The organism is Gordonia gummivorans (assembly GCF_022513585.1).
GTDB lineage: Bacteria > Actinomycetota > Actinomycetes > Mycobacteriales > Mycobacteriaceae > Gordonia.
Genome location: NZ_JAKWBF010000018.1, coordinates 56,527 through 111,441 on the forward strand (window position 1 = coordinate 56,527; position 54,915 = coordinate 111,441).

The following is a 54,915-nucleotide window of genomic DNA, read 5'->3' on the forward strand; positions in this document are numbered from 1 at the left end:
GGATGGACGAGACCAGGACTAGCCGATATGTCCGGAATCGACCGAACGCCCGAGTGCTGTATCGGGGGTCCATTCGCTAGGGTGAATGGCGCAATCGCTCCCGGCCGGTCGGCCGAACTGTCAGCGATGGTCGACGACGAGTGTCTAATCAGAGACGCGTGAAAGCGGGGTGATGAGGTCATGTCCAGACCCGGCGAGCCAAAGACAGCTGTCACCAAGGCCTTTGCCGCGATCCGGCGTTACGGTGAAGATCGACGCGCGCGCCGCAGGAGCGGACCCCCCGACCCAGCCGGGCGGCGTACTCAGGCTAGCGCCACCCCCGGCACACCTGCTGCCGACACACCGGACGCCGGCGTGTCGACGTCGCCGTCGAACGGCCCGTCGGCGGCGGAGACCGTGCAATTTGTCACACCGGGCTCACTTGATCAGAGCACCGACCGCAGAGAGGGCAACGACCCAGCCGTGGAAGATCCCACCCAAACCGACTTCGCCCCGGACAACACCGCTGACACCGACACCGCGCACGAGGAAAGCGCGGCGCCGACCGAGCGCCAGGACTCCGGGAACAAGCAGGACTCGGGGAACAAGCAAGATCCGGCTCCGGCACCGCCGAAGCCGAAGGGTGGACGCGGCATCGATGGCGCGACCCAGGTCATCCGCCGTGAAGACATGCCCGACACCAGCGACCTCGAGGACCTCGACGACATCGACCCGGTCGCCGCGAGCACCGACGACACCGGCGACACCACCGACGACGACGAGTCGGCGGCGCCGGCCCGTCTTGGACCGAGCGACTCGAAGACCACGGTGATCCGGCGTGAGGACATGCCCGACACCAGCGACCTCGAGGACCTCGACGACATCGACCCGATTGCCGAGAGCGCCGACGACGCCACCGACTCGGAGTCGGACTCGGACTCCGGCTCGGGCTCGAAGGTCGCGGGCGCTGCCGGCGTTGCTGCTGTTGCCGGAGCCGCCGGTGTTGCTGCCGCGGTCGCGTCGAAGGACGACGAAAGCGATTCGGCAGCAGCAGAATCCGACGTTCCCGAATCGGAATCGGAGGAGCCCGCCGCAACAGAGTCCGACGCAGTAGAGGCCGACGCAGCAGAGGCCGATGCAGCAGAGGCTGATGCCGAGCCGGTTGCCGACGAGCCCGTTGCCGAAGAATCGGTCGCCGATGAAACAGTGTCGGAGGAGCCTGCCGCCGAGGATTCCGTCGCGCACGACCCGGTCGCAGAAGATTCCGCCACCGAGGAATCCGCCACCGAGGAATCCGCCGCCGAGGAATCCGCCGCCGAGGAATCTGCCGCCGAAGAACCCGCTGCCGAGGACGACGGTGCCGCCCAAGAATCGGCGGAGGACACCTCGGGAGCAGAGGCCGAGGCGGCCGAGCCCGAGGCAGAAACTGCGGCAGACCTCGACACTGCCGAACCCAAGGCAGACGACGCCGCAGCTGTCGACACAGAATCTGACGCCACCGAGACCGTCGACTCGGAAGACACAGACGCCACCGATGCCGATGCCGGCGCGGATGCGAAGACCGCGGTCATCGCACTCCCGGACACCGCAAAGGCGGATACCACCCCCGCGGACAGCGCAGCGACCGACACCACCGAGGCCGACGGTCCCGCCACGGAAGCGATCGCCGACCCGTCCGGTTCGGACGCCAAGACCGCGGTCATCGAGCGCCCGCAGCCTGCGCGCGTGGACACCAAATCCGACACCCCGGCGGTTGCCGAATGGTCGACCGTCGCACACGAACCGCAGGTCATCCAGGGCGCCAAGCCGGAAGAGAAGAAGGGTCGGGGCCGGCTGATCGCCGCGGCGGTGGCCGCCGTCGTGATCGTCGTGGCCGTGGTTGGCGGCATCTTTGCGTTCATCAGCCTCCGCGAGCCCGCCCCGGCGGACGAAGCGGCCGAGGTGGCGACCCAGTACACGACTGCGCTGTCGAACGGTGATCTCACCACTCTGGTCGAGATCACCTGCGGCACCGACCACGACTTCTTCGCAAGTCAGGATCCGGCGGCCTACCAGCAGACCTTCAACTCACAGAAGGCGCGCAACGAACTCGTTCAGTTCGGCGAGATCAGGGCGGTCCGCGTCGACGGCGACCAGGCCGTCGTCGAACTGCCCGCGGCTCCGGGCAACCGGCCGCAGGAGCAGGAGTTGGTCACCATCAACCTGCAGAAGTCGGGTGACGACTGGAAGGTCTGCGCGCCGCAGTGAACCGTGCCGCACCGAGTGGAGGCGACCATCGCTTCCCGGCGCAGCCCGGGCGGCCGGTGAACCCACACCCGAGCCCGGCACCAACATTCACGCCGCGGACGTTCACTCCGCCGGCGTTCACGGCGCCACCCCCGCAGTCGACGTGGCAAACACCCGCGCCGGCCGCCCCACCGCGACCGCCCTCCCGCAACGCACGATCCGCCCGCGTCCGAGCATCGCGCCCCAAGAAGCGCAGGATCGAACCCGAGGTGATCATCGCTGGCTTGGTGATGATCGCCCTCGCGCTCGCCGTGATCGTCGGGCTCATCGCGCTCTGACTTCGTCGGCAACGCGGAGTCGAGAAGAGCGGCCAAGAAAGTGGGGGAAGAAACTTCTTCCCCCACCCTTGGTGTCCTCCCCCAGAAATTTCTAGCGGAAGACTATGAACCCCGGGGAAGAAGTTCTTCCCCTAGATTTTGCGGTCGCCCCGCTGACGCATTTTCCCAGCTCAGCAAAGCGGCAACCGGACATCAGGTCCGTATGAAGTTGTGCCCGGATACCGGGCACAACTTCATACAGATGAGATCGAGCGCGTCAGGCGCTGATCGACTTGCCGACCGACTTGAGGTCGGTGCAGGCCTCGACGACGCGCTCGCTCATGGCGGCCTCGGCCTTCTTGGACCAGACGCGCGGGTCGTAGGTCTTCTTGTTGCCGACGTCGCCGTCGACCTTCAGGACGCCGTCGTAGTTCTCGAACATGTGCCCGGCGATCGGTCGCGTGTAGGCGTACTGGGTGTCGGTGTCGACGTTCATCTTCACCACGCCGTAGCTCAGCGCCTCTTCGATCTCACTCTTGAGCGACCCGGAACCGCCATGGAAGACGAAGTCGAACGGCTTGGAGCCCTCGGCCAGGCCGAGCTTCTTCACCGCGACCTCCTGGCCGGCCTTGAGCACGTCGGGGCGCAGCTTCACGTTGCCGGGCTTGTACACGCCGTGCACGTTGCCGAAGGTCGCGGCGAGCAGGTACTTGCCCTTCTCGCCGGTACCCAGGGCGTCGAGGGTCTTCTCGAAGTCCTCGGGGGTGGTGAACAGTTTGTCGTTGATCTCGGCCTCGACACCGTCCTCTTCACCGCCGACGACGCCGATCTCGCATTCGAGGATGATCTTCGCGGCGGCCGCCTTGGCGAGCAGATCCTGCGCGATCTCCAGGTTCTCCTCCAGCGGCACCGCGCTGCCGTCCCACATGTGCGACTGGAACAGCGGGTCCTTGCCCGCGTCGACGCGCTCCTGGGAGATGGCCAACAGCGGACGGACGTAGGTGTCGAGCTTGTCCTTGGGACAGTGGTCGGTGTGCAGGGCGATCGTCACGTCGTACTTCGCGGCGATCACATGTGCGAACTCGGCGAGGGCAACCGCGCCGGTCACCATCTCCTTGATACCGAGGCCCGAACCGAATTCGGCGCCACCGGTCGAGAACTGGATGATGCCGTCACTACCGGCATCGGCGAATCCTTTGATCGCGGAATTGATGGTCGACGAGGAGGTGCAGTTGATCGCAGGAAATGCGTACCCACCCTCCTTGGCCTTCTTGAACATCTCGGCGTACTGATCGGGGGTGGCAATCGGCATTTCTCACGTCCTCCAACCGGGTGGGTTTTCACGCTTTGCGAGTCGGTTACTCCTGTTCAGTATGGCAAGGCCGCACCGGTCTCGTGCACCGGACGTCGTACCCGCCCGTAGTCACGTCCGGAAACTGTCATGTCAGGAAACACTCAGACGGTCTCGGTATCCTCGGGTTCCGTGACGAACTTCGCGATTGACGCAAACACGACAAACCTGGCATTGCTGCCCGGTTTCCTCGACCCCGTCAACCTGCTGAACTCGTTCGGCACCTGGATTCTGGCCGGCCTCCTGATCGTCGTCTTCGTCGAATCAGGACTGCTCTTTCCCCTGCTCCCCGGCGACTCACTGCTGTTCACCGCTGGTCTGATCGTGGCCGCGAAGTCCGCCGAGATCGAACCGTTCGCACCGCTGTGGGTGCTGCTCGTCACCATCCCGATCGCCGCCTTCCTCGGTGATCAGGTGGGGTATCTGATCGGCAACCGGGCCGGATACTCCCTGTTCAAGCCCGACGCGAAGGTGCTCAAAGAGAAATACATCATCGAGGCGCACGAGTTCTTCGAGAAGCACGGCCCCATCACCATCGTGTTGGCGCGGTTCGTCCCGATCGTGCGCACCTACGCCCCGCTCGTCGCGGGTGCGGCCAAGATGCGGTACCCCGTCTTCCTCACCTACAACGTGGTGGGCGCGATCGCCTGGGGTGCCGGGGTGACGCTGCTCGGCTACTTCCTAGGACAGATCGCGTTCATCCGCGACAACGTCGACTACATCTTCCTGCTCATCGTGTTCGTGTCGGTGCTGCCGATCATCTCCGAGGTCGGCAAGCGGGTGATCCGCAGGCGGCGGGCGGTCGTCAAGGAGCCACTCGACACCGACGACGCCGTGACCGTCGACTCACGATAGCCACCGTTGCGGCTCGCTCTCAGGCTGACCGCGTAGCCTGATGAGCCGTGACGTCCACAGCTCTAGCCGAGACCACGACAAACGTGGCTCTCATGCCCGGCTTTCTCGACCCGGTGACCCTCCTCGGATACTTCGGCGGTTTCGCACTCTGGGGTCTGCTCCTGGTGATCCTGATCGAGTCGGGCGTGTTGTTCCCGGTCCTACCAGGTGATTCGCTGCTCTTCGTGGCAGGCATGGTGGTCGCCGCCGGCGGCAAGGACGGGATCGAGAGTTTCGCCACACTGTGGCAGCTGCTGATCCTCATCCCGATCGCCGCGATCATCGGCGGCCAGATCGGCTACTGGATCGGCCGCTTCGTCGGCACCGAGATGTTCAAGCCCGACGCCCGATTCCTCAAGGAGCGCTACCTCACCGAGGCGCACGAATTCTTCGAGAAGCACGGCCCGATCACCATCTTCCTGGCCCGGTTCGTGCCGATCGTGCGCACGCTCGCCCCGATCGTCGCCGGCGCGGCCCGCATGAAGTACTCGATCTTCTTCATCTACAACGTGGTCGGCGCCATCGTCTGGGGCGCCGGCATCGTGCTGCTCGGCTACTGGCTCGGTCGCTTCGAGATCGTCCAGAAGCTCATCGAACCAATCTTCATCCTGATCGTCGTGCTGTCGGTCGCCCCGATGTTCTACGAGTGGTACCGACGACGTCGGGTGGCGAAGCGGGAAGCCGCAACGACAGTCGAGACGCCGGCACCGACCGAGGAACAGACCGACACTGTCTGATCCGAAGAGATCGGTGACCACCGCGCTGAACTGGGCAAATGGGGTAGTGCCGTGCCCCCAAAATCTAGGGGAAGAACTTCTTCCCCGGGGTTCGAAGTCGTCCGCGAGAATTTTCTGGGGGAGGACTCCAGGGGTAGGGGAAGAAACTTCCTCCCCTACTTTTGTGGGCGCATGTTCTTGGCGTCGCGTTCGGCGGAACGCGACGACGGTGACTCAGATCGGTGACTGAGATCGGGCCCGTCAGCGTCCGCTTCCGGGAAATACCCGGAGGACCACCCTCAGGGGCCCGATCCTGGCCACCGGTTCGTGTGAGCCGGCGGTCTCTCGTCATCGTGCCGTCGTCAACGCCTCAGGTTGGCTCCGTTTCCACGGTTCAGGCTCAGGCAGCGGCCGCGCTCACCACGCCTGCCCGAGATCGGCGTGTTGTCGAATCCAGGAGTGCATGGCGATCCCGGCGGCGACGCCGGCGTTGATGCTGCGCGTCGAGCCGAACTGGGCGATCGACACGGTGAGGTCGGCGGCGGCCTGGGCGTCGTCGCTGACACCCGGTCCTTCCTGCCCGAACAGCAGCACGCAATCACGCGGCAGTTCAACGGTTTCCAACGGCAGTGCACCCGGCGTGTTGTCCACCGCCACCACCGTCAACCCCGAATCACGAGCCCACGCAATCAGATCCGCCACCGTCTCGTGATGCATCAGATGCTGATAGCGGTCGGTGACCATGGCGCCGCGACGATTCCACCGGCGTCGTCCGACGATGTGGACGGCGGCTGCGGCGAACGCGTTCGCGGTGCGGACCACGGTCCCGATGTTGGCGTCGTGGGCGAAGTTCTCGATCGCGACGTGGAACGGGTGACGACGGGTGTCGAGGTCGGCGACGATCGCCTCACGGGTCCAATACCGGTACGCGTCAACCACATTGCGGGTGTCGCCCTCGTCGAGAAGCGTCGGGTCGTACCGGTCGTCGGTGGGTGGCGGCGAATCATGTTCGGCCGCCCAGGGACCCACGCCTACCGCGGGGCCGGCCTGCCACTCGGTCGGGCCTGGCTCCCCGGAAATGTCAGGCAAGACCCCAGAATCAGACAAGGCCGAGGTCGCCCAGGCCCAACAGCGACCGATACGGCACGCCGAGTCCGGTGATCACGGCGTCGGCTCCGGTGGCGCGGTCCACGACGGTGGCCACGCCGACGACGGTCGCCCCCGCCTCACGCGCCGCCTCGACCGCCGCCGACGGCGACGCGCCCGTGGTGGACGTGTCCTCGACCACCAGCACCCGACGACCGGCGATGTCCGGTCCCTCGATGCGGCGTTGCATGCCATGGGTTTTCGCGGCCTTGCGCACCACGAACGTGTCGATGGCCCGACCGTCGGCATGCATGATCGAGGTGGCCACCGGATCTGCCCCGAGCGTCAGACCGCCGACCGAGTCGTACTCCCAGTCCGCGGTCAGTTCCCGCATCAACCGGCCGATGAGCGGCGCCGCCTCGTGATGCAGGGTCGCGCGTCGGAGGTCGACGTAGTAGTCGGCTTCCTTGCCCGAGGACAACGTCACCTTGCCGTGCACCACGGACAGTTCCTGGACGAGGGCGGCCAGCCGCTCACGCGCCGACTGATCCACAGCGGGAGAAGACGAACCGGGGACAGAAGACATGACAGGAACTCTCACTCTCGGCCGGATGGCGGGTCAGTCGCGACTGTGACGATTTGGCCGCTCGATCCCGGGGTCGCTGTCAGAGCCACGCTCCCGGCGGACCGGCATGGGACTCAGCCCGCGAGCGCCACGGGTCGGCGTCGTGCCCGTCGCAGGGCTGGGTGCCGGTGCGGGCGCGGGCTGCCGGGGCTGGGCGGGCCGCCGATCGGGGTTCGGCGCAGCAGCCGGGTTGGGTGCCGCTTCCCCCCGTCGTCGGCGTTCCTTGTCCCGCATCGACTCGGTCTTCTCGTCGGCGAGTTCGGCGCGCGTCGGGCCGTGCGGGTCCCGGGGATCGGGGGTGTCCTGGGGATCGCGGACCGGCGGCAGGACGCGCAGCAGGTCGGCGAAGCGGCGCACAACTTCCAGCCCCGCGTTGAGGTGAGCAGCGTCGTTGGTCAAGGGCATCGAGCCGAGCGCCCAATTGCCCTCGTTCCAGAGCACCTCGACATACGCCGGCGCCTTGTTCGCCAGGGCGACCATGCGCCGGTCACACACCCTTCGGGCGACGTCAAGGTTGTTGGAGAACATCACGCGCGGACCCATCGCACCGAGCAGTTCGACGTCCTCTTCCATCGGGGCGAGTACGTCCTCGTGGCGCAGGTCGATCACCACTGGCGACGGCCCGGACCTGCGGACGGCGACCACGGTGGACGTGTCGACCAGGTCGAACACCACCGCTTCCGCGCCCCCGTAATGCCCGTATGCAACATCGCGAACCGCGACATGGTCCGGAACGTTCATCGTTGCGCGGTGAAAGACCTTGCGCAGCTTGGTGTCCGACTCACGGAACTTGAACTCGTGCTCGTCGCCCCACACCGCGCGCTGGTGACGCGCGACGTTGGATCGCTGCCGGTCCAGCCACAGCAGGACGACCGCGCCGGCGAGCGCCACGGCGGCTATGACGAAGTAGACGATGGTGGTCATCGCGCTACAGCCTACTATCGGCAGGCCAGCCACCGTGCTGCATGACCCGCCACCGGCGTCGAGCGGGTCAGCGGGTCACGTATCCGCGCGCCTTGTCGACCACGTTGACCAGCGTCGACGCGAGGTCCGATGCGTCGGAATCCCGATATTTGCGCAGGTTGACGAGGATCTGGTCGGCCAGTGAGTCACGCCACCCCGCCACGTCGCCGCTCATGTGCGCCGAGATCGAGACTCCGGGCATATCCCACAGCGGACTGTCCTCGGCCAGCGGTTCGTCGTCGAACACGTCCAGCGAGGCCGCTCCGAGCGCACCCGAGCGCACCGCATCCACCAGTGCGGATTCGTCGACGAGCTGCCCGCGCCCGACGTTGACGAGGTGGGCGCCGGATTTCATGGCCCCGAGTACCCGCGCGTCGACCATCCGTTCGGTCTGCGGTGTGAGCGGCGCGACGAGGATGACGTTGTCGAAGGCGCCGATGTGATCGGCGAGGTCGGATGTGGCGATCACCTCGCCGAAGTCGGGGTCGCCGGTCCGTGCGACGCGGCCGGCCCCGGTCACCGACACCCCCACCGCCCGCAACAACCGGGCGATGGCACGTCCGATACCGCCCGTTCCCACCACGAGCGCCGACGTCCGATGCGTCGCGACCGTCTCCCGATGCCGCCACACGTGGTCACGCTGAAATCCCATCGATTCGTGTAATCGCTTGTCCCGAGCCAGGATCGAGCCCAGGACGAACTCCGCAATCGGGCGGTCGAACACGCCGCTGGCGTTCGTGACCACCACCTCAGAGGTCACCAGATCGTCGAAGAGCAGCGAGTCGACACCGGCCGCACAGACGTGCACCCAGCGCAGCGAGTCTTTCGCCACGTCCCAGTTGTCGACGAGGCCGCGGGAGAAGAAGTCCCACAGGACAAGGATGTCGGCGCCGGACAGGGCGTCGGCCAGTCCATCGGCGGTGCAGTGCCGGATGTCGGCGAGTTGGTCCAGCTCGGCCAGGTTGTAGGGCGGCGGCACGTCGTCGGCGCCGAGGAAGACGAGAACGGGATATGCGTCGGAAGCCATCGGCATCCACCCTATGCGTCCAACATTGACAGCATTCTGTCAATTATGACAGAATGCTGTCATATTCAACCGAAACCTCAGGAGGCTCCCGATGCATACCGTCCATCTCGCGCTCTACGAAGGCCTGGCCGACTGGGAGTACGGATATGTCGCCGCGGGCATCAACAATCCGGAGTTCCAGCGCGCGCCGGGGACCTTCGAGATACGTACCGTCGGCGTCACTCGCGATTCCGTCACGACCATCGGCGGCGTGCAGATGACTCCCGGGCTGACGCTCGACGAGGTCGATCCCACCCAGAGCACCATGCTCGTTCTCCCCGGCGCGCAGAGCTGGGATGGCAACGACCCCTTCGTCGACGCCGCGTTGCGTTGGAATGCCGCAGGAGTGCCCGTCGCCGGGATCTGTGGTGCGACGCTGGGTCTCGCCCGCGCCGGACTGCTCGACCATCGACGCCACACCAGCAACGCACGGGAGCAACTCGCACCGACCGGATATCAGGGCGCCGAGCATTACGTCGACGCTCCCGCCGTCACCGACGACGGCATCATCACCGCCGCGGCTGTGGCACCGGTCGAGTTCGCACGCGAGGTGTTCGCCCTGCTCGGCATCTACGAGCCCACGGTGCTCGACGCCTGGTGGCAGCTGTATGGCAAGAAGGATCCGGCCGGCTTCTACGCCCTGGCCGAGAACTGACGCGCGTGTCCGAACATCAACGACTGCTGTCCGACGCGGCGCTGACCGCGTTCCACCTGAACGGGCAGTTCCTCGCTCTCGCCGACGAGCTCGCACGTCCCGCCGGCCTGACGGCAACACGGTGGCAGGTTCTCGGCGCGGTCTTGGACACGCCTCGCACGGTGTCTGACATCGCCCGCGTCATGGGTATCACACGCCAGAGCGTGCAGCGCACGGCCGACATCCTGGTCGACGACGGACTGGTTGCCTACTCCGACAACCCCGCCCACCGCCGCGCGAAACTCGTCGTCGCCACCGACGTCGGACGCGCGTCGGTCGAGGCCATCACACCTGGTCATCGGGCTGCTGCCGACCGCCTTACCGCCATGCTCGGCGCGGAACAATGGGAGTCGATCATCGACGGAATGCATGCGCTGAGCCGGGCCCTCGACAGCCTCTGACCTGGCCCTGCGAGACGAACCTGTCTAATTGTTGACAATCCGACAAACTACCGTCACGGTGGAGCCATGACCGCCAGTGTTGACACCACTCCCCTGACCGTTCCGGCCGCGTCATCTCGCCAGAAGGCGTCGCTGAGTCCGTTGCTCAAACAGGCGACACCCGTGGTCGTCGACCACGCGTTCGGCTCCTGGATTCACGGCACCGACGGCAACGACTACCTCGACTTCACCACGGGGATCGGGGTCACCAGCACCGGCCACTGCCATCCACGCGTTGTCGCCGCCGCACAAGCACAGTGCGCCAAGGTGATTCACGCCCAGTACACCACCGTCATGCATCCACCGCTGCTCGAGTTGACCGAACGGCTCGGGGGCGTACTACCGCTCGGACTGGACTCCGTCTTCTACGCCAACTCCGGGTCGGAGGCCGTCGAGGCCGCGGTCCGCCTGGCGAGAATGGCCACCGCCAAGCCGAACATCATTGTCTTCCAAGGCGGATTCCATGGCCGGACGGTCGCAGCAGCAAGTCTGACCACGGCAGGCACCCGCTTCTCGGCGGGCTTCTCACCTCTGATGAGCGGCGTGCACATGGCGCCGTTCCCGTACGCCTTCCGGTACGGCTGGGACACCGACACCGCGGTCGACTTCGCCCTGAGCGAGCTCGACTACCTGCTGCAATCCCGCGTCGCACCCAATGACACCGCGGCCTTCCTGATCGAGCCGGTCCTCGGTGACGGAGGCTATCTGCCCACCCCGCCGCGCTTCCTGGCCGGCCTCCGTGAACGCGCCGACGCGCACGGCATCCTGCTGATCCTCGACGAGGTGCAGGCCGGGTTCGGACGCACCGGTCGCTTCTGGGGCCACCAGCACGCCGACGGGCTCGTGCCCGATATCCTCATCACCGCAAAGGGACTCGCCTCCGGATTCCCCATCTCCGCCATCGCAGCGCCGACCGCACTGATGAGCAAGGCCTGGCCCGGCTCGCAAGGCGGAACCTACGGCGGCAACGCGGTCGCCGCGGCCGCCGCCATTGCCACCCTCGACGTGATCGAAAGCGAGGGCCTGGTCGAGAACGCTCGCCTCCGGGGTGAGCAACTCCTCGACGGACTACGTTCTGTGGCAGCGCCTTACAACGGCATCGGGGATGTCCGCGGGATCGGCCTGATGGCCGGCGTGGAGTTCGTCACCGCCGATGCATCCGGCGCACGAGTGCCCGACGCGGCAGCGGCAACCGCGGTGCAGCAGGCCACCACCGCGCAGGGATTGCTGACACTGACCTGCGGACCGGCCGGCAACGTCGTCCGCATGATCCCCGCACTCGTGGTGACCGAGGACGAGATCAGGCTGGGCGTCGAGCGTTTCGGTGCCGCACTGGCAGCCACACTCGGCCAGTGAGCATCGTCACCGACCTCACCACACTCGGCATCGACGCCGACGAGTCGACCCGGCGCCTGGCCGAATACTCCTACGACGCCTCGAACTATCGCGTGCCGCCGATCGCCGTCTCGTTCCCGCGATCGGCCACCGAGGTCGCCACCGTTGTCCGCCATTGTCACGAGCACGGAGTACCGGTGACCGCACGAGGCGGCGGAACATCCATGGGCGGCAACGCCATCGGCACGGGCATGGTCATCGACCTGTCACGCCATCTCGCCGATGTCCTCTCGATCGACGCCGACGGCGAAACCGCTGTGGCGGGCGCGGGCATCGTGTTGACCACCCTTGCCGCGCAGGCACGCAAGGCCACCGACGGACGGCTCACCTTCGCCCCCGACCCCTCGTCGGCCTCCCGTGCCACCCTCGGCGGCGCCATCGGCAACGACGCCTGCGGCAATCATTCGGTGCGCTACGGACGCACCAGCGATCACATCATCGAGCTCCATCTGGTGACCGCCGACGGGTATGCGCTCACCGCAACGCGTTCCGGCCTCAGCGCCTCCGAGCCCGACGATGGAGCTGCCGCTGCACGTGCAGCTCAGATCACCCGGGATCTACACGATCTGACATCGGCCAACCTCGGCATCTTCCGCACCGGGCTGGAGACCATTCCACGTCAGGTGTCGGGCTATCACCTGGCAAAGCTGCTCCCGGAGAACGGTTTCGACGTCGCCCGTGCACTGGTCGGCAGCGAGGGCACCTGTGCTGTCGTGGTGTCGGCCAAGGTCCGTCTCGTCCCGGCGCCCACGTCGGCATTGTTGTTGTGCGTCGGCTACCACTCCCCGTCCGACGCGGCTCGCGACGTGCCCGCGATCCTGCCGTTTGCGCCGTCGGCCATCGAGGGTATCGACCGCAAGATCGTGGCCACCATGGCCGCCCGACGCGGACCCGACACCGTCGCCGGTCTTCCGGACGGCTCGGCCTGGTTGTTCATCGACATCGACGAGAACAGCGCCGCAACACAATCCGAAGAGGATGTGCCGGCCACGGCCAAACTGCTGCTCGACCACCTGCGCGGTCAGGGCCGAATGATCGAGGCCACCGTCGTCGACGATCCGGTCCGACGAAAGGCGTTGTGGCGCGTCCGAGAAGACGGCGCCGGTTTGTCGTCGCGCCTCGCCGACCCCGACGACGAGAACGTCGGCAGCGGCTACGAATCCTGGCCCGGTTGGGAAGACGCCGCGGTCGCCCCCGAACGCCTCGCCGACTACCTCGACGACTTCTCCGCACTCCTCGACGAGCATGGACTCACCGGCGTGATGTACGGCCACTTCGGCGCGGGCTGTATGCACGTGCGGATCACCTTTGACCTGCGGACCGAATCCGGTCGCGCGACGATGGACCGATTCTGCACCGCGGCAGCCGAACTCGTGGTCCGCCACGGTGGTTCCCTGTCCGGCGAACACGGCGACGGACGTGCACGGTCGGCGCTGCTACCCATCATGTACGCCCCGGATATGTTGCGCGCCTTTGCCGAGTTCAAGAGGATCTGGGACCCGGCCGGCACTCTCAACCCCGGCAGCATCGTCGACCCACTCCCGATCACCACCGACCTCGCACTCGCCGACGTCCCGGATCGGCACTGGCCGACCAGTTTCAACCTCTGCCACTCCGGCGACACGCCCCTACCGCTCCCTGAGGTGCGAGCGAAGCGAGCCTCGAAGGGCCCGGCGACCACCCCGCCCGACCCCTTCACCCACGCCGTCCAAGGCTGCATCGGCGTCGGCCGTTGTCGTGCGTCGTCGGGCGGTGTGATGTGTCCGAGCTTCCGCGCCACGCGCGACGAGAAGGACTCGACGCGGGGCCGGGCGCGCGTCTTGCAAGACATGGTCCGCACCGCACCCTCGGTCGAAGAGGGTTGGCGATCAACCGATGTCGCCGACGCCCTCGACCTGTGCCTGTCCTGCAAGGCGTGCTCCACCGACTGCCCGACCGGCGTCGACATGGCCACCTACAAGTCGGAGTTCCTCGACCACCATTACCGTCGCCGCCTTCGTCCGCTCTCCCACTACTCGCTCGGCTGGATGCCCGCATGGCTCCCGACCGCCACCCTTGCCGCGCCTGTCGTCAACAGGGTTCTCGCGTCGAAACTGAACCGGCTCATGGCACGGGCGGGCGGTATCGATCCGCGACGTTCCATGCCGCGGTTCGCCACACGAGCCCAACGCCGCGAGCACCTCAAAGCGCTGCCCGCGGTGAACGCCACCTCCGACGTGATACTCGTCGCCGATTCCTTCACCAAGGCCTTCCGACCGCACGTGGCGACAGCCACCGCCGAGGTGCTGGGCGCCGTCGGCGACGCGGTCGGCTGCACCAGCGACGTCTGCTGTGGGCTCACGTGGATCTCCACCGGCCAGCTGAAACGGGCCCGTAAGACGTTGCAGCGCACGGCGTCGATCCTCGACGATGGAACAGACCGGCCCATCGTCGTCGCCGAACCCAGTTGCGCCGCAGCCCTGCGCAAGGACCTACCTGAGCTCGTCGACACCCCGGCGGCCCATCGCGTCGCGTCGAGGGTGCGCAGTTTCGCGTCGCATCTGGCCACCCTGACCGACGACGGTTGGCAGCCAACAGGACTGCCCCAGGCGGTCACTTTGCAGACGCATTGCCACGAGTACGCGGTGTTCGGTGCTGCGACGGGCGCATCGGCATTGCGGTCACTGGGTGTCGAGGTGCACAACGCCGAGGGCTGCTGCGGCGTCGCCGGAAACTTCGGGTTCGAACGTGGCCACTACGAGGTCAGCATGGCGGTGGCCGAGAACTCGCTCGCTCCGGCGCTGCGTGAGCAACCCGACCGTCCCGTCGTCACCGACGGCTTCAGCTGCGCCATGGCCGTCGATCACCTCTCGTCGGTCGACGCCGCACTCGCCTCGACGCGCAGCGTCCACCTCGCCGAACTGTTGGCCGATCCAGGAGGAAATCCCACATGACCACCATCGAATCCCGCACCGCTCCCGCGATCGACGAGGTCCATCCGGATCTCTTCATCGACGGCCAGTGGGTCCCCGCTGCCTCCGACAAGCGTTTCGATGTCGTCAACCCCGCCACCGAGGAGACCCTTGCCCGCGTCGCCGACGCCGACGCCACCGATGCCCGCCGCGCGATCGAGTCCGCGGCCGCGCACCAGAAGTCCTGGGCCGCGACATCACCGCGATCGCGCAGCGAGATCCTCTACCGCGCATATCAACTCATCATCGACCGCGCCGACGAGATCGCCGCGGTGATGACCGCGGAAATGGGCAAACCACTCGCAGAGGCGAAGGGTGAAGTCGCCTACGGTGCCGAGTTCTTCCGTTGGTTCGCCGAGGAGGCAGTACGCATCGGCGGCGATCACACCACCACCGGCGACGGCGGCAACCGGATCATCGTCACCAAACAGCCTGTCGGACCGTGCATTCTGATCACACCCTGGAACTTTCCGCTCGCCATGGGCACTCGCAAGATCGGCCCCGCGATCGCGGCAGGTTGCACGATGGTGTTCAAACCGGCCGAGCTCACTCCGCTGACCACGCTGATGCTGGCCGACATCCTCACCGAGGCAGGACTTCCCGACGGTGTGCTGAACGTGGTCACCACCACCGACCCATCCGCCGTCGTCACCGAGTGGATGGAGAGCGGCCTCGCGCGCAAGGTCAGCTTCACCGGCTCCACCGAGGTCGGCAAAACCCTGCTACGACAAGCAGCGGGCACGGTGATGCGCACCTCCATGGAGCTCGGCGGCAACGCCCCGTTCATCGTGTGTGCCGACGCCGACATCCCACGTGCCGTCGACGGCCTGGTGGTGGCGAAGATGCGCAACATGGGCCAGGCGTGCACGGCCGCCAATCGGGTGTTCGTGCACCGCAGCATCATCGACGACTTCTCCACGCAACTCACCGGACGCATGTCCGCGCTGCGAGTCGGTGACGGCGCAGCAGAGGGAACACAGGTCGGGCCCCTCGTCGAACCGAAAGCGGTCGGCAAGGTAGCCCACCTCGTCGATGACGCGACTCAGCGCGGTGCCACCGTGCGCTGCGGCGGAACAACTTCCGACGAGCCCGGGTACTTCTATCCGCCGACCGTCCTCGCCGACGTCGATCCCGAATCGGAGCTGATGTCCACCGAGATCTTCGGGCCGGTCGCGGCGCTCGTCGGCTTCGGCGATGCGTCCGCACCCGACGACCCGGCCGCCGACGACGAGGTGCTCGCCCTCGCCAACGACACGCCGTGGGGTCTGGTCGGATACCTGTTCAGCCAGGACGCCGACCGGCTCGAGCGGATGTCGTCGGCGATGGAAGTCGGTATGGTCGGCATCAACACGGGTCTGGTGTCCAATCCCGCGGCGCCCTTCGGCGGGATCAAGGAGTCGGGCCTGGGTCGCGAGGGCGGCCGGCTCGGCATCGAGGAGTTCCTCGACGTCAAGTACCTCGCCATTCCCGTCCGGCGCTGAATCACCGGCGCCGATCCGACCCCACGATAAGGAGGCTGCATGTATCTCGGCGCTCAGCTGTTCACCGACAGCGAGTACGAGCAGCGCCTGGTCCGGGTGCGCGAACTCATGGATCGGCAGGGTTTGTCGGCGATCATCGTCACCGACCCTGCCAACATCTTCTACCTGATCGGCTACAACGCCTGGTCGTTCTACACCCCGCAGATGCTGTTCGTCCCGATCGAGGGCGAGATGGTGTTCTTCTCCCGCGAGATGGATGCCCATGGCGCGCATCGCACCACGTGGTTGTCCGAGGAACAGATCGTCGGTTACCCGGAGAGCTACGTGCATCGCCCCCACGTCCATCCCTTCGATTGGGTGGCGTGGGCGCTTCGTCAACGACACCTCATCGCACCGGCATCCAAGGCGGGTTCGGTTGGGCTGGAGATGGACTCGCACTTCTTCTCCCCCAAGGCCTATCGCGCGTTGTACAACGCCATCCCGGAATGGAAGCTGGTCGATTCCTTCGAACTCGTGAACTGGGTGCGCTCGGTCAAGTCCGACGCCGAGATCCAGCTGATGCGTCAGGCCGGCATGGTGTGCTCGGAGGCGATGCGCGCGGCCATCGACACCATCGATGTCGGTGTGCGCCAATGTGATGCGGCGGCCGCCATCTCCCAGGCCCAGATCACCGGGACCGACCAGTTCGGCGGCGACTACCCCGCGATCGTGCCCCTTCTGCCCACCGGCGCGGCTGCCGACACCCCGCATCTCACCTGGCATCAAGGCACGTTCACCGAGAACGAGGCGGTGGTGGTCGAACTGACCGGTGCACACAACCGATACCATTGCCCCCTCGCGCGCACCGTCGCACTCGGCAAGCCGTCCAAGGACCTCGACTACGTCGCACAGGCCACCGCCGAAGGCCTGAACAACGTCCTCGACACCATCCGGCCCGGTGTCGCCACCCGCGAACTCGCGTCGACCTGGAACTGGACTCTCGCCAAGTACGGCCTTGAAAAGCCCTCTCGCCTCGGCTATTCCATCGGCATCGGCTATCCACCCGATTGGGGTGAGCGCACCATCAGCATCCGCACCGAAGACGAGACCATCCTGGAGACCAACATGACCTTCCACATCGTCTGCGGAATGTGGATGGACAACTACGGTTTCGAGCTGTCCGAGTCGGTCCGCGTCAGCCCCACCGGCGTCGAGACCTTCACCGCCTTCCCGCGTGAATTGATCCAGAAATGACAGCCCGCATGCACAATCCGCACAATCCGCTCCCTGAGGTGCGAGGAGCGCAAGCGACGAGCCTCGAAGGGTTGGCGAGAAGATGTCGCCAGCCCTTCGAGGCTCGCTTCGCTCGCACCTCAGGGAGCGGTGAGTGCCACAACCGAGACGAGGTGAAAGCATGACCGCCACCCACACCCCCACCATCCCCCTCGCGGGCCGCGCAAAGGATCTCGTCGGCTCGATGATCGATTCGTCGACGTCGCTATTGGCCGCGCAGTCGCACGACATCGTGCGGTTCGCGATGGGATCGCCTGCCGACGAAGCGGTTCCGGCCGACGAGTTCCGGCAGATCGCCGGGGAGATCCTCGACAACAGCTCGTTCACCTACGGCGCCACCGAAGGTGAACCCCGACTGCTGCAGTTGCTGGTGGATTACCTTGCCACCACTCCGGATCCGTCGAGTCACGAACGGCTAGTCATCACCACCGGCGGCATGCAGGGTCTGGATCTGGCCTGCAAACTCTTCGTCGACCCGGGCGACCTGGTGGTGGTCGAATCCCCCACCTACACCAACGGCAGTGCGACCGCCCTCTCCTACGGTGCGCAGCTTCTCGAGGTGCCGGTCGACGACGACGGCATGCAGGTGGACCGCCTCGAAGAGCTCGTCGCGCGCACGGGACTGATCCCCAAGGCGATCTACACCATCCCGACCTTCCAGAACCCGTCCGGCGTCACCCTCTCCGCGGAACGACGCCGAGAGTTGTTGCGGCTGGCCCACATCTGGGGATCGGTCATCATCGACGACGACCCGTACGGACTGCTGAGGTTCGCCGGCACCGACCTCCCCACCTTCCAAACCATCAGTCCCGCAGACCCACTCGTGTTCTCGGTGCGGACGTTCTCCAAGATCCTCGCACCGGGGTGGCGGGTCGGGTGGGTCGATGCCGACCCGTCACTGCGGCAACTACTCATCAACGGCAAGCAGGCCATGGACACCTGCACCAACGTGCCCAACCAGCACATCGTCGCCGAGTACATCGCCCGCGGCGGCCTCGACGACCATCTCGCCGGCATCCGGTCCCTCTACCGCGAACGCAAGGACGCGATGCGTGCGTCCATCGCGCGCCATCTCGGCGATCGGGTGAGAACCACCGACCCCGAGGGCGGCTTCTTCCTCTGGGTGACGCTGCGCGACGAGTTCGCCGAGATCGACACCCGGGAACTCTTCGAGGTGGCGCTCGCCGACGGCGTCGCGTTCATCCCCGGCCCGGCGCTGTCGCCGGGCGGTCGCTTCCGCAACTCGATGCGCCTGTGCTTCGCGTCGAGCACCCCGGAGCGAATCGACGAGGGAATCCGACGCTTGACGGTGAGTCTTGAGAAGATGGCACGGTGAGTGGTGCGGACAATGGCTATACCGGGCTGACCGAGGCAGAGGAAGGCGTCTGCGGCCACATCAATGCCGACACCATCGCCATGCTGACGGCATCGCTGGTGGAGGCGCCCAGCGAGAATCCGGGCGGGACCGAAGCCGCTGCCGTCGAGGTGCTCGAGAAGGCGTGCCGCGCCGTCGGACTGCAGGTCACCACCACGGAGGCCGCGCCGCAGCGCCCCAACCTCGTCGCCACTCTCCCCGCAGGTCACCGGGGCGAGCGCAGCGACGGGGCAATTCAACAGGGCGAGCGCAGCGACGGGGCAATTCAACAGGGCCCGGGCCTGATGTTTCTCGGGCATTCCGACGTCGTGCCGGCCGGCCCCAACTGGTCGGCCGATCCGTACCGGGCCCGCTTCGCCGACGGCCGCATCTACGGTCGCGGCACCACCGACATGAAGGGCGGGCTGGCGGCCGTCGTCGCCGCGATGCAGGCGTTACGGCACGCCGACGCCTACGGGATCGAACTGTCCGGGCCGGTCCGGCTGGTGTGTACGGTCGACGAGGAGGAACACGGCATCGGGGTCCGTGACTTCGTCTCCCACCCCGCCGACCACGACTTCCTCGGCTGCATCGTCGCCGAGCCCACCGATCTGCAGGTGGTCCGGGGCTGTCGCGGTGCGTCGTACCTGGAGATCGATGTCTTCGGCCGGGCCGCCCATTCCGGCCGACCCTCCGATGGGCGCAGCGCCATCAACGCCGCCGCGCAGATCGTCGACCTCATCCGCTTCGACCACGAGCATCTCGCCCTGACGCAGGACGAACTACTCGGTGCCGGCACCTGGAACGTCGGCACCATCACCGGTGGCCAGGGCATCTCGGTGGTCGCCCCGACCTGCTCGCTCGGCATCGACCGCCGCCTGATGCCCGACGAGGATCCGCACGCCATCGCCGACCAACTGCGTTCGACGATCAGCCGCGCCGGCATCGACACCGACGGCATCACCGTCGATGTCCGCGTCACCATGGAGATGCCCGGCTTCGCGACGCCCGCCGATCACGCACTGGTGACCTCCGCGGTCGATGCGGTCACCGATGCCGGGGCCACGACGTCGATCGGCGGATGGAGCGCCGCCTGCGACGGCGGTTTCGTGAGTCGCGACCTCGGTGTCCCGTCGATCGTGTTGGGGCCCGGCAACATCAACACCGACGCCCACCAGCCCGACGAGTCGGTCGCGGTCGGCGACCTCGTCACCGCCGCTCGCGCCTACACCCTCGCCGCGCTCCGGTTGCTGGGTGCGAGCTGAGCCTTCCGCTGATCGAGCCGATACCGAGCCCCTGGGCGAGGCATCGTGTCGAGATCACTCAACCCTTCAGCTTCTTCTCCAACCCGTGCGCCAACGGCCACACCGACGCCCACAGGACGCGCCCCGCGACGCCCCCGACCCGCGGCCCGACACCCGCCTTAGGTGCCGTCGCGACCGTCCATTCCAGCCGCGAACCGTTGCCCTTCGGGGTGATCACGTAGTCCTCGGCGAACGAACGGATGCCCGGTCCGGTGGTCCCGACGGCGGAGAACGTCATCCGCTCTCCCTCATCCCACCGGTAGAATTCCTCACGGACAGTGAGGAATCCACCCAGCGTGACTTCGCGGATGGCGCCGACGCCCCGCGGACCCGGTTCCCAGTGCGCCCCGGTGACCAGCTTGCTCCATGAGCCCACCGCGTCGTCGGCTGCGAGAACTTCCCACACACGCGCGGGTGCCGCAGGTGTGTCGAAGCCCAGCGTCGCCCGGACCGGCGCCTCGTCGAAGAATTCGTCGCCGACCGTCACCAGCGAATGTCGAGCCATGGTGTCACCTCCCCGGAGCGCCACCGGAGCGCTCCTCCAATCGCACTATGAGATCACGAATACCTTTGTCCCGTTCCAACTTCAGATCGAGAACCGGGTTGATCAGTCCGCGCAGAACCGAATACGCCGTCCACTGCCGCGGCGCGATGACCCTCGCCCGCCGATTCGCAACCGCGCCGACGATCGCCCCGGCGGCCTGCTCCGCGGTGATCCGACGGTTGAGCGGCCAGGGCAGTTCCGCCCCGATCTCCCGGCCCAGTTCGTCGTCGTCGAGCGTTGCACGGGTCAAAGCGGTTTCGACGATCCCGAAGTAGGCCACACCGGCCGACGCGTCGTGCGCCGCCAGTTCGATCCGCAACGCTCGGCCCAGCTGTTCCACACCGGCTTTGCTGATCATGTACGCCGATCCGCCCATGCCGGGCGCGAACGCGGCGCACGACCCGATGACCTGAATATGCCCGCGCGCGGCGATGACCGCTTCGATTCCCGCACGCACCGTGTTGAACGCGCCGAGCAGGTTGACGTCGATGACGCGTCCGAAGGCCTCCGGGTCGACGGTGCGCAAGGTCGCGGGCGGCGGCGTGATGCCCGCGTTCGCGACGACGTAGTCGAGGCGACCGAACTCTCCGACGGCCTTTCCGACCGCTTCCTCCATCGAACTCAGCGCTCGCACATCCGCTTCCACCGCCAGCGCTCGAACGTCACCCAATCCTGAGACGGCCTTGTCGAGGCGGGCAGCGTACAGGTCCACGAGAACGACCGCCGCACCGCGCTCTGCGAACAGTCGCGCGGTCTCGAAGCCGATACCTTGTGCGGCACCGGTGATCAGCGCGACCTTGCCGTCGAACCGCTGCGTGCTCATCGGCTCACCAGTGCCCGGCCCTGCTCATCGACTGTTCGGGGACGTCCCGGAAGCCGAAGAGCGAAGTCCCCCAGTCGGAGGTGGCGCATCCGATGCCGAAGTGTAAAGGCGTATCCGGGCCAGAAGGTGAAGTTTCGGCCCGACGCGCTCAGGTAGTAACTGCTGCACCCGCCCTGATTCCACACCGAGTTCTTCAGTCCCTCGTCCACCTCGTCGACGTAGTCCCGCTGTGCCTGCGGGGTCACGTCGAGACTTCGAATACTTCTGTCGCGCATTGCCTTCAGTGTCTCGAGGATGAAGTCGACCTGCGCTTCGATGGTGACCACCTGCGAGGTGTACACCACGGAGTTGGGTCCGAGGATCATGAACATGTTGGGGAACCCGCTGACCATGGTGCCGAGGTAGGCCCGCATCTCCCCTTCCCACACGTCGGCGAGACTCCGACCATCGATCCCACGAATTCGTGTGAACCCCTCATTGGCAACGAGTTTGAACCCGGTACCGAAGATGATGGCGTCGACGCGGTGCTCGGTGCCGTCCGCGGTCACGACACCGTCGGCACTCACCTTCTCGATGCCCGACGTCACGACCTCCGAGTTCGACGCGGCCAGCGCCGGATAGTAGGTGTTGGAGAAGGTCGGCCGTTTACAACCGAACGCATAGGTCGGGGTGAGCTTGCCGCGCAACGTCGTGTCGCGCACCTGGCGTCGCAGATGCGCCCGCCCCAGCGCAGCCGCCGGCTTCAGCAGCGACGGCCGCTGCACCAGTCCCGGGACCAGCATCTCCTGCACCAGATTGAACGCGCTTCGGACGCCGCGCTGCGTGATCGGCGCGCGCCGGAACAGCTTCCGTACGCGCGGACTCAGCGGCCGATCGGGATGCGGAAGAATCCACGTCGGGGTGCGCTGGAACAGCGTGAGCGAGGCCACCTTCGGCTGGATCTGCGGGACGAACTGCACGGCCGACGCCCCGGTTCCGATGACCGCCACCGATTTACCGTCGAGGTCGTAGTCGTGATCCCACTGCGCCGAATGGAAGGTCCGGCCGGAGAAGTCCTCCAACCCCGGCAACGACGGCACCGACGGCTCGCTGAACGGTCCGGTGGCCAGCAGCAGGATTGTTGCCGTGCACACGGATTCGTTGCCCAGCCGGTCACGAACCACGAGCCGCCACACTTGCGCCAGATCGTCCCAGTCCGCGGCGATCACGTCGTGACCCAACCGCACATGCGGCGTGATGCCCCGCTCGTCGGCGCAACGTCGAATGTAGGTCTGGATCTCCTCCTGCAGCGGGTAGAGCCGCGTCCACTCGGGGTTGGGGGCAAAGGAGAACGAGTACAGCGCCGACGGGATGTCGCATTGCGCACCTGGATACGTGTTGGCCTGCCAAGTGCCGCCCAGCGCGTCGGCGCGTTCGAAGATCACCAGGTCGCCGAAGCCGGCTTCCTTCAGTCGGATCGCCGCACCGATGCCGCCGAATCCGCCGCCGACGATCGCGACACCGATGTGTTCGGATGCGTTCGGATCGATTGTGTTCACTTGATTCCCTTCACAGATCGAGGACGACGCGGTCCTCGGCGCGAGATACGCAGATCATCATGGAGTCTTCCCGTTCGTCACCGATCAGCACGCGGTCGCGATGCTCCACGTCACCGTCGAGCACGCGCACTCGACAGGCCCCGCAGAAGCCCTGCTGACAGGAGTACCGCACATCCGGTTTCACCCGGCGGACCGCGGCGAGGACCGTCTCGTCGGCGGCGACCTCGACATCGAGCGCGCTGCGATCGAGGCGCACGGTGAACGGGGTGCCGCCGAGAACCGGTGGCGGGCTGAAACGTTCGCTGTGCAGCTCCACCAGCGGGCCCGTGACGGCACGGAATGCGTCCAGCATCGCCGATGGCCCGCAGAGGTACACCGAGCCGTCCGACCCGACATCGGCGAGCAGCTCGTCGACGTTGGGCCGGCCGTACTCATCGTCGGGCCGGACCTGTACTCGCGCTTCGTCGATAGCGACCAGTTCGTCGACGAATGGCATCGACGATCGGGTGGCGCCCGTGTAGATGAGACGCCAATCGGCACCCGCCGCGGCCGCCGCGCGCACCATCGGCAGGATCGGCGTGATGCCGATGCCGCCGGCGACAAACAGGTAGCCCGGCGCGGGGGCGAAGTTGAAGGCGTTGCGCGGTCCGCGGATTCGCACCATGTCGCCGACGCGCAGGTCGTGCATCTCCACCGAGCCGGTGCCGTCGGGTAGCTTGCGGACCGCTATGCGATAGGTGTCGACGTCGGCCGGATCGCCGGTGAGCGAATAGTGGCGCTGGCGTCCCGACGGCGTGAAGACGTCGAGGTGTGCTCCCGGTGACCACCGCGGCAGCGGTGTCCGATCCGGGCGCGCCAGGGTGATGGCGCGGACGTTGTCGGCGACCTCGACGGTGTCCGACACCATCAGACGCAGGTCGAAACCGGTATGGCGGATCTGCGCGGGGGGCGAAAGCCGTTCAGCGAAACGGCTTTCCGCAAAGACCCGGGAGTAGCCGCGGGCAATCCGGCCCATGGCGTGCAGGACGGGCGTCGGGTTCTCGACATCCGTCATCGGTGCGGGCAGATAGTTCACGCCTCCGCCGCCCGTGCCGCAGGCGAATGTGCCAGGTAGCGAACGGCCTTGCCGATGTCGCCCATCCGCGAAGGGTGGAAGCCCGGGCGCAGGTACAGGTAGATCTGCACGAACAGGAACGACAGACCCGGGATGAGGTGTCGGCGCGAGGCCCGCGCGAACGCCCACGGCCAGGGGCGACGGCGCTTCACCGTCGTGTCGTTGCGATACAGGTAGGCCGCGGTGGAGAACCAGAGCAGAGCGAGACCGCTGCAGGCGATCACGGCCGTGCGAGCCCGTCGGAGATAGCTGCCGTCGACATACTGGAAGGCGTCGAAGGCCACATTGCGGTGTTCGAGTTCTTCGGCACCGTGCCAGCGCAGGAGATCGAGCATCGTCGGATCGACGCCGACGCGGTCGAATTCCTCGTTGTCCAGAATCCACTCGCCGACCACTGCGGTGAAGTGCTCGGCGGCCGCATACACACCGAGGCGCTCGGAAAGCCATGCCTTGCGGGCACGTTCGTTGGTGATGCCGTGGTCGCCGAAGATCTTCTGCACCGCGTACTCGATCCGTTGCATGATCGGTTCGATCTCGACGCCGCCGGCCTGCAGGTACTGACGGAAGCCCTCGTGCGACGATGCGTGGGTCGCCTCCTGCCCGACGAAGCCGACGACCTCTTCGCGCAGACGCTCGTCGTCGATGTACTCGAGGGCTTGCGCGAACACGTCGGCCATCGCACGTTCCCCTTCGGGGAGGACGAGGTGCATGACGTTCCAGAAATGCGTGGCGTAGGGCTCGCCGGGAATGTACTCGAGCGGAACCCCGGTCCAGTCGAAACTGACCGGTCGCGCGTTGATCGCGTACTCCTCATCGACATATTCCAGGCTGACGTGTGCAGTACTGACGTCTTTGGGGCTGACGTTCGCGGTCACAGACCGTTCTCCTCTCAGGGCGATGATACGGAGATACATATTACATCTCATTGTTTCACTGTCTAGGGTCCGATAGTCTCGGCTCATGTCTGTTCCCGGTCTGTTCTCGCAGCCGGCCCCGTCCACCGACGATTCGGATCCCATCCTCGACGCGGCCCTCGATGTCTTCGCCGACATCGGTGTCCGGCGCGCCACCGTCGACGAGGTCGCCCAGCGAGCAGGCGTCGGACGGGTGACCGTCTACCGCCGAATCGGCGGCAAGAACGAGATCCTCGCCGCGGTGATGATCCGGGAGTCGCAGCGGCTGTACGCGGCGGTTGGTGCTGCAGCGGCAGCCGCCGACAGCTTCGAGGATCGGGTGGTGCACGCCTTCGCGACCACGGTGACCACGGTGCGCTCCAACCGGGTGTGGAATCGGCTGCTCGAACTCGAGGCCACCACGGTCCTCGACCAGCTCACCGTGAACGCGTCGACCGTGCTCGCCGGTGCGGTGGCCGCCACCGCCGAGGTCCTGCGCGGACCCGACATGTCCCTCGACGACGACGAACTACTCGCCCGAGCCGAGATCCTGGTGCGCATCACCCATTCGATCCTGCTGACGCCTCGCATCCGCCTGCCGCTCGGCACCTACGAGGATGTCGAGGCCTTCGCGCGCCGGCACCTGGTCCCCATCGCCGCGCTGCCGACGTGAGCTCCCCACCGCTCACCGCTCCTAGTTCGGTGACTAGCGCTCTGACCTGCACATAAGCGTCCACCACCCCACGCTCTCGGAGGTGCCCGAGGCGTCAGCCGAAGGGATGCCTCGAAGGCAGGCGAACGGGCCACGTCAGCGAGCCACCGGACCACTGAAAGTAGGGGAAGGTTCTTCCCCTACTTTCTGCCCCTGCTTGTTGAGTCGCCCGCGAGAAAACTCGCGGGGAGGACTCCAAGGGTAGGGGACGAGTTTCTTCCCCTATTTTCTTGTGGGTCATAGCCGCCGCGTCCCGCTCGACGGCGCTCTTCCTGCGTCCATGATCGTCGGCAAGGCCGACGGAGGGTCGCTGATCCACAAATGCCCATTTGCCCCGGTCACGACGCCACCCCGTGGCCGCAACACTGAGGTGCGAGGAGCGCTAGCGATTCGCTAGCGGCGAGCAGGCTCGCACCTGAGCCAGCGGGAGAGGCTCGCACAGCCGGCGGCAGGGAATCTAATCCCGGCTCAGGTACGGAAGCAGCGCTTGGGTTTTCGCATCGGACCAGCCGGGCGGATTCAGGATCTTCGACCACGCGTACGGGATGGCCGAGAGATAGTCGTGGCCGTGACCGTCGGGCACGCCCGTGGACACCGCCATGTCGGCAGAGACCTGGAGGAAGGTCACGAACGGAATCCACTGCATCGAGCTCAGCACGTCGCGCCCGCGCGGCTCGGAGAGCCAGTCGGGTTTGTTCAGGATGAGCCGCGGCGACCACCAGGTGATGGGGTCGCTGGCGTGCTGCAGGTAGACGATGCGTTTCGCCTCCCACTCGGTGGCGGGACGTCCGAGATCGGTCTCGTCGGCGATGAAGCGGACCTTCTCGCCGTTCTCATAGATGGGCATCACCTGAGGTGAGCCGGCATCGCGCTGGCGTGTGGTGTCGTTCCACAGCGTGTTGTTGAAGGTCGGGCCGGAGAACAGTGCGCCGTCGGTGCGCGCGGCGACGTCCGGGATGGTGCCGAACGGGGCCTCCCCGGCGAACGAGCCGAGACTCTCGCCGAAGACCACCAGCTTGGGCCTGGTCTGCTCGGGCATCGCCTGCACGCGATCGGAGATCGCCTCGAACAGCGCGAGCCCGGCCTGGCGGGCACGTTCCTTGTCGACGAGGAACGAGATCCAGCTCGGGAGGTAGGAGTACTGCATCGCAGCGATCGCGGTGTTGCCGTTGTACATGTACTCGAGGCTGTCGACGGTGCCCTTGTTCACCCATCCGCTGCCCGTGGTGGATCCGACCGCCACCACCGCACGCTGCAGTCCACCGGTGCGTTCGAGTTCACGCGCCACCAGCTGGGCGTTCTCCTTCACGGAGTCGGTGGACTCCAGCCCTGCGTACACCCGGATCGGTTCCATTGCCGGCGCTCCGTTGAACGCCGCGAGTTCGGCCTGCGTCGGCCCCTTGGAGATGAACACCCGACCCTCACGCCCGAGGGATTCCCAGGTGACCAGCGAACCGGGTCCGCCGGATCGCAGCGACGACGTCGGCGCCACCGAATCCGGTTTCGTCTCGTCGTTGGCGGCGGCGAATGACGCGTTCAGCGCCTGCATACCGTAATTGGCGATCACGCCGTTGAGTGCGAAGAAGGTGACCAGGACGACGACAAACGCCGCGGTCGCGGCCGAGATACGGGGAGGCACGAAGCGAGTCAGCCAGCGGCTCAACGCGCGCACGCCGGCACCCCACGCCTGACCGATCGACATCAGCAAGACGAACGTGAAGAACGTGACAAGTGTGACGATCGGGACCGCGGTCCAATCCAACCGTACGACGCCCATCAGATCGCGAATCTCGTTCTGCCAGTGATTGAACCAGAGAAACATCACCACCGTGCCGACCAGTGCGACCACCGCCAGGACCAACCATGCCCACCGGGGCGGACGCGGCCACGGCTCCTCGCGGGACACCAGGTAGCGCGCCAGCCAGGTGAAGAACACGACCACGCCGTAACCGATCGCGGCCGACCCGCCACTGATCAGCCCTTGAAACAGCGGCCCACGGGGCAGCAACGACGGAGTGGCCGAAAGCCACATGAACACCAGCGCGCCGATCATGCCGCCGAATGCGTACCGGTGCAGCTGGCGATGCAAGGCCCCGGACAGGCGGTCACGGCGGCCCGGTTTGATCGAATCCGCAGCGGCGTCGGACGCGGCCGCGTCCTCCGGCACGGTCTCGTCGGTGTCGACGGCCGAGTCACTCGTCATGCGAACCCCCAGTTATGTGGCGTACGGGCTCGCATCCTATCTGTACCCGGCACAATCGAGCGGTGTCGGCCCACTTCGGGCGACGAACGGACAACGACAGACAGGTTCGGGGATGGATGAGGGTAGGCGGCGCCTCGAGGGTGTGCTGGTCGTTGTCGCGATCCTCATCGCCCTCACCGCTGCCGATCTGCTCGCGCACTACTCGCACGCCCCCATCTCATACTTCGTGGTGCCGGCAACCGCCCTGCTTCTGGTGGCTACCGCACGCGTCGCCGGACTGACCTGGACGGATCTGGGGCTGTCGAGGAAGCAGCTGAGCAACGGCATCGCCTACGCGCTCGCCGCGATCATCGTGGTGGGCGCAATCGTCTCGGTCGCCGTCGCGGTTCCCGCGAGCCGCGACTTCTTCATGTCCGACCGGTACGCCGACCCCTCCGACGCCCTGTTTGCCGCATTCATCGTCATCCCGCTGCAGACGGTGATTCCGGAGGAGCTGATCTTCCGGGGCGTGCTGCAGGGCACGCTGATGAGATTCTTCGCCACGCGAGTGGCGCTCACCATCGGTGCGGTGGCCTTCGGGTTGTGGCACCTCACGTCGTCACTCGGCCTGACTGCAGGCAACGAGGGGCTCTCCGACACGCTCGGCAGCGGAACGTTCGGGCAGATCGCCGGCGTCGTGGGCGCGGTGGTCGCGACGACGCTCGCCGGCTTCGCCTTCGGCTGGCTGCGCATGCGCAGCGACAGCCTGCTCGCCCCGGTGGCGTTGCACTGGGCACTCAACGCCACCGGCGCGATCGGCGTTGCCGTCGCCTGGCACCTCGGTTAGGACGCGCTGACCTTGTCACCCGCCAGCTCGTGAAAGTCGTTCTCCCGGCTGGGGATCTGGGTGCCACGAATCGAACAGCCCGCGGTTTCCTTCAGGAATCGAAGGGCCACCATGCCGATGGCGCAGGCCGCCATCATGTACACCGCCGGGAACAGACTCCACCCGGTCACCGTGATCACCCAGTCGTTGACGAGCGGTGCGGTACCACCGAATGCCGCCGTCGCGACGTTGTAGGAGATCGCGAAACCCGCGTAGCGCACCTGGGTGGGGAACATCGCCGGGAAGGTCGCCGAGATCGTCGACAACTGCGGGATGTACAGCAGCCCCAGAATGACGAATCCGACTATGGCCCAAGCGAATCCCAACCCCATCAACCAGTAGAGCGGCACAGCCAGCACGAACAGTCCGATCAGCGAACCCCACCACATCGGCTTGCGCCCGGTCGTATCCGACCACCGCCCGAAGAACGGGATCATCACCATCATCACCAACTGGCCGATCAGCACGACGACGTTGGCGGTGGTATCCGTCAGTCCGATCGTGCTCTTCAGGTACGTCGGCTGATAGGAGAGCAAGGTGTAGTTGGCGACGTTCAGCGCGATCACCATGCCGAACATGATGATGATCGGGCGCCAGTAGTTCGTCAGCAGATCCTTGAATCGGGTCCACGCGGTGCCCACGATCTCGTCTTCACGTTCGAGTTCCTGGAAGACCGGCGTGTCCTCCATCTGGGACCGCAGATACAGGCCGATCAGGCCCATCGGCAGCGCGAGCAGGAACGGGATACGCCAACCCCAGTCGTACATCTGGTCGTCGGTGAGCGCGAGTTCGAGGATCAACACCAGTGCGGTACCGGTGCAGAAGCCGGCGAGGGTGCCGAACTCGAGGAAGGAGCCGTACTTTCCGCGCTTGTGGTCCGGCGCATACTCGGCCATGAACGTTGCCGCGCCCCCGTATTCGCCGCCGGTGGAGAACCCCTGTACGACGCGCAGGAGGATCAGCAGAATGGGAGCCCACACCCCGATCATCGCGTGCGAGGGCAGGACACCGATGAGTGCGGTGGCTACCGATATCAACAGAATCGTCAGTGCAAGAACGGATTTCCTCCCGATCCGGTCACCGATGGGACCCCACACCATGCCGCCCAAGGGGCGTAGCGCGAAGGAGATCGCGAAACCGAGCATGGTGAGCACGGTGCCCCATTCGCCGGGGAAGAAGGCCGCCGTCAGATAGGTGACGCTGACGCCGTAGACGCCGTAGTCGTACCACTCCGTTGCGTTACCGATCGCCGATGCGCCAATTGCTTTGCTGAGTAGTTTCTTTCCCTCCGGCGACTCCGGGTCGGGAGCCAGACTCTCGTAGGTGTCCGGTGAAGATACTGCAGCCATCTGTGCCTCCTGAAGATCGTTCGGCCAGTTGTTTCTCGAGTGTGTTCACATCGGTGGACACGAGAACCCCGTTCGATACGACCAGGCTGCTTCTCAACCTGCGTCAGCGGTGTCCCGACCGTCGTCTTCGTCACCGATCAGACGCCGCAGACCGTCGGCCATGTGCGCGATCATCAGCGTGTCGGCCGCGGGCACGTCGCCGGCGGCAATGGCGTCCACCAACGCCTGATGTTCGTCGATCCGTTCCTTTCCCGAGGAATAGGTTCCTCGCATGGCCCGCAAGCACATTCGTGTCTCCACGCGAATCGTCTCGTGCAGACGCGAAAGGCGCTTGCTCCCGGCCAGTTCCACCAGCTCCTGGTGAAAGTGCATGTCCGCCTCGGCCATTCCAGCACCGTTGGGCTCGTCCGCGAACGCACGCATGGCCTCGACCGCCTCGGTCAACACCGACACCGCATCGGATTCGGCACGCATGATCACCTGCTCGGTGGCCGCACGTTCCACCGCGGTGCGCGCGATGTACATGTCGCGGATGTCGTCGTCGTCCATCGACACCACGAACAACCCGCGGTTGCGATGACTCACCAGCAGGCCTTCTGCGGTGAGTCGCTGCATCGCTTCACGCAGCGGACCCCGACTGACCCCCAGGTCGGCGGCGAGTCCCGACTCGGTGAGTTGTGCACCGGGCAGGAAGTCGCCGTTCGCAATTGCATTGTGCAACTTACGCGCAATGATCGCCGGTGTCGACTCTTGCACCAGCGGTGTCAGCACCCCGCGACGGCTCTGGGCAGAGCGTTCACGCTGGTGAGACGCCGTTCCTTCGCCCGTCCTCGCCACCGTCATCAACCCCATTTCTCGACCCGACAACCGCCTGTCGGTAGATTGTTGACAATCTACCCGCCCGTTGTCGGAGTGACAACCACGTCAGCGTCACGGGAGCCCGGGACGTAGGCCTCTACTCATCTGAAACCGGTGGCGCGACAATGGCGATATGAGCGCAACCGCCCTCGTCGCCTACGCAAGTGCAGACGGGTCGACCGCGGACGTCGCCGAACGTCTGGGCGAGCACCTGCGTAGCGCGGCGATGCACGTGACCGTCGCCTCGGTCGGCGAGCAACCCGACCCAGCGGATTTCGATATCGTCGTCGCAGGCAGCCCCATTCACGACGGTGCGTTGTTGCCGGACTTCACCGGCTTCGTCGACGACAACGCGGCCGCGCTTCGCGAGCGACCGGTGTGGCTGTTCTCGCTCGGCATGGGACCTACTCTCCGAGGACCGGTCGGGGCGATCTTCCGGACAAAGGTTCCGCCTGCTGTCGCCGCCATTCGGGATCGATTGGCCGCACACGACTACCACCCGTTCGCCGGTAGGTTCGGCCGTCCGCCGGATCGCAAGATTCGGATGATCATGTGGGTGATGGGTGCGCGGCCGGGTGACCACCGCGACTGGGCAGATGTCGAGCGATGGGCGACGACCATCGCGCAGCAAGCACCTCAGGACCTGACGAACCGATAGCCCATCCCGGCCTCGGTGAGTAGATGTTTGGGGTGTGCGGGATCGTCCTCGAGCTTGCGACGGAGGCTGGCCAGATACACGCGCAGGTAGTTGGTCTGCGTCCCGTACGACGGTCCCCACACAGACTGCAGGATCTCCTTCTGCCCCACCAGCTTCCCCTCGTGGCGCACCAGGATCTCGAGGATGCCCCATTCCGTCGGCGTCAGGTGGACGGCGGCACCGTCACGTGTCACGGACTTCGCTCCCAGATCGACCACGAACCCGCCAGCGTCGACAACCGGCACCTCCGGCGTATCGGCGAGGACCGACCCCCGCCGTACGGCGGCCCGCAACCGCGCCAGAAACTCCTCCATGCCAAAGGGTTTGGTGACGTAGTCGTCGGCGCCGGCATCGAGGGCGGCCACCTTGTCGGCGGCATCGCTGCGTGCGGACAACACGATGACCGGTACATTGGTCCAGCCTCGCAGCCCCTCCAGCACGGTGAGGCCGTCGATGTCGGGCAGGCCCAGATCGAGGACGACGACCTGCGGATTGGTGCGTGCTGCCGCCGAGAGCGCCTCGGCACCGGTGGCCGCTGTCGTCACGGCAAAGCCACGGGCGTTCAAATTGATACGCAGGGCCCGCAACAACTGGGGTTCGTCGTCGACGACGAGCACCCGGACATGGGCAGTCATGCTTCCACCCCCGTCATCGGCAAGGTGGCGACCATGGTCACACCACCACCGGGGGTTTCGACCACTTCGAGTGTTCCTCCCATCGCGGAGATGAATCCGCGAGCAACCGAAAGCCCCAGCCCCACCCCCGAACTGGCACCATTGCGATCGCCGTACTGGTGGAACGCCGTGAAGATCTCCGCCCGCTGATCCACCGGAATTCCGGGCCCGTGATCGATCACGCTGATCACGCACCGCGGTTCCCCATCACCGGGACCGATTCGGGCGTCGACGGTCACGTCGTCACCGCCGTGCCGCAACGCGTTGTCGATGAGATTCGCGAGGGCCCGCTCGAGCAGTCCGGCGTCGGTATACACCCATGGCTGTTCGAGATTCATCGAGACCGCGGGAACCGACGGATCGCGCCGGTACACCGCCGCCATTGCACGATGCACCACCTCGGCGAGATAGGTCTGCTGCATCTTGGGCCGCACCGCACCCGCCGCGAGCCGCGACGAATCCAGCAGATTCCCGACGAGCGAGGCCAACTGGTCGACGGATTCTTCGACGGTGGCCAGCAACTCCGCGGTGTCCTCGGCGCTGAAGGTGACGTCGGTGCTGCGCAGACTCGACACCGACGCCTTCGCCGCAGCCAGCGGAGTACGCAGGTCGTGGCTGACGGCCGCGAGCAATGCCCGACGCAGTTCGTCGGTCTGCGCCAGCGCGGTGGCCTCGGCCGCCTCGGCCTCGAGTTGGTGACGCTGAACTGCACCCGCGGCCTGGGTGGCGACGCTGATGAGAACCCGTCGGTCGCGTCCGCCGAGTTTCGGCCCGTTGAGCCACAATTCGAAGCGCCCATCCGGAACCGGGCACACGGTCACGGCATCACCTTCGGCGGCGGGCGGATTGGACCCGACCTTCTCGACGATCTCCGGCGAACCGCGGTCTACCCGTCGGACGAGCGAGACACCTTCCTGGTCATAGGTTTCCCGAACGCGTTCGAGTAGCGCCGACACATCCGCGCCACCGAGAACGGCGCTGGAGAACAGCGACAGCAGTTCGGCATCCCGCGTTGCTTGTTGCGCCTGGACGCGTCGAACCGTCGCCGAATCCACGAGTACCGCAACAGCAATGGCGATCACCAGCATCACCAGGATGGTGATGAGGTTGTCGGGCTCGTCGATGGTGAACGTGAATCGAGGATCGGTGAAGAAGTAGTTGAGCAGCAGACCCGACACCACCGCCGACAACGCGGCCGGACCCACGCCGCCCAACATCGACACTGCGAGAACGGTGACGAAGAACAGCGCCGACTCGCTGGCGAAGCCGAGCCACCGGTCCAGGATGGCGAGGACACCGGTCACCGCGATGGGCACCGCCACCGCGGCGGCCCAACTCAGCGGACGGTGAAATCTCGTGTCCCGGATGTCGAGTCGGTTACGACGACGTGTTTCGTCGTGCGTGACCATGTGCACGTCGATGCGCCCCGACTCGCGGACGACCGTCGTGCCGACTCCTTCGTCGAGGATGCGCTGCCACCGCGGCCGACGCGAGGTACCCAGCACCAACTGGGTCGCGTTGACTCCACGCGCGAAATCCAGGAGCGTCGCCGGGATGTCGTCGCCGACGACGGTGTGGATCTTGGCACCGAACCCGGCTGCCAGTTCCCGCAGTGCGGAGATGTCGACCGAGGTCTTGGCGGCCAAACCGTCACCGCGCACGATGTGCACCACCACCAACTCGGCACTCGACCGCGATGCGATGCGGCTGGCCCGACGCAGAAGCGTCGCCGACTCCGGCCCGCCCGTGATCGCCACCACGACCCGCTCGCGCGCCTCCCACGTGTCGGTGATCGAATGTGCCGCACGGTAATCGGCGAGGTTGTCGTCGACCTGATCGGCCAGCCACAGCAACGCCAACTCTCGCAGCGCGGTGAGGTTGCCCTGCCGGAAATAGTTCGACAGCGCACCTTCGATCCGCCCGCCCGGATACACCTTTCCCGCCGCGAGCCGCTGACGCAGCGCCTGCGGGGCGATGTCCACCAGTTCGATCTGGTCGGCGGCCCGGACCACGTCGTCGGGCACGGTCTCCCGCTGGGTGATGCCGGTGATCTGCGCGACCACGTCGTTGAGGCTCTCCAGATGCTGGATGTTGATCGTCGACAGCACGTCGATGCCGGCGTCGCGCAGCGCCTCGATGTCTTGCCAGCGTTTGGCGTTGGCCAACCCGGGCGCATTGGTATGAGCGAGTTCGTCGACCAGCGCCACCTGCGGTTTGCGCGCCAGGACGGCGTCGAGATCCATCTCCTCGAGCACCGTGCCGCGGTAGGAGACGCAGCGCCTCGGTACCACCTCGAATCCGTCGACAAGGTCGGCGGTGGCCACGCGGCCGTGCGATTCGACCACGGCCACAACCACATCCGCACCCTCGTCGACGAGGAGCCGTGCGGTGGCGAGCATCTCGTAGGTCTTGCCGACGCCCGGTGCACACCCCAAGAAGACCTCTAACCGTCCCCTGGCATCACCTGCGTTGGCCATGATCACCAGTGTATGTCTCGAACGGTCACGCCGAGCACGGTGCACGGTGGCCCAGTGCGAGGTTGACTTCGAGAACGTTGACGCGCGCCTGCCCGAGGAAACCGATCGTGCGGCCCTCGGTGTGGTCGTCGACGATCTGCTGCACCTGCGCCGGGGACTTCCCGGTCACGCGAGCGATCCGCGGTACCTGTAGACGTGCGTACTCGGGGCTGATGTGCGGGTCGAGGCCCGATCCCGACCCGGTGACCGCATCCGCCGGAACCGCCGCCGGCGCAACGCCCTCACGCTGGGCGATCTCTGTGCGCCGCGCCTCGATCCATGCCTTGAGGTCCTCGTTGTTCGGTCCCTTGTTGCTCGCCGCCGACGCAGCCGGATCACCGGCCGCCATCGGGTCGTCGGAGGAACCGAGCACCCGGGCATGGAGATTCGGATCAGGCGCTCCCGCAGGAACCTTCGGATCGATGCCGATGAGCGTGGAACCCACCGGGCAGCCGGCGGAATCGGTTACCTGCGAACCGTCGGCGGAGTTGCTCCCGACCCTCGAGACCACCCAGACCGCTGCCGGGTACACCACGCCCAGCAGCAGTGTCAGCGCCAGCAGAATGCCTGCCGCTGCAACGCATTGCCGCACAAAGCCAGATACGAGCGTGTTCATGACCGTTACCCCATTCCCGGGAGAAAGCGCACCACGAGGTCGATCAGCCAGATCCCGATGAACGGGGTGATCACTCCTCCGATGCCATAGACCAGCAGGTTGCGACCGAGCAGCTTCGACGCCGACGACGGGCGGTACCGCACGCCGCGCAACGACAGCGGGATCAGCGCGACGATGATGAGCGCGTTGAAGATCACCGCCGAGGTGATCGCGGATTCCGCCGAGTGCAGCCGCATGATGTTGAGCGCGTCGAGTTGCGGATAGACCGCCGTGAACAGCGCCGGCAAGATGGCGAAGTACTTCGCCAGGTCGTTGGCCAGCGAGAACGTCGTCAGCGCACCGCGGGTGATCAGCAACTGCTTGCCGATGGCCACCACGTCGATCAGCTTGGTCGGGTCCGAATCGAGGTCCACCATGTTGCCGGCTTCCTTGGCCGCCGACGTACCGGAGTTCATCGCGAGCCCGACGTCGGCCTGCGCGAGTGCGGGCGCGTCGTTGGTGCCGTCACCGGTCATCGCGACCAGACGCCCACCCGACTGTTCCTTGCGAATCAAGGCCAGCTTGTCCTCGGGAGTCGCCTCGGCGACGTAATCGTCGACGCCGGCCTCGTCGGCGATGGCGCGCGCGGTCAGCGGGTTGTCGCCGGTGACCATCACGGTCCGGATTCCCATCGCGCGCAGCTGTGCGAAGCGTTGGGCCATACCGGGTTTCACCACGTCCGAGAGCTGGATGACACCCAGCACACGGGCCGGTGCGTCGGCATCGCGAACACCCACCACGAGCGGTGTCCCGCCTTCGCCGGAGATGGCCGCCACCTCGCGGGCCACGGCCGGGTCCACGCGACCGCCGCCGGCCTCGACCCAGCGGCCCAGCGCATCTGCGGCACCCTTGCGGAACTCGCGTACCCCGCCCGACTCGTGGACGTCGATGCCGCTCATGCGGGTTTCCGCGGTGAAGGGCACGATCTCGTACTCCGGATGCAGCCGACGGCGAGCGGCCGCCGCGGTGTCGGGGTCGATCTCGATGACGCCGAAGGACTGCACACACAGGTCGACGATGCTCCGGCCTTCGGGAGTGTCGTCGGCGAGGCTGCAGCGATAGCTGATGTCGGCGAGTTCGGATTTCTCGACGCCGGGTGCCGGCACGATGTCGGTGGCCCGACGGTTGCCGAACGTGATGGTGCCGGTCTTGTCCATCAGCAGCGTGTCGATGTCACCGGCGGCCTCGACCGCACGGCCCGACATCGCGAGCACGTTGCGCTGCACCAACCTGTCCATGCCGGCGATGCCGATGGAGCTCAGCAACGCACCGATCGTCGTCGGGATGAGGCAGACCAGCAGCGCGATCAGCTTGATCGGATCGGCGGACTGGCCCGCGTACTCCTGCATCGGCCCGACCGCGACCACCGCCATCAGGAAGATGATCGTCAGGCTCGTCAGCAGGATGTCCAGTGCGATCTCGTTGGGTGTCTTCTTGCGCGATGCGCCTTCGACGAGGGCGATCATGCGGTCGACGAAGCTCGCCCCCGGCGCGGTCATGATCTTCACGACGATCCGGTCCGAGAGCACCACCGTTCCACCGGTGACCGCAGAGCGGTCGCCACCCGATTCGCGGACGACGGGGGCCGACTCGCCGGTGATGGCCGACTCGTCCACCGTGGCGATACCGTCGACGACGTCACCGTCCCCCGCGATCACCTCACCCGCTTCGACGACGATCAGGTCACCGATGCGCAGCTCTGTCCCGGGCACCTCGGTGGTCGACCCATCCTCCGACAGGCGTCGGGCCATGGTGTCCTGCTTGACCTTACGGAGGCTGTCGGCCTGCGCGCGACCGCGGCCTTCGGCAACCGCCTCGGCCAGATTGGCGAACACGACGGTGAACCAGAGCCAGGCAGCGACCGCCCACGAGAACCAACTCGGTTGCAGCGCAGCGAGAACGGTGGTGACGATCGCGCCCAGGTACACCACGAACATGACCGGGTTGCGGGCCTGGGCACGTGGCGTCAGTTTGCGCGCCGCTTGGGGGAGCGACGAGATCAGTTGGCGTGCATTGAATGCGCCACTGGTGACCAGTTCCTCCCCCGCGTTCGACGAGGTATCAACGCCCGCTTCGTCGGTTGTCTTCTCTTCTATGACAGGAGTACTCACAACACTGCCTCTGCGATCGGTCCCAGCGCCATGGCCGGGAAGAAGGTGAGTCCGGCGACCAACAGGATGGTTCCGGCCAGCAGTGCGCCGAACAGCAATCCATGGGTCGGGAGAGTCGATGCGTCGTCCTCGACGCGCACTGCTTTCGGCGCAGTCGCAACCATTGTGGGCGCACCACCTGGTGCCGCCGCCGGCGTGGACACCGAACTGCCCACGGCGGTTTCGCGATTGCGTGGACGCTGTTTGGCCAGCAGGCCGGCGAGCGCGAGCACGAACACGATCGGCAGGAATCGCCCGAGCAGCATCGCAACGCCGAGTGAGGTCTGGAACCAGTCGCTGGTCACGGTGAGGCCGCCGAAAGCGCTGCCGTTGTTGTTCGCGGCCGACGCGTAGGCGTAGAGCACTTCGCTGAAGCCGTGGATCGAGCCAGGTGTGCCCGGATCTCCGCTGTTGCCCTGGAATCCGGTTGTCGTTCCGAGGATCACCGAGATCGATGTGCCGGCCAGCACCAGCGCGGGCATGACGAGGACGTAGAGCGCCGCCATGGTGATCTCGTGCTGGCCGATCTTCTTTCCGAGGAACTCCGGCGACCGACCGACGAGCAGCCCGCCGACGAAGACGGTGATCACGGCCATGATGAGGATGCCGTAGAGGCCTGCTCCCACACCGCCGGGTGCCACCTCGCCGAGGAGCATGTTCCAAATCAGCGCACCACCACCGGCGGCCGAGAAGCTGTCGTGCGCAGAATTCACTGCACCCGTGGATGTCCCGGTGGTGGATACCGCAAACAGCACCGAACCGGGGATGCCGAAACGCTGTTCCTTGCCCTCCATCATGGCGCCCGCGGCCTGCGCGGCGATGCCGTCGGTGCGGGATTCGAAGACCCACACGACTGTCAGCATCACACCCCAGATGGCGGCCATGACCCCGAGCAGGGTCAGCCCCTGACGCCGATCGCCGACCATCGTTCCGTACGTGCGGGTGAGGCACACCGGGATGATGAGGAGCGCAAGGATTTCGACGATGTTCGACAGCGGCGTCGGGTTGGAGAACGGATGTGCGGAGTTCACCGAGAGGGTGCCGCCACCGTTGGTCCCGAGCTCTTTGATCGCCTCTTGCGACGCGAACGGCCCGAGCACACTGTGCGCTTGCCTGCCGTCGAGCGTCGTGAAGTCGAATCCGGTCTTGAACGACTCGATGGCGCCCTGGGTGAGTAGGATGAGCGCGACGATGAAGCTGAGCGGCAACAGGATTCGCACGCATCCGCGGACCAGGTCGACCCAGAAGTTGCCGATCTCGCCGCTGCCCCGCCGGTTACGGATGCCGCGGATCACGGCGACCGCGACCGCCATACCGACTGCAGCGGAAACGAAGTTCTGCACCGCGAGCCCGATCATCTGCGTGAAGTTGGTCATCACCACTTCGGGCGAGTACGACTGCCAGTTGGTGTTGGTGACAAAGGAAACCGCGGTGTTGAACGCCATCGACGGCGTCACACCCGGCTTTCCGTCCGACCACGGCAACACACCCTGGAGGCGCTGGATCGCGTACAGGAACAGGAACGAGATCAACGAGAAGGCCAGTACCGCAAGCGCATAGCCGACCCAGGTCTGCTCACGACGCGGATCGATGCGTCCGACGCGGTAGAACAGTTTCTCGAAGCGCAGGTCGCGTGCCGAGTCGTACGCCCGGGCCATGTAGTCACCGAGTGGCACGTAGGCAGCGGCGAGAATGAAAAGCAGCAATGCCAGTTGCAACAAGCCGGCCACCGTCGCAGACATGTCAGAACCTCTCGGGTGCGATGAGCGCGGCCACGAGATAGACGACGACTGCTGCGGCGAGCACCAACAGAACGATGGTGGTCACACCGTCGGCGGTCATCGCCCGGTCCTCGCATCGATTGCGCGCACGGTCAGCAGGCACAGCGCGATCGAGACGATCGCGGCCAGCAGAAAGAGCAGGTCAGCCACTCGAACTCCATTTCCGAACTATGTACCCGGCCACGCAGAAACCTGCGAAGCCGCGACTGACAGGATCACTCGCGAAAGACGTCTGAAAGAGTTCGTTAACGGAATCCATACGCGTCGCGCCGGCAATTTGACGCGCGCTTTGCGGACGTTGCGACCGGCGTCAAGATCGCGTCAACAAGCCCTGGCGGCCCGTGTAGATCGCGTTCAGATTCGCGTCGGCGTTTCCGCCGGAGAGTACGACGGAAAGCATGAACAAGGTCACCGGCCAACAACCACTGACGGTCGCGACCGTGACCGGCCCGCCCCCGATCCGCGGCCGCTTCTTGCGGGGCGCGGACTCGTGGGGCGTCTTCCGGGTCGGGTTCGCCCGTCATCTCGTCCAGTTGCGTGTCTGCGTGTATCCGCCGGGCGTGACCGACCACGAGCGCACGATGCTTCGCCTCTGGTACTCGGCGCCGATCTGGGGTGTCATCGGCTGGCTGGCGCTCTGGCCGGCGATCAGCGCCGTGAGCCCTGTCGATCCGCCGTTCTCGATTCTCGCGGCAGCCGCCGTCATGCTGTCCGTCGTCTGGGTGGTCGGCCACCAGGCCTGGCCGGTGCGGAAATCAGTGCGCTCCATGGTCCTCTGGATCGACGACGACGAAGATCCCACGACACGACGCCGAGCCGACCAGTTGCTGCGGATCGTCGATTCGTTACGGGTGGCCGACCGCGATCTGCGCGAGGGCCGGATCGATGCCGTACGGCACGAAGCGATCTGGGCGCGCTGCTACGACGACCTCGCCTGACCGTCGGGACCCTCCCGCCGGCTGAGGTGCGAGGAGCGCAAGCCGCCGGGCTGAGGTGTCCCGTGCGAGGTACGAGCATGGAGCGTCTCGAAGTCGACGAGCCTCGAAGCCCCTGGTGAGATGACATCGTCGTCTCACCAGCCCTTCGAGGCTCGCTCCGCTCGCACCTCAGGGAGCGGTTGGAGGCTCAGAAGCGGTGGAAGGCCATGGAGCGAGGCGGAAGTCAGGAAGCACCCGCACTCAACGCGAGCCCGACCGTCCCGCCACTGCCGCGTCGAAGAGTGCTCGCCTTGATGGTGATCCAGCCGAGGATGCCGTACTTCTTGGAGATCAGTTCCCGTGTCCGCGCGGTGCCGGCGTCATCGAGGACTTCGCCTGTGCCCTCGACCGGTTCGCCGGTGACCTTCGTGCCGCGCGCATCGCAGGCCTGCACGATGATGCGCGGATCTCGCCGCAGACGTTTGACCTTCCACGAGTCCGCGACGGTCCACACGAGGAGGCGGTCGCCGTCGATCGTGGCCCACACCGGCGTCGACACCGGTGTGCCGTCCTTGCGAAAAGTGGTCAGCTGCACGTACTTCGCGGTTGCGGCGGCACCGAAGTCAGAGGTCATGCCGCCATGGTACCGACCTACTGGTCCTGCTCTTCGAGCCCGAACACAATGACCTGGCGCGGATATATCCGGATGAGTGCGTCATCGACGCCGCCGCGCGACTCTGTACCGCCGACGATCGCCTCGGCGTGACCCCGAATCTCGACCATCCTGACTCGCCACGGCTTGAGCGACGCGATGTCGTCGACGACGAACGCAACCTTGTCATTCCCCTTGAGGTTGCGAAACTTGCGGGACGACGCGAGGTTGTAGCCGACGATGTCGACGGTCCCGAGTTCGCGATTGACGGCGAAACCGACGGGATTGTTCTGCGGCGCGCCTTCCTTGTCGACGGTGGCGAGCCTGCCCAGCCGTTGCGTCTCGAGGTAACTCAGCACATCGGGATCGAGCAATTCTTTGTGCCTCATGCGCGCACTCCAGTCGGCAGTTCCGCGGCAATGGGTGTGTTCTGTCCGGCGGCGACCCACCAGGAGCCGTCCCGTTCGACGAGCACATACATCGCCATCTCGGAGAATCCGCCACCTCGCGCATGCCTCCCGATGTGCGCGACCGCGACCCCCGGCGCCGGGTTGATCACCTCCGTCACCGAGAAGTCCGACGGCGGTGCCACCTGCTTGGCGAACAGCTGGTGATGGATCTCGTTGAGCGGGGCGTGGCCGCGCAGGACGGCGCCTTTGGGGGAACCCCACACGATGTCGTCGGCGAACATCGCGTCGTAGGTGTCGGCATCAGAGTTGTCCATGCCGGCCTGCAACGTCGCCATAAGTGCGTCGACGGCAGCGAATGCACCGGGTTCGTAGAGGTTGAGTGATGGTCGGTCTCGTGTCATACCCCGACGCTAAGAGTTCAAGTTAACTTGAGGTCAAGGCCTCGCGGCGATCGCTGTCGCCACGTCGTCGCGGATGACGCAGTCGTAGGCGTGGTCGTTGACCATGCCGGTGGCCTGCATGAGTGCGAACATCGTTGTCGGCCCGACGAATCGCCAGCCCCGCTTCTTCAGATCCTTGGACAGGGAAACCGATTCCGGTGAGGTCGTCATCGATCCCGGCTTGTGGTCGGGACCGGGCGCAAACCGCCAGAAGTACTCCTCCAGCGACCCCTCGGCGTCGACGAGATCGCAGGCATGCCGGGCGTTGTTGATCGAGGCCTCGATCTTGCCGCGGTGCCGGACGATCCCCGCGTCGCCCAGCAACCGCTCCACGTCGGCCTCACCGAACCGGGCGACCTTCTCGAAGTCGAACCCGCTGAACGCGGCCCGAAAATTCTCCCGCTTGGTGAGGATGGTCCGCCAGCTCAGGCCGGACTGAAATCCTTCGAGGCATACTCGCTCGAACAGCGCGACGTCGCCGACGGTCGGAAATCCCCATTCGGTGTCGTGATACGTGGTCTCCGGCTCCTTGGCCGCCCACCCGCACCGCGCCCGACCGTCCTCCCCGATGACCACATCCGACATGGGCGATCTCCTCTCGAATCACTTGAACGGAGAGTACCGACGGCCACCGACACCTGATTGCGCTCCCTCACCGAATCGACCCCACGCCCACCGGGCGAAAATTTACTATCTCCTCATCGGGGGCACCTCGAAGGGAACGTCATGCGCAGACCGATCCGCCTCGTTGGAGCAATCTTGCTCGCCTTCGGCCTCGTCGCCACGCTGTCGGTGGCCACGCCGCAACCGCGTGCCGCTGCGTTCGCCGAGGACATCTGTTACACCCCCGGCGCCCCGCCGCACAGTTGCGGCCCGCTTCCCATCACCTGTTCCCTCGAGAATGCGGACGCCCCGATCTGCGGCCTGCGCGCCTTCTTGCGATACGCCTACACACTTCGTCAGCCGCTCGGCGGTCGCAGCCTGATTCACACGGACTCCAGCTACATCATCGCGAGGTCCGTCGGCTTCTCCGTCGCGGACGCCTATTGGATCGCCGCGTACAGCGAGGCGACCGACCTCGGCACCTTCGCCCCGCGCGACATGCGCGGCAACCTGGTTCCGAATTCGCGGCGGCTGACGACCAAGGACATCAGCGGCCTGGTACGTACGCATTTCGCCACCGGGGGCTTCCTGTTCCATTTCCTGCCGACGCTCCGAGGCCCACGCGCGCCGATGCCGAATGGGTTGCGCCCCGACGTCAACGACACACGGCACGAGATCATGCTGACCCATCTGCGACGCTGGGCGACAGCGGGCCCGGGATCCTCTGCGCCCCTGTGCACCGGAGGATTCACCAACCGCTCACCGGGAGGCGACTACGCGACGGGCGAGGGTTGCTATGGCGGCGCGAACCCCGTCCCGATCAACGGCACGTACAGCATCGTGTCGCCGGCTAACTTCCCCTTCACCAATTCGACTGGGCAACAGGTCATCACCGACGGAGTCCTGTCGTCGAAGTTCGATCAGTGGGTGGGCGGGCAGTCGGCGAACGCGCGAATCGGGATCTACATCCACGCCCTGGGAGACCGCATCTCACACCATGCGTGCACCGATGCCGGCACCATCGCACCGCCTACCCCGCGCCATCGGGCGTTCCGGATCGATCTGAACAAACCGTCGTGCGATCAAGGGCCACATGCGATTCGGCACGAGTTCGAGACCGGCGTCGACTTCCACGGTCTCGAGCCCGAGGACCGAACGACCGAGGCGGCGTTGTCAAAGGTGTACGACGAGCTGGTCTACTTCGCGCGGTTGCGCGGCACGCTGAATCCCACCGCGACCACGTCCGCCGCCAAAACCCGGGTCGTCACGAACGGACTCGTCCCGGCACTCGAGCACCGCAATCCGATGGTTCGGCTTCGTTCGGTGACCGCCGCCGGGTGCCGACTCGGCGTACCCGCATTTCCGGGCTCGCCCTCATGCCGGTGAGGTAGGCCGCGGGTCACCCGACGATCGGCATCTGTAGCTCGGTCCGCCAGTTCTCCTCGGGTTCGGGGTGAGTCGCGAGGTAGACCTCGCGCGCAGTGCCGTCGGTGCGGTAGCCGTTGTCCTCGATCCAGGTGGCGAGCGTCTGATAGCCCTCGCCGATGTCGACCATCCTGCCCACGTGCAGGTGGCACGCGGCCCGCTCGACGCCCGGCAATGTCACCGACTCGAGCCCGTCGACACTGACGCCGTCAGCCACCGGGCATGCCGCGGTCACCGTCAGTCCTTCACCGTCGGGGACGTAGGTGGCGATCGCCTCACCCGCCGGCGCGATACCGGCAGGCCCGAGAATCTCGAACATCCGCCCGAACAGTCCCCGGATCACCGGGCCCACGTCTTCCGGATCCGAACTCGCCGACACGTCCGTCAATGTGAGAACCCGAACCGGAGCAACACTTTTCATGACAACCGAGCTGGTACTCATGGTGCCTTCCCTTTCGATGATGCGGAGTCTCGCCTCGATCCGGGTGAGCCGATCCCGGTCTGCCGCAATCTGTTCGGCCACCTGCGCACGACGCAGACGTAGCATTCCCCGCAGTTCGGCGGGGTCGACGTCGGCGTCGATGATGCGGGCGACCTCGGCGAGGGTGAACCCGAGATCTTTGAGGGCGACCACGCGGTTGAGGCGTCGTAGCTGATCGGCCTCGTAGTAGCGGTACCCGGTGTGATCGTCGACCCGCGCCGGTTGCAACAGGCCGATCTGGTCGTAGTGTCGAAGCATCCGGATCGACACCCGGCCCATCGTGGCGAAATCTCCAATGGTGAACATGACACCGACCACGCTCCTGTCTCACATGGTGTGAGGGTCAACCCCGGCGCACCGAGAAGGCGCACCGTTACCGTTTCGTGACCCTCGGTTGCGAATGCATCCCAGTGCCACGTCCACCCGTGAGCTTGCCACCCGCCGCTCCTAGCGTCGATCTCATGACGACACCGCGCACGCACCCCGACCCCTCGCCCGGCGAGTTGTCGTTGCTGGTCAAACGCGTCGCCGACGGCGATCGTCAAGCATTCGCGCAGTTGTACGACCTCACCTCACCACGCGTCTACGGCATGGCCCTACGGGTGATCCGTGATGCGGGATTCAGCGAGGAGATCACCCAGGAGGTGTATCTGACGGTGTGGCGGACCGCGGCGTCGTACGACACGAGCGGCTCGGTGATGGCCTGGCTGCTCACGATGGCCCACCGCCGATCCGTCGACCGCATCCGTTCGGAGACCGCCAGCCGACGCCGCACCCTGACGCATGGTCGGGAATCGGTGACACCGGCCTTCGACGAGGTCGCCGAGATCACCGAACGACGCGAGACGGTGCGGCTCATCCGAGCCGGACTCGCACACCTCACGCCCGTGCAGCGCGAGTCCATCGAACTCGCCTACTTCGACGGCCTGACGTATCGCGAGGTGGCCGAACGCCTCCAGGTCGCCCTGCCCACCGTGAAGTCCCGCATCCGCGACGGCATGCGGCGACTGCGGCTCAGCGTTGTCGACGCAGCCGCGTAGACGACATTCGTTTGCGCGAGCGGCGGTGTGCGGAAAAGCGAACCAGGCAACGGAGGGCACTACTAAAACGGGCCCCTGACGGCACTCCTCCGAGATTGTCCCGGAAGGCACCCGTCAGGGGCCCGTTTTCAGTCACTCTCAGATCAGCCGAGCACCAACGACTCTCCGTCGGCACCGACGTTCACCGGCACCACGTCGCCGTCGCGGATGTCACCGGCCAGCAACGCCTTGGCGAGGCTGTCGCCGATGGCCTGCTGCACCAGCCGCCGTAGTGGGCGTGCACCGTAGAGCGGATCGAATCCGCGCTCGGCCAGCCATTCCTTGGCCTTGGGCGTCACTTCCAGTTCCAGTCGACGCTGGGCGAGGCGCTTGGCCAACTGCCGCAGCTGAATGTCGACGATGGAGACCAGTTCCTCGGGGCTCAGCGCGTCGAAGACGATGACGTCGTCGAGGCGGTTGATGAACTCCGGCTTGAACCGCGCGCGCACCGCCGCCATCACCTGGTCCTTGTCACCGCCGGCGCCCAGGTTGGACGTCAGGATGAGGATGGTGTTGCGGAAGTCCACGGTGCGGCCCTGACCGTCGGTCAGCCGACCCTCGTCGAGTACCTGCAGCAGCACGTCGAACACGTCCGGGTGGGCCTTCTCGATCTCGTCGAACAGGACCACCGTGTACGGGCGACGCCGCACCGCCTCGGTCAGCTGACCGCCGGCCTCGTAGCCGACGTAGCCGGGAGGGGCACCGACAAGCCTTGCCACACTGTGCTTCTCGCCGTACTCGCTCATGTCGATGCGAACCATGGCGCGTTCGTCGTCGAACAGGAACTCCGCCAGCGCCTTGGCCAGCTCGGTCTTGCCGACACCGGTCGGGCCGAGGAACATGAACGATCCCAGCGGCCGGTTCGGGTCGGCGACACCGGCCCGCGCACGACGCACGGCGTCGGACACGGCGACCACGGCGTCCTTCTGTCCGATGACGCGATGGCCCAGTTCGTCCTCCATGCGCAGCAGCTTGGCGGTCTCGCCTTCGAGCATCCGGCCGGCGGGGATTCCGGTCCACGCCGACACGACCTGAGCCACGTCGTCGGGTCCGACCTCCTCCTGCAGCATCACGTCTTCGCTCGGGTCGGTGCCGGTCTTCTCGATCGCGGCCTCGAGTTCCTTCTCCAAGCCGGGGATCGTTCCGTACCGCAACTCGGCCGCACGTCCCAGATCGCCGCCACGTTCGGCCCGATCCGCCTCTCCACGAAGCCGTTCCAGCTCCTCCTTGGTGTCGCGGACCGCGTCGATGGCGGTCTTCTCCGACTGCCAGCGGGCGCTCAGTTCGTTGAGCTTCTCCTTCTGGTCGGCCAGTTCCTGACGCAGCTTGTCGAGCCGCTCCTTGGAGGCCGCATCCGTTTCCTTCTGCAGCGCAACCTCTTCGACCTCCAGACGGCGGACGATTCGCTCGACCTCGTCGATCTCGACGGGGCGCGAGTCGATCTCCATCCGCAGCCGCGACGCGGCCTCGTCAACGAGGTCGATGGCCTTGTCGGGCAGGAAGCGGGAGGTGATGTAGCGATCGGAAAGCGTTGCGGCAGCAACCAATGCGGAGTCGGTGATGCGTACACCGTGGTGCACCTCGTAGCGTTCCTTCAGTCCGCGCAGGATGCCGATGGCGTCCTCGACCGACGGTTCGCCCACGTACACCTGCTGGAAACGACGTTCGAGTGCCGCGTCCTTCTCGATGTACTTGCGGTACTCCTCGAGGGTGGTCGCACCGACCAGCCGCAGCTCACCGCGGGCGAGCATCGGCTTGATCATGTTGCCGGCATCCATCGCGGAATCGCCTGTCGCACCGGCACCCACGATGGTGTGCAGCTCGTCGATGAAGGTGATGACCTGGCCGGCCGACCCCTTGATCTCGTCGAGCACGGCCTTGAGCCGCTCCTCGAATTCGCCGCGGTACTTGGCACCGGCGACCATCGAACCCAGATCCAGGGAGATGACCGTCTTGTTGCGCAACGACTCCGGCACATCGCCTTCGACGATCCGCTGGGCCAGGCCCTCCACGATCGCGGTCTTGCCGACGCCGGGCTCACCGATGAGCACCGGGTTGTTCTTGGTACGACGACTCAGCACCTGCACGACGCGTCGGATCTCGGTGTCGCGACCGATGACCGGGTCGAGCTTGCCCTCGCGAGCAGCCGCGGTCAGGTCGGTGGAGTACTTCTCCAGCGCCTGATACGTCGACTCCGGGTCCTCGGAAGTGACCCGCGCGGTTCCGCGCACGGCGACAAACGCCTCGCGAAGCGCCTGGGGCGTCGCGCCGACGTTGTGCAGCAGTTTGGCGACGTCGGAGTCGCCGGTCGCCAGACCGACCAGGATGTGTTCGGTCGAGACGTACTCGTCGTCGAGTTCCCCGGCAAGCTGCTGCGCTGCCGAGATCGCCGCGATCGACTCGCGGGAGAGTTGAGGCTGCGCGCTCGCGCTGGACACCGTCGGAGCACGATCGACCATCGCCTGGGCTTGGCTACGAACGCTCGACGGGTCCACGCCCACCGCTTTGAGCAGCGGCGACGCGATGCCGTCGGACTGATCGAGCAGCGCCACCAGGATGTGGGCCGGTCGCACGTCGGGGTTTCCTGCGCTTGCCGCCGCCTGCACAGCAGCACTCAACGCTTGCTGTGTCTTGGTGGTGGGGGTGAAGCTGTCCACTCGCGTGCACCTTTCTCTTTAGTCCAACAGGCTCAAGTATGAGCCATCCGAAGGGTGCAACGCCATCAAAGTTGAGTACATTCCGCTCAAGTCCGACAATAGTGTGATCTAGATCACTTCATACGGTGTATGCTCAGCGAGTCATTTGTTGCGCGCCGCCGACGAACCCCTGGTGAGAATCGCGGGCCCGGATCAGCGACGACTGACTTCGGGGAGGTTGCCATGCTGCATCCTGAATCGCGAAGAGCCCACGCCCTGAGTTCGCGCGGGACGTTCCGATTGCGGATAGTGGTCGGCCTCGCCATCGCGTCGCTTGCCCTCACCTTCGGAGTGCACGCGCCGGCCGACGCGGCGCCGCCCCCCACGCTGTGGCTGTGCAGTTCGGCGATGACCGCCGACCCGTGCGACCTGCCGCAGGACACCACCGATCTGCTGACCGGACGCGTAACCAACCCACTACCGGTCACCGCTGCCCAACGGTCGGTGGATTGTTTCTACGTCTATGGGACGGCGACCAACACGTTGTCCCTCAACGCCCCACTGGTTGCCGCTCCGGAAATCAAGTCTGGAGCGGAGCTCCAGTCGGCCCGGTTCAACAGCATGTGTCGGATCTTTGCTCCGGTCTACCGGCAGATCTCGCTGCCGGGCCTCGTGGCAGTGAATCTCGGCGCTACCACCGAACCAGTGGCAATCGCCTACCGCGACGTACTCGCCGCGTGGAACAACTACCTCACCCACGCGAACATGGGTCGCGGCGTGGTCTTCATCGGCCATTCCCAGGGCACGTTCCTGCTTCGCAAACTGATTCGCGAACAAGTCGATCCCAATCCTGTGGTGCGTGCACGCCTCGCCGGCGCCATCCTGTTGGGCGGAAACGTGAAGACCGCGCCCGGGAGGACGGTCGGTGGCGACTTCAACAACATCCCCATCTGCACCCGGCACGGTCAATACGGATGTGTCACCGCGTATTCCACGAATATCGTCTATCCGCCACTGTCCTTGCTCGGCAATAGCTCGCTCGATATCGTCTCGCTGCGTTTCGGATTGCCGATGGGGCCGAACTATCAGGTGGCCTGCACCGATCCGGCCGTGCTGAGTGGAAGCCGCAGGCCGGTCGGCATCACCGTGCCCAGCAAGCCGTATGCGCCGGGCGCCATCGCAATCGCGCTGGGCTATACGACTTTTCCCGAGGCATGGCCGACGTCGTCATCGACCTGGACGATCGGACGCGGTCGCGGCGTCGGCCGCTGCGAAGAAGTGAACGGCTACCGGCAGTATCACATTCGCATGGTTGTGCCCCAACAGATCAACGAGGCACCGCTTTTCGACTTGCATGCGCTCGACATCAACTTCGGATTGGATCGCCTGGTCGCCATCGCCTCTCAACAGGCCGCGAGCTGGCACGCGCACTCTCACTGACCCTCTTCAACCGTGAGCGTGTCGACGACGACGTCTCCCAGCCACGCCTCCCATTGCTCAAGGCTCCAACCGCATCGGCGTACCAGGCGGTCGGCGACTTCGATTGATGTTGCGGTCCAGAGGATGTCGGTCGCAGTGGTGGGCGTCAGGGTGTCGGGCAGACCGAAGCGGTCGGCGATGTGCCTGACCACGGATGCGTTGCCGGTGCGGCGTTCCCGTTCGATCGTGTCGACGAACTCCGTCAGTGCCCGGTCGGCACCCGGCCCCTCACCGAGAAGGACACCGAGCAGCGGGCCCACGCGGTGATACATGAGGCAACCCATGTGGATGTAGGCACGCAGTGTCGATGCGGCATCGGGTTGCTCGAAGACCCTGGTCATCATCGGCCGGATCGCGATGGGCTCCGGTTCGTCGTCGCCGGCCAGCAGCACGTCGTACACCGCTTTCACCACGGCAGCCTTCCCGCCGACAGAGTTGTAGATCGTCTGCGGACTCACTCCGGCTTCGCGGGCCAGGGACGCCACTGTCATCGAGTGATAGCCATGCCGGAGTAACTGGTCCTTGGCTGTGGCGAGCACTCGTGCTCTCGTCTCGCGCGCCGCCTGCTCGCGTTGCGGACTCACGTATGACCGAGGAGTTGACACCAAGCCCCCTTTGGGTGGATTATCATTCCACTGGAATAGTCTTCTAGCCAAAATCATAGCCCAAAGGAAACCCTCATGTACGACACTTCGAACCCCGCTCTGCCTTCGGTGCATCGCATCTTCGACGCGATCAACACCGGCCAATTGGACGCTATCCCCGAGGTGGTCACCGACGACTTCGTCGACCATGGGTCACCCGTACCGCTGCCACCCGGTCCGGCCGGGTACACCCAGATCCTTGGGTTCGTGACCGGCGTGCTGGATGTGCGCTACGAGATCGCCGACATCGTCAGCACCTCGGACCGAATCATCGTCCGCGCCAAGGCCTACGGTCGCGGCGTTTCAGCCGTACACGGCGAGGCCGGCGCCGGGAAGCCGTACGAGATGGACACCCTGCACATCTACCGCACCGAAGGCACGCGGCTGGCCGAGCATTGGGGTGTACGCGACGAGCTCGGGGTGTTGATCCAACTCGGCGTCGTTCCCGCACCGCAGCTGCCGCCGCTGCCGGAGGTCGGGGCGAGGTGATGACCCCGCACGTTCGCGCTGCACGACAACGACCGGGTCACCGCACGGCGTGTATCACACATGCATGCGCTATTCATGCTAGTTTCATGAAGTGAGCACTCTTCAGATCCGCAACCTGCCGGAGGACCTTCACGCTCAACTCAGCGAGCGCTCGGCCAAGCTGCATATGTCCATGTCTGAGTACGTCACCAAGCTCCTGCGCGACGACATGAGTCGTCCATTGTTCAACGAATGGGCCGCAACTATCCGAAGCGAAGGGCCGGGACGCAGTATCGACGTCGTGGGCGCCCTCGATGCAGTACGCGATGAATATGATGCCGGCGAGAAATGAGGCGAGTGGTCGACGCGAGCGCGCTGGTCGACGCCGTACTGCCGTCCGCACGGCAGGCAGCCGCCCTGCGATCAATGTCGGGCTACGAACTCTGGGCACCGACAATACTCGACATGGAAGCATTGTCGGCGATCTGGCGACTTCAGCGGACATCGCAGATCAGCTCTGCGGAGGCCGAGCGCGCGGTCAAAGCGGTGTGGACAGCTCCGATCCGACGTGCCGAGAGTGTTCAAATATCAAGCGCAGCATGGGATCTGAGAACTTCGGTGCGAGTATCCGATGCGTTCTATGTCGCCACCGCCAGATTCTATGATGCCGACCTCATCACGTCTGATGCGCGACTATCCCGCTCCCCCGACATTGGAGTTCCGATTGTGGTTCTGCCGCAATGAAGCTCGGCATCGCTGCTGGAGAAGTGGCGATCTCCTGCGCCCGTGGTCACCCCTGCTTTGTCAGTAACGCATAGCCCTGTCGATGCAATCGGTGGTGTCTCGGCCACTGGGTGAGCATCCACGCCGGATCACTGAATCCGGCCTGGGACACTGCCGTGGTCGCGGCCTCGAGTTCGAACTCCAGTCGTCGGCGACGTCGGCCGGCATCGGCCGGACCGTCAGCCTCGACCGCCTCGATCGCGTCGACGACACGCCGCTCGGAATCCAGCAGCACCGCGCGATACCCGCGCGGGCGCACACACCACAGCGTCACGACCGCCACCCCGACCCCGATGACGGTCTCCGCGATTCGCCCGATGACGGCCTCCGACAACGGCTCCTGCGGCGCAAGTGCGCCCAGCGTCATGGCCAGCGGGGTGATGAACACCATCGCAATCGCGTAGTTGACCACCAGGAAGATCTCGGTACCCGCCATCAGGACAACCACCGTCAGGATCAGCAGCACCGCAGACCCCAGCACCGGGGTGATCACGGCGAGCACACCCACTCCGATCACGGTGCCGACACAACGATTCAACGCACGCCAGCTGCCCGTGACGCGATCAGGCCCCTGGTGCAGGATCATGGCCGCGGTGATGACGGCCCAGTCCGGCCGGCCGAGGTCGACGGCGATCGCGATGCCGCCGGCGACCACGCACGCGACGGTGAGCCGCAACGCGAGCACGGGGATTCGCGGCCGGCGGAGTCCCCACCGCAATCGTTCGCCGACTCTGGCGCGTGGAAGCACCATCAGGTCGAGTTCTTCTTCAGACACACTCGTCTCGACCTTCTGGTCCTCGGCAAAGGCGATCACTGCCAGCAGCCGACGATGGATCCGGCTCAGCGCATCGGTCGGCGCGACCGCCTGGCCCCGGAGCCCGGCATCATCGAGACAGTCCCACGCCTCGTGAAGTGCATGAATCGCTCTGCGTCGCAGCAGGTCATCGTGTGGCTGGCGTGCGAGCGCATCGACGGCCGCGCCCGCCCGGGTCACCGCTTGCGCCTCCGGACCGTGACGGTCGAGCAATGCCGGCGTCATCGCAACGCCGAGTGCTACCACCGCGCCGATCGCGGTCCACAACACCACAGCGGGCGAGCTCGCGGTGCCGTCGAGCACCAACACCGCGGAGAGTTCAGCGCACAGCAGTAGCAGAAACGAGCCGGGAGCACGCTCCCGCAACGCGTCCACCCAGATTGCCGCGAGCACCACGACTGCCGTCATCATCGCGATGACTGCGATCCAAGCGCCGACCGACGCCGCACCCGCGAGGTGCCCGACTCCGGCGCCTACGGTGGCGCACGAGATCAGCGCCAATCCGTATCCTGCGACGACCTTCCATCGCGTCCGATACGGTCGACGTTCGCCATACACGACGGCGAACGCACCCAACGCCGACAAGGCCGCGGCCGCTCCGTGCCCGTTCGCCAGACCCACGGCGGCCGGGATCGCTACCGCCAGCGCGGCCCGGAACGCGCCGCCCGCACGTTCACCGACTCCGGAGACCTCCAGCAGAACCTGCCGAAGCCCCGGGCGTTGCGGGAAGCCGGGTTCGGTTTCGGCGGTCATCTGATGATCCAATCATCGCGGCAGAGGTGCCTGCGACTTGCACGGTCACCGACTCAAGAGGCACCGTATTCGACGTGGAGCCCAACGTCGTACTGCGTGGCCGGTTGCTCTGTGCCGATGATGACGAAGCGGCCATCGTCGTGCGCCTACTCCCCCGACACATCGAACTCACCCGCGCCGAACCCGGGTGCCTGTCATTCACGGTGCAACAGAATGCCGAGGACCCGCGCACGTGGGATGTCGACGAGCGTTTCGTCGACGCAGCTGCATATCAAGCGCACCAGGACCGGGCCAGGTCGAGCGAATGGGGACATGCGACCGCCGGCATCCGACGCGACTACACCCTCGAGTAGTCGTGCGCGTAGGGACTCTGTACGAGTCAGATTGTGTAACTGCATATTCCACTTCGCTCTGCTGGCGCGTACAGATTTCGGCGCGAGTGTCGATTGCCAGCCTTGCCGCCGCTCCCTGAGGTGCGACGAGCGTTAGCCGCCGGGCTGAGGAGCCCCATGCGAGGTACGAGCACGGAGCGTCTCGAAGTCGAGGAGCCTCGAAGGGCTGCGAGCAGTCCCGCCAAAGCCCGCAACGCGTGGCTCTCCCAACATCATTCGATGATCGACATTCTTGTCGGTGGCGTGTTCTACCCTGGATGCAGTCGATCGGGGAGGGTCACGATGCGCGGAGTTCAGTCGGAAAATGCTGCACAGTCAACGATTTCGCGTGCTTAGTCCACAACCAGATTCTGGGCGACGAGAATTGTCGGTGGCCCGTTCTAGTCTGAATCCGGTCAATCGGAAAGGGGGTGACAGGGGATGTCGATTGAGGAGTACGCAGACGACGCGGTGTACTGGCCGCAGGTCGATGCCGCGGTGTTGGGGGTTCCGGATCTCGCGGTGATCGACGACGACAAGGCCGTGTCGATCAACGACATGGTCGCCTCGTTCGGTCACATCGAAAGAGGGAAATCCTACTTCTCCTGGCTCTCGTATCAGATTGCGGCCGAACTACATACCCGGCTGGTGGAGCCGACGATGGATGACGACACCGACTGGATCGATCAACGTGCGCAGTGCGCGATGCGGATCGCGGCGTCGTTGGCGATCTCTCAGTTGACGGCCGAGTGTTTGTTGGGAGAGGCGATCGCTTTGCGGGATCGGCTGCCGCTGGTGTCGGCCTGTTTGTGCGACGGTGTGCTCACCAAGGCACAGACCGTCGCGATCATCGGCCGCACCGACCTGGTCGGCGGTGACCACATCGGCGAGGTGGATGCCGCGATCACCAAGGAACTCCGTAAACGCCGCGGCCGGTGGTCACCCCAAGCGATCCGGGATCTGGCCGACCGGATCGTGTTCCGCCACGACCCCGAAGCGGTCCGCGAGCGCCGCAAGCACGCGAAGGGCCAGCGGGCGGTGTGGGTCGAGGATCTCGGCGATGGGATGGCCACTCTGGCGGCGTCGATGACCGCGGAGAACGCGCGCATCGCGGTCGCCGCGGTCCAGGCGTTGGCGGGCACCGTGTGCTCCAAGGACGGCCGGGGGAAGCGGGCCCGTAACTCTGATGCGGCGTTCGCTCTACTGTCGGGCACCCGGTTTGAATGCCAGTGTGGGCGTGCCGAGTGTGATGCCGAGATTCCCGAACCCGGAACGCTGCCGCCGGCCCAGGCGCGGATCGTGTTGCATGTGGTGTGCGAGGAAACCACCCTCACCGACGAGTCGAACACCACTCCCGCGCATATGAATGGGTTCGGGGTGATCTCGGCCGAGCATGCCCGTGAACTCGCACAACGCCCCGACGCGGTCATCAAACCCATCAACCCCCAACCCGCACCAGCCCAGCCGACTCCGA

At 65.9% G+C, this 54,915-nt stretch carries 51 protein-coding genes; 24 read left to right on the forward strand and 27 right to left on the reverse strand.

The genetic code is table 11. The annotated features are described in order from the left end of the window. Positions 1-462 precede the first annotated feature (462 nt). Positions 463-2,226, forward strand: coding sequence for an Rv0361 family membrane protein (locus MKW15_RS14400; RefSeq protein ID WP_240859361.1), 1,764 nt, complete (start codon positions 463-465; stop codon positions 2,224-2,226). Further along, positions 2,223-2,543: a hypothetical protein gene (locus tag MKW15_RS14405; protein ID WP_240859364.1), complete on the forward strand. Its 321-nt coding sequence runs from the start codon at positions 2,223-2,225 to the stop codon at positions 2,541-2,543. Before MKW15_RS14400 ends, MKW15_RS14405 begins: the two co-directional genes overlap by 4 nt. Before the next feature lie 256 nt (positions 2,544-2,799). Here MKW15_RS14405 and fbaA read toward each other — a convergent pair whose 3' ends face one another. Further along, entirely contained in the window at positions 2,800-3,834 is a 1,035-nt protein-coding gene (gene fbaA / locus MKW15_RS14410; RefSeq protein WP_240859365.1) for a class II fructose-bisphosphate aldolase, read from the reverse strand. A gap of 129 nt (positions 3,835-3,963) precedes the next feature. Here fbaA and MKW15_RS14415 point away from each other — a divergent pair, with 129 nt between their 5' ends. Both MKW15_RS14415 and MKW15_RS14420 read left to right on the forward strand, forming a co-directional pair. Beyond that, positions 3,964-4,728 (forward strand): VTT domain-containing protein, encoded by a 765-nt coding sequence (locus tag MKW15_RS14415; protein ID WP_374247195.1) that lies wholly within the window; start codon positions 3,964-3,966, stop codon positions 4,726-4,728. A 47-nt stretch (positions 4,729-4,775) separates the two neighbouring features. Next, positions 4,776-5,504 (forward strand): DedA family protein, encoded by a 729-nt coding sequence (locus MKW15_RS14420; RefSeq protein WP_240859370.1) that lies wholly within the window; start codon positions 4,776-4,778, stop codon positions 5,502-5,504. A gap of 396 nt (positions 5,505-5,900) precedes the next feature. Here MKW15_RS14420 and MKW15_RS14425 read toward each other — a convergent pair whose 3' ends face one another. From MKW15_RS14425 to MKW15_RS14440, 4 genes are all read right to left on the reverse strand, one after another. Beyond that, positions 5,901-6,572, reverse strand: a complete 672-nt coding sequence (locus tag MKW15_RS14425; RefSeq protein ID WP_240859372.1) for a TrmH family RNA methyltransferase — start codon at positions 6,570-6,572, stop codon at positions 5,901-5,903. 10 nt (positions 6,573-6,582) lie between these two features. After that, a complete protein-coding gene (gene pyrE, locus MKW15_RS14430) occupies positions 6,583-7,155 on the reverse strand; it encodes an orotate phosphoribosyltransferase (protein ID WP_240859374.1) in 573 nt (190 codons plus the stop codon). Positions 7,156-7,188: 33 nt separating this feature from the next. Next, positions 7,189-8,118, reverse strand: coding sequence for a type III secretion system chaperone family protein (locus tag MKW15_RS14435; RefSeq protein ID WP_240859377.1), 930 nt, complete (start codon positions 8,116-8,118; stop codon positions 7,189-7,191). Between the two features lie 67 nt (positions 8,119-8,185). Further along, positions 8,186-9,184: a D-2-hydroxyacid dehydrogenase gene (locus MKW15_RS14440; RefSeq protein ID WP_240859379.1), complete on the reverse strand. Its 999-nt coding sequence runs from the start codon at positions 9,182-9,184 to the stop codon at positions 8,186-8,188. Between the two features lie 91 nt (positions 9,185-9,275). On the opposite strand from MKW15_RS14440, the gene MKW15_RS14445 reads away from it, so the two are divergent. From MKW15_RS14445 to MKW15_RS14480, 8 genes are all read left to right on the forward strand, one after another. Next, on the forward strand, positions 9,276-9,878 hold the full coding sequence (locus MKW15_RS14445; protein WP_240859381.1) for a DJ-1/PfpI family protein: 603 nt from the start codon (positions 9,276-9,278) through the stop codon (positions 9,876-9,878). A 5-nt stretch (positions 9,879-9,883) separates the two neighbouring features. Further along, positions 9,884-10,318, forward strand: coding sequence for a MarR family winged helix-turn-helix transcriptional regulator (locus tag MKW15_RS14450; RefSeq protein ID WP_240859382.1), 435 nt, complete (start codon positions 9,884-9,886; stop codon positions 10,316-10,318). Positions 10,319-10,384: 66 nt separating this feature from the next. Next, positions 10,385-11,713 (forward strand): aspartate aminotransferase family protein, encoded by a 1,329-nt coding sequence (locus MKW15_RS14455; RefSeq protein WP_240859385.1) that lies wholly within the window; start codon positions 10,385-10,387, stop codon positions 11,711-11,713. Then, positions 11,710-14,685, forward strand: a complete 2,976-nt coding sequence (locus tag MKW15_RS14460) for an FAD-binding and (Fe-S)-binding domain-containing protein (protein ID WP_240859387.1) — start codon at positions 11,710-11,712, stop codon at positions 14,683-14,685. Before MKW15_RS14455 ends, MKW15_RS14460 begins: the two co-directional genes overlap by 4 nt. Beyond that, positions 14,682-16,184 carry an NAD-dependent succinate-semialdehyde dehydrogenase gene (locus tag MKW15_RS14465; protein ID WP_240859389.1) on the forward strand — a complete coding sequence of 501 codons (1,503 nt, stop codon included), beginning with the start codon at positions 14,682-14,684 and terminating at the stop codon, positions 16,182-16,184. Before MKW15_RS14460 ends, MKW15_RS14465 begins: the two co-directional genes overlap by 4 nt. Positions 16,185-16,223: 39 nt before the next feature. After that, the gene (locus MKW15_RS14470) at positions 16,224-17,417 is read left to right on the forward strand and encodes a M24 family metallopeptidase (RefSeq protein ID WP_240859394.1); all 1,194 of its coding nucleotides are present in this window, start codon (positions 16,224-16,226) and stop codon (positions 17,415-17,417) included. Positions 17,418-17,577: 160 nt separating this feature from the next. Next, positions 17,578-18,792: an aminotransferase-like domain-containing protein gene (locus tag MKW15_RS14475; protein ID WP_240859395.1), complete on the forward strand. Its 1,215-nt coding sequence runs from the start codon at positions 17,578-17,580 to the stop codon at positions 18,790-18,792. Between the two features lie 80 nt (positions 18,793-18,872). After that, complete coding sequence (locus MKW15_RS14480; RefSeq protein ID WP_240859484.1) at positions 18,873-20,075, forward strand: M20 family metallopeptidase; 1,203 nt, start codon at positions 18,873-18,875, stop codon at positions 20,073-20,075. Positions 20,076-20,133: 58 nt separating this feature from the next. Here MKW15_RS14480 and MKW15_RS14485 read toward each other — a convergent pair whose 3' ends face one another. From MKW15_RS14485 to MKW15_RS14505, 5 genes are read right to left on the reverse strand one after another with little or no spacing between them, the layout of a single operon-like run. Next, complete coding sequence (locus MKW15_RS14485) at positions 20,134-20,619, reverse strand: SRPBCC family protein (RefSeq protein WP_240859398.1); 486 nt, start codon at positions 20,617-20,619, stop codon at positions 20,134-20,136. A gap of 4 nt (positions 20,620-20,623) precedes the next feature. After that, a complete protein-coding gene (locus tag MKW15_RS14490) occupies positions 20,624-21,481 on the reverse strand; it encodes a short-chain dehydrogenase/reductase (protein WP_240859400.1) in 858 nt (285 codons plus the stop codon). Continuing rightward, on the reverse strand, positions 21,478-23,019 hold the full coding sequence (locus MKW15_RS14495) for a flavin-containing monooxygenase (protein ID WP_240859402.1): 1,542 nt from the start codon (positions 23,017-23,019) through the stop codon (positions 21,478-21,480). The genes MKW15_RS14490 and MKW15_RS14495 overlap by 4 nt, the downstream gene beginning before the upstream one ends. 10 nt (positions 23,020-23,029) lie before the next feature. Further along, positions 23,030-24,094 (reverse strand): PDR/VanB family oxidoreductase, encoded by a 1,065-nt coding sequence (locus MKW15_RS14500; protein WP_240859405.1) that lies wholly within the window; start codon positions 24,092-24,094, stop codon positions 23,030-23,032. Continuing rightward, entirely contained in the window at positions 24,091-25,008 is a 918-nt protein-coding gene (locus MKW15_RS14505) for a metal-dependent hydrolase (RefSeq protein ID WP_240859408.1), read from the reverse strand. The genes MKW15_RS14500 and MKW15_RS14505 overlap by 4 nt, the downstream gene beginning before the upstream one ends. Before the next feature lie 85 nt (positions 25,009-25,093). Between MKW15_RS14505 and MKW15_RS14510 the strand changes: the two genes are divergently transcribed. Beyond that, the gene (locus MKW15_RS14510) at positions 25,094-25,699 is read left to right on the forward strand and encodes a TetR/AcrR family transcriptional regulator (protein ID WP_240859410.1); all 606 of its coding nucleotides are present in this window, start codon (positions 25,094-25,096) and stop codon (positions 25,697-25,699) included. 496 nt (positions 25,700-26,195) lie between these two features. Here MKW15_RS14510 and MKW15_RS14515 read toward each other — a convergent pair whose 3' ends face one another. After that, positions 26,196-27,941: an alpha/beta hydrolase gene (locus tag MKW15_RS14515; RefSeq protein WP_240859412.1), complete on the reverse strand. Its 1,746-nt coding sequence runs from the start codon at positions 27,939-27,941 to the stop codon at positions 26,196-26,198. A 112-nt stretch (positions 27,942-28,053) separates the two neighbouring features. On the opposite strand from MKW15_RS14515, the gene MKW15_RS14520 reads away from it, so the two are divergent. After that, complete coding sequence (locus MKW15_RS14520) at positions 28,054-28,767, forward strand: CPBP family intramembrane glutamic endopeptidase (RefSeq protein ID WP_240859414.1); 714 nt, start codon at positions 28,054-28,056, stop codon at positions 28,765-28,767. Here the strand turns inward: MKW15_RS14520 and MKW15_RS14525 are convergent. Both MKW15_RS14525 and MKW15_RS14530 read right to left on the reverse strand, forming a co-directional pair. Next, entirely contained in the window at positions 28,764-30,155 is a 1,392-nt protein-coding gene (locus MKW15_RS14525) for an MFS transporter (protein ID WP_240859415.1), read from the reverse strand. The two genes, MKW15_RS14520 and MKW15_RS14525, sit on opposite strands and share 4 nt — an antisense overlap. Before the next feature lie 93 nt (positions 30,156-30,248). Continuing rightward, complete coding sequence (locus tag MKW15_RS14530; protein WP_374247204.1) at positions 30,249-31,007, reverse strand: GntR family transcriptional regulator; 759 nt, start codon at positions 31,005-31,007, stop codon at positions 30,249-30,251. A gap of 139 nt (positions 31,008-31,146) precedes the next feature. On the opposite strand from MKW15_RS14530, the gene MKW15_RS14535 reads away from it, so the two are divergent. After that, positions 31,147-31,671: a flavodoxin domain-containing protein gene (locus MKW15_RS14535; RefSeq protein WP_240859419.1), complete on the forward strand. Its 525-nt coding sequence runs from the start codon at positions 31,147-31,149 to the stop codon at positions 31,669-31,671. On the opposite strand, the gene MKW15_RS14540 is transcribed toward MKW15_RS14535, so the two are convergent. Genes MKW15_RS14540 through MKW15_RS14565 form a run of 6 tightly spaced genes read right to left on the reverse strand, consistent with a single transcriptional unit; the run spans position 31,650 to position 39,547 of the window. Next, on the reverse strand, positions 31,650-32,345 hold the full coding sequence (locus MKW15_RS14540) for a response regulator (RefSeq protein WP_240859421.1): 696 nt from the start codon (positions 32,343-32,345) through the stop codon (positions 31,650-31,652). The genes MKW15_RS14535 and MKW15_RS14540 overlap by 22 nt on opposite strands. Then, a complete protein-coding gene (locus tag MKW15_RS14545) occupies positions 32,342-34,861 on the reverse strand; it encodes a sensor histidine kinase (protein WP_240859422.1) in 2,520 nt (839 codons plus the stop codon). Before MKW15_RS14545 ends, MKW15_RS14540 begins: the two co-directional genes overlap by 4 nt. A 25-nt stretch (positions 34,862-34,886) precedes the next feature. Beyond that, the gene (locus MKW15_RS14550) at positions 34,887-35,516 is read right to left on the reverse strand and encodes a potassium-transporting ATPase subunit C (RefSeq protein WP_240859425.1); all 630 of its coding nucleotides are present in this window, start codon (positions 35,514-35,516) and stop codon (positions 34,887-34,889) included. A 5-nt stretch (positions 35,517-35,521) separates the two neighbouring features. Beyond that, positions 35,522-37,651, reverse strand: coding sequence for a potassium-transporting ATPase subunit KdpB (gene kdpB, locus MKW15_RS14555; RefSeq protein WP_374247215.1), 2,130 nt, complete (start codon positions 37,649-37,651; stop codon positions 35,522-35,524). 11 nt (positions 37,652-37,662) lie between these two features. Next, positions 37,663-39,447, reverse strand: a complete 1,785-nt coding sequence (gene kdpA / locus MKW15_RS14560; RefSeq protein WP_240859432.1) for a potassium-transporting ATPase subunit KdpA — start codon at positions 39,445-39,447, stop codon at positions 37,663-37,665. 1 nt (position 39,448) lies between these two features. Further along, positions 39,449-39,547 (reverse strand): potassium-transporting ATPase subunit F, encoded by a 99-nt coding sequence (locus MKW15_RS14565; RefSeq protein WP_240859433.1) that lies wholly within the window; start codon positions 39,545-39,547, stop codon positions 39,449-39,451. A 337-nt stretch (positions 39,548-39,884) separates the two neighbouring features. On the opposite strand from MKW15_RS14565, the gene MKW15_RS14570 reads away from it, so the two are divergent. Beyond that, entirely contained in the window at positions 39,885-40,424 is a 540-nt protein-coding gene (locus tag MKW15_RS14570) for a DUF6611 family protein (RefSeq protein ID WP_240859434.1), read from the forward strand. A 223-nt stretch (positions 40,425-40,647) separates the two neighbouring features. On the opposite strand, the gene MKW15_RS14575 is transcribed toward MKW15_RS14570, so the two are convergent. From MKW15_RS14575 to MKW15_RS14590, 4 genes are read right to left on the reverse strand one after another with little or no spacing between them, the layout of a single operon-like run. After that, complete coding sequence (locus tag MKW15_RS14575) at positions 40,648-41,037, reverse strand: PPOX class F420-dependent oxidoreductase (protein WP_240859435.1); 390 nt, start codon at positions 41,035-41,037, stop codon at positions 40,648-40,650. A gap of 17 nt (positions 41,038-41,054) precedes the next feature. Further along, a complete protein-coding gene (locus MKW15_RS14580) occupies positions 41,055-41,444 on the reverse strand; it encodes a PPOX class F420-dependent oxidoreductase (RefSeq protein ID WP_240859442.1) in 390 nt (129 codons plus the stop codon). Then, a complete protein-coding gene (locus MKW15_RS14585; protein WP_240859450.1) occupies positions 41,441-41,866 on the reverse strand; it encodes a YybH family protein in 426 nt (141 codons plus the stop codon). Before MKW15_RS14585 ends, MKW15_RS14580 begins: the two co-directional genes overlap by 4 nt. A gap of 33 nt (positions 41,867-41,899) precedes the next feature. After that, positions 41,900-42,490 (reverse strand): DNA-3-methyladenine glycosylase I, encoded by a 591-nt coding sequence (locus MKW15_RS14590; protein ID WP_240859452.1) that lies wholly within the window; start codon positions 42,488-42,490, stop codon positions 41,900-41,902. Between the two features lie 141 nt (positions 42,491-42,631). Here MKW15_RS14590 and MKW15_RS14595 point away from each other — a divergent pair, with 141 nt between their 5' ends. Continuing rightward, on the forward strand, positions 42,632-43,894 hold the full coding sequence (locus MKW15_RS14595) for a hypothetical protein (protein WP_240859454.1): 1,263 nt from the start codon (positions 42,632-42,634) through the stop codon (positions 43,892-43,894). A gap of 13 nt (positions 43,895-43,907) precedes the next feature. On the opposite strand, the gene MKW15_RS14600 is transcribed toward MKW15_RS14595, so the two are convergent. Continuing rightward, the gene (locus tag MKW15_RS14600) at positions 43,908-44,720 is read right to left on the reverse strand and encodes a MerR family transcriptional regulator (protein WP_240859456.1); all 813 of its coding nucleotides are present in this window, start codon (positions 44,718-44,720) and stop codon (positions 43,908-43,910) included. 155 nt (positions 44,721-44,875) lie between these two features. Here MKW15_RS14600 and sigK point away from each other — a divergent pair, with 155 nt between their 5' ends. Further along, complete coding sequence (sigK, locus tag MKW15_RS14605; protein WP_240859458.1) at positions 44,876-45,454, forward strand: ECF RNA polymerase sigma factor SigK; 579 nt, start codon at positions 44,876-44,878, stop codon at positions 45,452-45,454. Positions 45,455-45,597: 143 nt separating this feature from the next. Here sigK and clpB read toward each other — a convergent pair whose 3' ends face one another. After that, the gene (gene clpB / locus MKW15_RS14610; protein WP_240859460.1) at positions 45,598-48,150 is read right to left on the reverse strand and encodes an ATP-dependent chaperone ClpB; all 2,553 of its coding nucleotides are present in this window, start codon (positions 48,148-48,150) and stop codon (positions 45,598-45,600) included. Between the two features lie 222 nt (positions 48,151-48,372). On the opposite strand from clpB, the gene MKW15_RS14615 reads away from it, so the two are divergent. Further along, positions 48,373-49,569, forward strand: coding sequence for a DUF3089 domain-containing protein (locus tag MKW15_RS14615; protein WP_240859462.1), 1,197 nt, complete (start codon positions 48,373-48,375; stop codon positions 49,567-49,569). Here MKW15_RS14615 and MKW15_RS14620 read toward each other — a convergent pair. After that, on the reverse strand, positions 49,563-50,402 hold the full coding sequence (locus tag MKW15_RS14620; protein ID WP_308221054.1) for a TetR/AcrR family transcriptional regulator: 840 nt from the start codon (positions 50,400-50,402) through the stop codon (positions 49,563-49,565). The genes MKW15_RS14615 and MKW15_RS14620 overlap by 7 nt on opposite strands. Between MKW15_RS14620 and MKW15_RS14625 the strand changes: the two genes are divergently transcribed. The 3 genes from MKW15_RS14625 to MKW15_RS14635 all read left to right on the forward strand — a co-directional run bounded on the left by MKW15_RS14625 (position 50,289) and on the right by MKW15_RS14635 (position 51,464). Then, the gene (locus tag MKW15_RS14625; protein WP_240859468.1) at positions 50,289-50,741 is read left to right on the forward strand and encodes an ester cyclase; all 453 of its coding nucleotides are present in this window, start codon (positions 50,289-50,291) and stop codon (positions 50,739-50,741) included. The genes MKW15_RS14620 and MKW15_RS14625 overlap by 114 nt on opposite strands. A 91-nt stretch (positions 50,742-50,832) precedes the next feature. Further along, complete coding sequence (locus MKW15_RS14630) at positions 50,833-51,072, forward strand: FitA-like ribbon-helix-helix domain-containing protein (RefSeq protein ID WP_240859469.1); 240 nt, start codon at positions 50,833-50,835, stop codon at positions 51,070-51,072. A gap of 5 nt (positions 51,073-51,077) precedes the next feature. Then, positions 51,078-51,464, forward strand: coding sequence for a type II toxin-antitoxin system VapC family toxin (locus tag MKW15_RS14635; protein ID WP_240859472.1), 387 nt, complete (start codon positions 51,078-51,080; stop codon positions 51,462-51,464). Between the two features lie 46 nt (positions 51,465-51,510). Here MKW15_RS14635 and MKW15_RS14640 read toward each other — a convergent pair whose 3' ends face one another. Further along, positions 51,511-53,070 carry an FUSC family protein gene (locus MKW15_RS14640; RefSeq protein ID WP_240859474.1) on the reverse strand — a complete coding sequence of 520 codons (1,560 nt, stop codon included), beginning with the start codon at positions 53,068-53,070 and terminating at the stop codon, positions 51,511-51,513. 74 nt (positions 53,071-53,144) lie between these two features. Here MKW15_RS14640 and MKW15_RS14645 point away from each other — a divergent pair, with 74 nt between their 5' ends. Both MKW15_RS14645 and MKW15_RS14650 read left to right on the forward strand, forming a co-directional pair. Next, positions 53,145-53,423 carry a putative quinol monooxygenase gene (locus MKW15_RS14645; protein WP_240859476.1) on the forward strand — a complete coding sequence of 93 codons (279 nt, stop codon included), beginning with the start codon at positions 53,145-53,147 and terminating at the stop codon, positions 53,421-53,423. A 459-nt stretch (positions 53,424-53,882) separates the two neighbouring features. Next, on the forward strand, positions 53,883-54,915 hold a 1,033-nt coding region (locus MKW15_RS14650; protein ID WP_240859478.1), incomplete at its 3' end, for a DUF222 domain-containing protein.

What these genes read in the sequence shown, in the direction of transcription:
- fbaA (WP_240859365.1), bottom strand. Translation starts at nt 3,834, where the DNA reads ATGCCGATTGCCACCCCCGATCAGTACGCCGAGATGTTCAAGAAGGCC.
- MKW15_RS14415 (WP_374247195.1), top strand. Translation starts at nt 3,964, where the DNA reads ATGTCAGGAAACACTCAGACGGTCTCGGTATCCTCGGGTTCCGTGACG.
- pyrE (WP_240859374.1), bottom strand. Translation starts at nt 7,155, where the DNA reads ATGTCTTCTGTCCCCGGTTCGTCTTCTCCCGCTGTGGATCAGTCGGCG.
- MKW15_RS14435 (WP_240859377.1), bottom strand. Translation starts at nt 8,118, where the DNA reads ATGACCACCATCGTCTACTTCGTCATAGCCGCCGTGGCGCTCGCCGGC.
- MKW15_RS14440 (WP_240859379.1), bottom strand. Translation starts at nt 9,184, where the DNA reads ATGGCTTCCGACGCATATCCCGTTCTCGTCTTCCTCGGCGCCGACGAC.
- MKW15_RS14445 (WP_240859381.1), top strand. Translation starts at nt 9,276, where the DNA reads ATGCATACCGTCCATCTCGCGCTCTACGAAGGCCTGGCCGACTGGGAG.
- MKW15_RS14455 (WP_240859385.1), top strand. Translation starts at nt 10,385, where the DNA reads ATGACCGCCAGTGTTGACACCACTCCCCTGACCGTTCCGGCCGCGTCA.
- MKW15_RS14465 (WP_240859389.1), top strand. Translation starts at nt 14,682, where the DNA reads ATGACCACCATCGAATCCCGCACCGCTCCCGCGATCGACGAGGTCCAT.
- MKW15_RS14470 (WP_240859394.1), top strand. Translation starts at nt 16,224, where the DNA reads ATGTATCTCGGCGCTCAGCTGTTCACCGACAGCGAGTACGAGCAGCGC.
- MKW15_RS14475 (WP_240859395.1), top strand. Translation starts at nt 17,578, where the DNA reads ATGACCGCCACCCACACCCCCACCATCCCCCTCGCGGGCCGCGCAAAG.
- MKW15_RS14480 (WP_240859484.1), top strand. Translation starts at nt 18,873, where the DNA reads ATGCTGACGGCATCGCTGGTGGAGGCGCCCAGCGAGAATCCGGGCGGG.
- MKW15_RS14485 (WP_240859398.1), bottom strand. Translation starts at nt 20,619, where the DNA reads ATGGCTCGACATTCGCTGGTGACGGTCGGCGACGAATTCTTCGACGAG.
- MKW15_RS14490 (WP_240859400.1), bottom strand. Translation starts at nt 21,481, where the DNA reads ATGAGCACGCAGCGGTTCGACGGCAAGGTCGCGCTGATCACCGGTGCC.
- MKW15_RS14510 (WP_240859410.1), top strand. Translation starts at nt 25,094, where the DNA reads ATGTCTGTTCCCGGTCTGTTCTCGCAGCCGGCCCCGTCCACCGACGAT.
- MKW15_RS14515 (WP_240859412.1), bottom strand. Translation starts at nt 27,941, where the DNA reads ATGACGAGTGACTCGGCCGTCGACACCGACGAGACCGTGCCGGAGGAC.
- MKW15_RS14520 (WP_240859414.1), top strand. Translation starts at nt 28,054, where the DNA reads ATGGATGAGGGTAGGCGGCGCCTCGAGGGTGTGCTGGTCGTTGTCGCG.
- MKW15_RS14525 (WP_240859415.1), bottom strand. Translation starts at nt 30,155, where the DNA reads ATGGCTGCAGTATCTTCACCGGACACCTACGAGAGTCTGGCTCCCGAC.
- MKW15_RS14530 (WP_374247204.1), bottom strand. Translation starts at nt 31,007, where the DNA reads ATGGGGTTGATGACGGTGGCGAGGACGGGCGAAGGAACGGCGTCTCAC.
- MKW15_RS14535 (WP_240859419.1), top strand. Translation starts at nt 31,147, where the DNA reads ATGAGCGCAACCGCCCTCGTCGCCTACGCAAGTGCAGACGGGTCGACC.
- MKW15_RS14540 (WP_240859421.1), bottom strand. Translation starts at nt 32,345, where the DNA reads ATGACTGCCCATGTCCGGGTGCTCGTCGTCGACGACGAACCCCAGTTG.
- MKW15_RS14545 (WP_240859422.1), bottom strand. Translation starts at nt 34,861, where the DNA reads ATGGCCAACGCAGGTGATGCCAGGGGACGGTTAGAGGTCTTCTTGGGG.
- MKW15_RS14550 (WP_240859425.1), bottom strand. Translation starts at nt 35,516, where the DNA reads ATGAACACGCTCGTATCTGGCTTTGTGCGGCAATGCGTTGCAGCGGCA.
- kdpA (WP_240859432.1), bottom strand. Translation starts at nt 39,447, where the DNA reads ATGTCTGCGACGGTGGCCGGCTTGTTGCAACTGGCATTGCTGCTTTTC.
- MKW15_RS14565 (WP_240859433.1), bottom strand. Translation starts at nt 39,547, where the DNA reads ATGACCGCCGACGGTGTGACCACCATCGTTCTGTTGGTGCTCGCCGCA.
- MKW15_RS14570 (WP_240859434.1), top strand. Translation starts at nt 39,885, where the DNA reads ATGAACAAGGTCACCGGCCAACAACCACTGACGGTCGCGACCGTGACC.
- MKW15_RS14575 (WP_240859435.1), bottom strand. Translation starts at nt 41,037, where the DNA reads ATGACCTCTGACTTCGGTGCCGCCGCAACCGCGAAGTACGTGCAGCTG.
- MKW15_RS14580 (WP_240859442.1), bottom strand. Translation starts at nt 41,444, where the DNA reads ATGAGGCACAAAGAATTGCTCGATCCCGATGTGCTGAGTTACCTCGAG.
- MKW15_RS14585 (WP_240859450.1), bottom strand. Translation starts at nt 41,866, where the DNA reads ATGACACGAGACCGACCATCACTCAACCTCTACGAACCCGGTGCATTC.
- MKW15_RS14590 (WP_240859452.1), bottom strand. Translation starts at nt 42,490, where the DNA reads ATGTCGGATGTGGTCATCGGGGAGGACGGTCGGGCGCGGTGCGGGTGG.
- MKW15_RS14595 (WP_240859454.1), top strand. Translation starts at nt 42,632, where the DNA reads ATGCGCAGACCGATCCGCCTCGTTGGAGCAATCTTGCTCGCCTTCGGC.
- MKW15_RS14600 (WP_240859456.1), bottom strand. Translation starts at nt 44,720, where the DNA reads ATGTTCACCATTGGAGATTTCGCCACGATGGGCCGGGTGTCGATCCGG.
- sigK (WP_240859458.1), top strand. Translation starts at nt 44,876, where the DNA reads ATGACGACACCGCGCACGCACCCCGACCCCTCGCCCGGCGAGTTGTCG.
- MKW15_RS14615 (WP_240859462.1), top strand. Translation starts at nt 48,373, where the DNA reads ATGCTGCATCCTGAATCGCGAAGAGCCCACGCCCTGAGTTCGCGCGGG.
- MKW15_RS14625 (WP_240859468.1), top strand. Translation starts at nt 50,289, where the DNA reads ATGTACGACACTTCGAACCCCGCTCTGCCTTCGGTGCATCGCATCTTC.
- MKW15_RS14620 (WP_308221054.1), bottom strand. Translation starts at nt 50,402, where the DNA reads ATGGTCGACGAAGTCGTCGGTGACCACCTCGGGGATAGCGTCCAATTG.
- MKW15_RS14640 (WP_240859474.1), bottom strand. Translation starts at nt 53,070, where the DNA reads ATGACCGCCGAAACCGAACCCGGCTTCCCGCAACGCCCGGGGCTTCGG.